Annotated in this window: 45 protein-coding genes and 1 rRNA gene (1 of these 46 running past the window's edge); 16 read left to right on the top strand and 30 right to left on the bottom strand. The window is 44.6% G+C overall.

From position 1 onward, the window contains the following. Positions 1 to 367 carry the 3' end of a LacI family DNA-binding transcriptional regulator gene (locus Q4Q54_RS06395; RefSeq protein ID WP_107946759.1) on the top strand. Its footprint begins 650 nt before the window's first position, so only the last 367 of its 1,017 coding nucleotides appear in the window; the start codon falls outside the window, past its left edge; the stop codon is at positions 365 to 367. Positions 368 to 416: 49 nt separating this feature from the next. On the opposite strand, the gene Q4Q54_RS06400 is transcribed toward Q4Q54_RS06395, so the two are convergent. Further along, the gene (locus Q4Q54_RS06400) at positions 417 to 1,706 is read right to left on the bottom strand and encodes an NAD(P)/FAD-dependent oxidoreductase (RefSeq protein WP_311988001.1); all 1,290 of its coding nucleotides are present in this window, start codon (positions 1,704 to 1,706) and stop codon (positions 417 to 419) included. A gap of 186 nt (positions 1,707 to 1,892) precedes the next feature. Then, positions 1,893 to 2,231: a nitrogen regulatory protein P-II gene (gene glnB / locus Q4Q54_RS06405; protein ID WP_012088533.1), complete on the bottom strand. Its 339-nt coding sequence runs from the start codon at positions 2,229 to 2,231 to the stop codon at positions 1,893 to 1,895. A gap of 241 nt (positions 2,232 to 2,472) precedes the next feature. Between glnB and Q4Q54_RS06410 the strand changes: the two genes are divergently transcribed. Both Q4Q54_RS06410 and Q4Q54_RS06415 read left to right on the top strand, forming a co-directional pair. Then, positions 2,473 to 2,985, top strand: a complete 513-nt coding sequence (locus tag Q4Q54_RS06410; RefSeq protein WP_311988002.1) for a GspH/FimT family pseudopilin — start codon at positions 2,473 to 2,475, stop codon at positions 2,983 to 2,985. Positions 2,986 to 3,133: 148 nt separating this feature from the next. Further along, complete coding sequence (locus tag Q4Q54_RS06415) at positions 3,134 to 3,628, top strand: GspH/FimT family pseudopilin (protein ID WP_011846088.1); 495 nt, start codon at positions 3,134 to 3,136, stop codon at positions 3,626 to 3,628. Positions 3,629 to 3,719: 91 nt separating this feature from the next. On the opposite strand, the gene Q4Q54_RS06420 is transcribed toward Q4Q54_RS06415, so the two are convergent. The 12 genes from Q4Q54_RS06420 to murJ form a co-directional block, all read right to left on the bottom strand. Continuing rightward, positions 3,720 to 4,025, bottom strand: a complete 306-nt coding sequence (locus Q4Q54_RS06420; RefSeq protein WP_311988003.1) for a TapY2 family type IVa secretion system protein — start codon at positions 4,023 to 4,025, stop codon at positions 3,720 to 3,722. Beyond that, positions 4,022 to 4,414, bottom strand: a complete 393-nt coding sequence (locus Q4Q54_RS06425) for a type IV pilin protein (RefSeq protein ID WP_012088531.1) — start codon at positions 4,412 to 4,414, stop codon at positions 4,022 to 4,024. The genes Q4Q54_RS06420 and Q4Q54_RS06425 overlap by 4 nt, the downstream gene beginning before the upstream one ends. Before the next feature lie 11 nt (positions 4,415 to 4,425). Further along, positions 4,426 to 7,929, bottom strand: a complete 3,504-nt coding sequence (locus Q4Q54_RS06430; protein WP_311988004.1) for a PilC/PilY family type IV pilus protein — start codon at positions 7,927 to 7,929, stop codon at positions 4,426 to 4,428. A gap of 2 nt (positions 7,930 to 7,931) precedes the next feature. Then, positions 7,932 to 8,393 carry a PilX N-terminal domain-containing pilus assembly protein gene (locus Q4Q54_RS06435; protein ID WP_012588323.1) on the bottom strand — a complete coding sequence of 154 codons (462 nt, stop codon included), beginning with the start codon at positions 8,391 to 8,393 and terminating at the stop codon, positions 7,932 to 7,934. 12 nt (positions 8,394 to 8,405) lie between these two features. Next, a complete protein-coding gene (locus tag Q4Q54_RS06440) occupies positions 8,406 to 9,374 on the bottom strand; it encodes a PilW family protein (RefSeq protein WP_259215115.1) in 969 nt (322 codons plus the stop codon). 14 nt (positions 9,375 to 9,388) lie between these two features. Beyond that, positions 9,389 to 9,976 (bottom strand): type IV pilus modification protein PilV, encoded by a 588-nt coding sequence (gene pilV / locus Q4Q54_RS06445; protein ID WP_259215114.1) that lies wholly within the window; start codon positions 9,974 to 9,976, stop codon positions 9,389 to 9,391. Positions 9,977 to 10,161: 185 nt separating this feature from the next. Further along, on the bottom strand, positions 10,162 to 11,091 hold the full coding sequence (ispH, locus tag Q4Q54_RS06450; RefSeq protein ID WP_170927454.1) for a 4-hydroxy-3-methylbut-2-enyl diphosphate reductase: 930 nt from the start codon (positions 11,089 to 11,091) through the stop codon (positions 10,162 to 10,164). A gap of 28 nt (positions 11,092 to 11,119) precedes the next feature. After that, positions 11,120 to 11,542: an FKBP-type peptidyl-prolyl cis-trans isomerase gene (gene fkpB / locus Q4Q54_RS06455; RefSeq protein ID WP_006080638.1), complete on the bottom strand. Its 423-nt coding sequence runs from the start codon at positions 11,540 to 11,542 to the stop codon at positions 11,120 to 11,122. Then, positions 11,539 to 12,054 (bottom strand): signal peptidase II, encoded by a 516-nt coding sequence (gene lspA / locus Q4Q54_RS06460; protein ID WP_011846081.1) that lies wholly within the window; start codon positions 12,052 to 12,054, stop codon positions 11,539 to 11,541. The genes fkpB and lspA overlap by 4 nt, the downstream gene beginning before the upstream one ends. A gap of 9 nt (positions 12,055 to 12,063) precedes the next feature. Then, positions 12,064 to 14,886, bottom strand: a complete 2,823-nt coding sequence (gene ileS, locus Q4Q54_RS06465; RefSeq protein WP_311988005.1) for an isoleucine--tRNA ligase — start codon at positions 14,884 to 14,886, stop codon at positions 12,064 to 12,066. Positions 14,887 to 14,918: 32 nt separating this feature from the next. After that, positions 14,919 to 15,854 (bottom strand): bifunctional riboflavin kinase/FAD synthetase, encoded by a 936-nt coding sequence (ribF, locus tag Q4Q54_RS06470; protein ID WP_311988006.1) that lies wholly within the window; start codon positions 15,852 to 15,854, stop codon positions 14,919 to 14,921. 65 nt (positions 15,855 to 15,919) lie between these two features. Continuing rightward, positions 15,920 to 17,479, bottom strand: a complete 1,560-nt coding sequence (gene murJ / locus Q4Q54_RS06475; protein WP_311988007.1) for a murein biosynthesis integral membrane protein MurJ — start codon at positions 17,477 to 17,479, stop codon at positions 15,920 to 15,922. Positions 17,480 to 17,731: 252 nt separating this feature from the next. Between murJ and rpsT the strand changes: the two genes are divergently transcribed. Continuing rightward, positions 17,732 to 17,998 carry a 30S ribosomal protein S20 gene (rpsT, locus tag Q4Q54_RS06480; protein WP_006080633.1) on the top strand — a complete coding sequence of 89 codons (267 nt, stop codon included), beginning with the start codon at positions 17,732 to 17,734 and terminating at the stop codon, positions 17,996 to 17,998. A 63-nt stretch (positions 17,999 to 18,061) separates the two neighbouring features. Here rpsT and Q4Q54_RS06485 read toward each other — a convergent pair whose 3' ends face one another. Next, positions 18,062 to 18,358, bottom strand: a complete 297-nt coding sequence (locus Q4Q54_RS06485) for an ArsR/SmtB family transcription factor (RefSeq protein ID WP_006084975.1) — start codon at positions 18,356 to 18,358, stop codon at positions 18,062 to 18,064. A 136-nt stretch (positions 18,359 to 18,494) separates the two neighbouring features. Between Q4Q54_RS06485 and Q4Q54_RS06490 the strand changes: the two genes are divergently transcribed. Further along, positions 18,495 to 19,901 (top strand): M28 family metallopeptidase, encoded by a 1,407-nt coding sequence (locus Q4Q54_RS06490; RefSeq protein WP_311900388.1) that lies wholly within the window; start codon positions 18,495 to 18,497, stop codon positions 19,899 to 19,901. A 73-nt stretch (positions 19,902 to 19,974) separates the two neighbouring features. Here Q4Q54_RS06490 and yaaA read toward each other — a convergent pair whose 3' ends face one another. After that, positions 19,975 to 20,748: a peroxide stress protein YaaA gene (gene yaaA / locus Q4Q54_RS06495; protein ID WP_311900389.1), complete on the bottom strand. Its 774-nt coding sequence runs from the start codon at positions 20,746 to 20,748 to the stop codon at positions 19,975 to 19,977. A 129-nt stretch (positions 20,749 to 20,877) separates the two neighbouring features. Beyond that, positions 20,878 to 22,320, bottom strand: a complete 1,443-nt coding sequence (locus tag Q4Q54_RS06500; RefSeq protein ID WP_220592252.1) for a sodium:alanine symporter family protein — start codon at positions 22,318 to 22,320, stop codon at positions 20,878 to 20,880. Between the two features lie 433 nt (positions 22,321 to 22,753). Here Q4Q54_RS06500 and Q4Q54_RS06505 point away from each other — a divergent pair, with 433 nt between their 5' ends. From Q4Q54_RS06505 to Q4Q54_RS06525, 5 genes are all read left to right on the top strand, one after another. After that, positions 22,754 to 25,120, top strand: a complete 2,367-nt coding sequence (locus Q4Q54_RS06505; RefSeq protein ID WP_311900390.1) for a phosphoketolase family protein — start codon at positions 22,754 to 22,756, stop codon at positions 25,118 to 25,120. A 239-nt stretch (positions 25,121 to 25,359) separates the two neighbouring features. Then, positions 25,360 to 26,469, top strand: coding sequence for an OmpA family protein (locus tag Q4Q54_RS06510; RefSeq protein ID WP_311900391.1), 1,110 nt, complete (start codon positions 25,360 to 25,362; stop codon positions 26,467 to 26,469). Positions 26,470 to 26,719: 250 nt separating this feature from the next. Continuing rightward, complete coding sequence (gene tal / locus Q4Q54_RS06515; RefSeq protein ID WP_311988008.1) at positions 26,720 to 27,676, top strand: transaldolase; 957 nt, start codon at positions 26,720 to 26,722, stop codon at positions 27,674 to 27,676. A gap of 19 nt (positions 27,677 to 27,695) precedes the next feature. Next, on the top strand, positions 27,696 to 29,333 hold the full coding sequence (gene pgi / locus Q4Q54_RS06520) for a glucose-6-phosphate isomerase (protein WP_220592250.1): 1,638 nt from the start codon (positions 27,696 to 27,698) through the stop codon (positions 29,331 to 29,333). Between the two features lie 216 nt (positions 29,334 to 29,549). Beyond that, positions 29,550 to 29,735 (top strand): DUF3545 family protein, encoded by a 186-nt coding sequence (locus Q4Q54_RS06525; RefSeq protein WP_006080618.1) that lies wholly within the window; start codon positions 29,550 to 29,552, stop codon positions 29,733 to 29,735. 210 nt (positions 29,736 to 29,945) lie between these two features. Here Q4Q54_RS06525 and Q4Q54_RS06530 read toward each other — a convergent pair whose 3' ends face one another. The 4 genes from Q4Q54_RS06530 to Q4Q54_RS06545 form a co-directional block, all read right to left on the bottom strand. Further along, entirely contained in the window at positions 29,946 to 30,482 is a 537-nt protein-coding gene (locus Q4Q54_RS06530; protein ID WP_311900396.1) for a hemerythrin domain-containing protein, read from the bottom strand. 235 nt (positions 30,483 to 30,717) lie between these two features. Continuing rightward, positions 30,718 to 31,443, bottom strand: a complete 726-nt coding sequence (locus Q4Q54_RS06535) for a hypothetical protein (RefSeq protein WP_311900398.1) — start codon at positions 31,441 to 31,443, stop codon at positions 30,718 to 30,720. Beyond that, the gene (locus Q4Q54_RS06540; RefSeq protein WP_006080615.1) at positions 31,436 to 32,041 is read right to left on the bottom strand and encodes a sigma-70 family RNA polymerase sigma factor; all 606 of its coding nucleotides are present in this window, start codon (positions 32,039 to 32,041) and stop codon (positions 31,436 to 31,438) included. The genes Q4Q54_RS06535 and Q4Q54_RS06540 overlap by 8 nt, the downstream gene beginning before the upstream one ends. Positions 32,042 to 32,086: 45 nt before the next feature. Beyond that, positions 32,087 to 33,970, bottom strand: coding sequence for a VWA domain-containing protein (locus Q4Q54_RS06545; RefSeq protein WP_311900399.1), 1,884 nt, complete (start codon positions 33,968 to 33,970; stop codon positions 32,087 to 32,089). Between the two features lie 231 nt (positions 33,971 to 34,201). Here Q4Q54_RS06545 and dauA point away from each other — a divergent pair, with 231 nt between their 5' ends. The 4 genes from dauA (at position 34,202) to Q4Q54_RS06565 (ending at position 39,246) form a co-directional block, all read left to right on the top strand. Further along, the gene (dauA, locus tag Q4Q54_RS06550; protein ID WP_011846067.1) at positions 34,202 to 35,965 is read left to right on the top strand and encodes a C4-dicarboxylic acid transporter DauA; all 1,764 of its coding nucleotides are present in this window, start codon (positions 34,202 to 34,204) and stop codon (positions 35,963 to 35,965) included. A 269-nt stretch (positions 35,966 to 36,234) separates the two neighbouring features. Next, positions 36,235 to 36,726: a 5-(carboxyamino)imidazole ribonucleotide mutase gene (gene purE / locus Q4Q54_RS06555; RefSeq protein ID WP_006084961.1), complete on the top strand. Its 492-nt coding sequence runs from the start codon at positions 36,235 to 36,237 to the stop codon at positions 36,724 to 36,726. Further along, positions 36,726 to 37,829: a 5-(carboxyamino)imidazole ribonucleotide synthase gene (gene purK / locus Q4Q54_RS06560; protein ID WP_006080610.1), complete on the top strand. Its 1,104-nt coding sequence runs from the start codon at positions 36,726 to 36,728 to the stop codon at positions 37,827 to 37,829. Before purE ends, purK begins: the two co-directional genes overlap by 1 nt. A 163-nt stretch (positions 37,830 to 37,992) precedes the next feature. Then, complete coding sequence (locus Q4Q54_RS06565; RefSeq protein ID WP_006080609.1) at positions 37,993 to 39,246, top strand: sensor domain-containing diguanylate cyclase; 1,254 nt, start codon at positions 37,993 to 37,995, stop codon at positions 39,244 to 39,246. 263 nt (positions 39,247 to 39,509) lie between these two features. Here Q4Q54_RS06565 and Q4Q54_RS06570 read toward each other — a convergent pair whose 3' ends face one another. The 5 genes from Q4Q54_RS06570 to Q4Q54_RS06590 all read right to left on the bottom strand — a co-directional run bounded on the left by Q4Q54_RS06570 (position 39,510) and on the right by Q4Q54_RS06590 (position 46,123). Next, entirely contained in the window at positions 39,510 to 40,127 is a 618-nt protein-coding gene (locus Q4Q54_RS06570; protein WP_272942047.1) for a hypothetical protein, read from the bottom strand. A 166-nt stretch (positions 40,128 to 40,293) separates the two neighbouring features. Continuing rightward, positions 40,294 to 40,758 carry a hypothetical protein gene (locus Q4Q54_RS06575; RefSeq protein ID WP_311988009.1) on the bottom strand — a complete coding sequence of 155 codons (465 nt, stop codon included), beginning with the start codon at positions 40,756 to 40,758 and terminating at the stop codon, positions 40,294 to 40,296. Beyond that, entirely contained in the window at positions 40,755 to 42,404 is a 1,650-nt protein-coding gene (gene gshA / locus Q4Q54_RS06580) for a glutamate--cysteine ligase (protein WP_311988010.1), read from the bottom strand. Before gshA ends, Q4Q54_RS06575 begins: the two co-directional genes overlap by 4 nt. A 184-nt stretch (positions 42,405 to 42,588) precedes the next feature. Continuing rightward, the gene (locus Q4Q54_RS06585) at positions 42,589 to 45,441 is read right to left on the bottom strand and encodes a pitrilysin family protein (RefSeq protein WP_311988011.1); all 2,853 of its coding nucleotides are present in this window, start codon (positions 45,439 to 45,441) and stop codon (positions 42,589 to 42,591) included. A gap of 256 nt (positions 45,442 to 45,697) precedes the next feature. Beyond that, positions 45,698 to 46,123, bottom strand: a complete 426-nt coding sequence (locus tag Q4Q54_RS06590) for a YqaA family protein (protein ID WP_311988012.1) — start codon at positions 46,121 to 46,123, stop codon at positions 45,698 to 45,700. A gap of 293 nt (positions 46,124 to 46,416) precedes the next feature. On the opposite strand from Q4Q54_RS06590, the gene Q4Q54_RS06595 reads away from it, so the two are divergent. Further along, positions 46,417 to 47,676 (top strand): dicarboxylate/amino acid:cation symporter, encoded by a 1,260-nt coding sequence (locus Q4Q54_RS06595; protein ID WP_311988013.1) that lies wholly within the window; start codon positions 46,417 to 46,419, stop codon positions 47,674 to 47,676. 243 nt (positions 47,677 to 47,919) lie between these two features. Then, positions 47,920 to 48,087 (top strand): hypothetical protein, encoded by a 168-nt coding sequence (locus Q4Q54_RS06600; RefSeq protein ID WP_006080601.1) that lies wholly within the window; start codon positions 47,920 to 47,922, stop codon positions 48,085 to 48,087. 114 nt (positions 48,088 to 48,201) lie between these two features. Here Q4Q54_RS06600 and Q4Q54_RS06605 read toward each other — a convergent pair whose 3' ends face one another. The 4 genes from Q4Q54_RS06605 to rrf all read right to left on the bottom strand — a co-directional run bounded on the left by Q4Q54_RS06605 (position 48,202) and on the right by rrf (position 52,836). Continuing rightward, positions 48,202 to 49,332 carry a sodium ion-translocating decarboxylase subunit beta gene (locus tag Q4Q54_RS06605; protein ID WP_311988014.1) on the bottom strand — a complete coding sequence of 377 codons (1,131 nt, stop codon included), beginning with the start codon at positions 49,330 to 49,332 and terminating at the stop codon, positions 48,202 to 48,204. An 8-nt stretch (positions 49,333 to 49,340) separates the two neighbouring features. Next, on the bottom strand, positions 49,341 to 51,164 hold the full coding sequence (gene oadA / locus Q4Q54_RS06610) for a sodium-extruding oxaloacetate decarboxylase subunit alpha (RefSeq protein ID WP_311988015.1): 1,824 nt from the start codon (positions 51,162 to 51,164) through the stop codon (positions 49,341 to 49,343). 11 nt (positions 51,165 to 51,175) lie between these two features. After that, complete coding sequence (locus Q4Q54_RS06615) at positions 51,176 to 51,442, bottom strand: OadG family transporter subunit (RefSeq protein ID WP_311988016.1); 267 nt, start codon at positions 51,440 to 51,442, stop codon at positions 51,176 to 51,178. A 1,278-nt stretch (positions 51,443 to 52,720) separates the two neighbouring features. Further along, positions 52,721 to 52,836, bottom strand: a 5S ribosomal RNA gene (rrf, locus tag Q4Q54_RS06620). Positions 52,837 to 53,000 lie beyond the last annotated feature (164 nt).

Below are 53,000 nucleotides of genomic sequence, written 5' to 3' on the forward strand. Positions count from 1 at the left end.
CTACATAATTGAAGGGAAGTACTCATTTGAGTCTGGTGTTGACGGTGCGAATAAGCTTATTAAACTAAAACATCGTCCGACTGCGATTGTGGCTTGTAACGATGAAATTGCCGCTGGTGCACTTTTTGCTGCTCGTTTAGCGGGTTTAGATATCCCTGTAGACTTATCGATTGTCGGTTTCGAAGATAGCCCATTCTCACGTCAAACTTGGCCTAAACTGACCACAGTACATCAGCCAAACGCAGAAATAGCGCAAGTCGCAACAGAATTGTTAATTGCAAAACGTCGCGAGCAAGATGCGATATATTCTAAGACTTTTACGCCTGAACCTATCATTCGCGACTCGTCGGCTATTCCTAAACCATAAAAAAGAGAGCATATTTGCTCTCTTTTAGTCATATTAAATTACATAGATATTAATGTAATTTAAGTTTTGGCCGCTGCCATTTCAATAATTTTTGCGCCACTCGATACACAATTGCCGAAAACCAACCATAAAGACTGGCTAAATGCCTTTGATACAAAGATATATACATCAATCTTGCAATATGCCCTTCGACAAAGAAAGTGCCAGAGCGTAGGTTCCCCATCAAATTACCTACCGCAGAGAAGCGGCTTAAAGACACTAATGAACCGTAATCTTTGTAAACAAAGGCCTTTTCAGGCTTACCTTGTAATCGATTAACGATATTATCAAACAAAGTATCAGCCATCTGTGCCGCAGCTTGCGCCCTTGGTGGAACAGGCTGACCAGAACTTTGGATCAATAGAGCGCAATCGCCAAGGGCGTAAATATCTTGATGGCCCTTGACTCGCATGCAGTCATCAACTTCAACCTGATTTCGCGGCGTAATGGGCAATTTTGTAAAGTTCTGAAACGCTTTTGGCCCTTTTACACCTGCCGCCCAGACTTTTAAGCCCGCTTTAATCACATCCCCATCTTGGGTAATAAAACCATCACGAGTCACTTCTTTAACTTGAACACCGATATGTAAACGTATACCTATCTTATCAAGAACTGCCTGCGCCCTAGCGCTCACACGCTCAGGTAATTGGGGGAGAATTTTGGGTGATGCTTCAATCAAATGCACATCAAGATGATGTGTAGCAATATTCAGATAGCCATACTCTTTAACGGATTCAATCACATGATGAAGTTCTGCCGCCAATTCAACACCGGTCGCACCAGCACCAACAATGCCAATACTGACTCTTTCTTGTGTTTCGTTTAATTGGAGTAATGCGTCGAGTAATTTATGGTGGAATAGGTTGGCATTTTCGAGGCTATCTAAGAAGATGCAGTGTTCATCAGCTCCTAATGTATTGAAACTATTAGAAACACCACCAAGAGCAAGGACTAAAAAATCATAATCGATTTGTCGCTGCTCTAAGAGTAACTCGCCTTCGTCATTATAGACGGCGGCTAACTGAATCGATTTAGCATCAGGGTCGCACTGCTCTATCTCACCGCGAATATAGCGGTAACCATTTTTAAGCCCATGATCGCGGTAGAGTAAACCTTCAATAGATTGATCGATCACGCCAACAGCAACTTCGTGTAATTTAGGCTTCCAAATATGAATAGGACTTCGGTCAATTAAGCACACATCGACGACATCACTACCGCCCCATTTACGGCCCAACTTAGATGCAAGTGCTAAACCAGCTGCACCACCGCCCACGATCACTATTCTTTTTGTAGCCAAAATGACAACCTCATAAAACTCATTTGCGAGGCTCAGTTATACCATGTTACAGATAAGAGATAACTACATTAGTTCAGTAAAACTGACGATTTTGCATTAAAGATATTTCAGAAACTCAGCCGTACTTCCATCAGCTTAGCCAACAAAAAAGGGCAACTAAGCCCTTTAGAATCGTTCTTAAGCAGCTTATACCGCTTCTTCGTTTTCTTCACCGGTACGGATACGAATCACTCGCTCGACATCAGTAACAAAAATTTTACCATCGCCTATCTTTCCTGTGCGGGCAGTTTCAACGATCACATCAATTGCTTGGTCGAGCAGATCGTCCTGGATCACTAACTCTATTTTCACTTTTGGCAGAAAATCCACCATGTATTCAGCGCCACGATAGAGCTCTGTATGCCCTTTCTGACGGCCAAAACCCTTGACCTCAGAAACCGTCATACCTGTAATGCCAATCTCAGCAAGGGATTCTCTTACGTCGTCTAATTTAAATGGCTTAATAATGGCTTCAACTTTTTTCATTAAAAATTCCTCATCCCTTGCAATAACATAAACAAACAGAATAACACTAGCTTACACGGGGTTAGGTCAATATTGAAGTGAATGTAGTGCTTTACTCATAAAACACAGTTTCTACAAAATCGCTTTTAGCACATAAAAGTCTAAAAAAAGCACTATGAGTATAGCGCCAGACTTTATACTTACATTCTAGCCAAAACTAACTCGCTCGCGGGATGCAAGCGCAAAATAACAGGGATTTGTTATGAACACTCATCAAAAAGGCTTTAGCCTGATAGAACTTATGACTACGCTATCGATTTCAACCATCTTGTTTACTGTGGGTACGCCATCCTTTACGGATCTCAGCGATCAAATAAGAGCGGATTCCAATATCAGGACTATCCAACAAACACTCATGCTGGCTCGAAATACGGCGATTAATTATGGATATAGAGTTACTGTTTGCCCACTCGAGGATGGAAAATGTACTCAAAATTGGCAAAAAGGATTAACTGTATTCATTGATTCTGATACGGTAGAAACCTTAGATGTTAACGATAAAGTCATTCGTATTATTGATGAATTTGATACAAAAGACTTTTTAAAATACAACAAAAGCTCGATAAAGTTTCAACCCGATGGATTGGCTTCAGGAAGTAATGGTACTTTCAAATACTGCCCAAGGACCGTAGATAGCAAAAACTCCCGTGCAATTGTTGTTAATCAGGCAGGTAGAATTCGATTTTCTACAGCTAAAAATATCAGTTGTAATTAGATCAATATGTGTATTTCCGTATTAAAAAAATTCAATTATATAAAACCTTGAACAACAACTTATTGGTTATACTAAAAATATAGAATAGGTACTGACCATTAGTACTCTCCTCGCATATACTTAGTTAAGTTTTAACGAGGATATTTATATGTTAGTAATCTCAAAAGGGTTCACATTAGTAGAACTGATGGTAACGATCGCTGTCGCGGCAATTTTGTTAGCAATAGGCGTTCCATCACTTACGTCACTATACGAAGGGACACGCAGCACTAATGAAATACGAAAAATTAGCGATGTGTTTGCCTTTGCAAGAAATCAAGCCGTCAACTATGGTGCCACGGTTACTGTTTGCCCATACGCAGCATCTCCATGCGGTACTGACTGGAATAAAGGATTCAGTGTTTATATTGATAATGGAGGAGCAAAAAATGTACTCAAAGTAATTGATAGTTTTAATGAGCATGATGTCATTTCACTATCGGGGCCTGCTGACAAAAAAGTGGACTTCACACCAGATGGCTTAGTATCAGTCGAAACATCAATAATTTATTGTTCAAACGGGAAAAGTGACGGTTCTAAAAGCCTTAAGATTAGCACTTCAGGTTTGATAAGAGAAGGCGCAGATGGGCAAAGCTGCACATAGACTAAGGGAGACTAAATCTACCGTTCACTACCCTAAAGTAATATTATCCTTAAATCGTTCGTTGTTAACATTTAAAAATACATGCCCATGTTTATCTAGGTGTTAACTTATCCAACACTTGCGCCTTAGTATTAGTAAATTCAGCGTTTAATGTGACACACTCTTCCGCACTATAGATGTAATATTTAGATCCATCATTTGATTGATGAATCGTGCCAACAAGGCTCGCCATTCTTAAATTCATTTCACTACTCTTCCAACGATAAAAGGCGATCTCAGAACGTTTTTTCGAAGTAATATAGCATTTAAAGTCCTGTTCGCTGACAGCAACGCCAGAGTCCGCCCAAACTAAGTTAGGCAATAAAACGACTGCGATAACGAGGTTAATTAATTTCATTTCCAACACTCCGCACTCGGACCTTTTGCCCCAGTATCTGATATTGTTAAAGGAGAGCAAGCAGCATCACGGCTAGCCTGAACGCCCTGAGCAACAGCCTTAATCGTAAAGCTTGACGTCCCGCTTGATGACACAGAGTAGTGCTGATGCTCTGTTACATAGGGATTAGCACCAACTAACTTACTTAAATCAGTTGCATACACACGATTATCTAAGTAATACTGCTCTTGTAAATTTGCAATACGCATTAATGCAGCCAATCCTTCCGACCTAGCACTCAATGCTATGTATTGAGTATAGGACGGGTAAGCAATAGCAGCTAAGATTCCGATAATAACAACCGTTATCATAACTTCAATTAGTGTAAAACCTTTACATTGAACCTTCATAAATTAATAACTCATTCATTTATATGATAATAAATTTTATTCACACCTAAACCAGAGGCTACATTTATCGTTCCACTATATTCACCATCTTTGTTTTTCTCACCCTTACCCACTCCAATAATATAAATGTAAGGATCCTTCCCCGTTTCAGGTGCAGGGATAACAATCTGAGGCGTATCGGGTACTCGCTCACCAAGCTCAAAATACAACTGGGAGAAGGTTCTTGTTCCCTTATGAAGATCAAATACATAGAGCTTCCCAGACCCAGAAACTACACAGACGTTTTCAGCAACAGAATCTGCAGGTGGTGAGTAAGAGGTGAAATATACCTTCCCTTGCACAATTAAGGCGGCAGTTAAGCTCTTCTCTCCTAATCCAGAAAAATCATAAAACCAGCCTAGTTTTTTACCAAAGCTAATATTATCAGTCTCCGAAACTGGTGCGCTAGAAGACACATCATAGAGATCATTGATGGTAATCACGCTTGGAATATCACTGCCAGTAAAACTCTTAGTCACCACATTCCTATCCTGCAACGTGAAAAACATGTCATTCACTGCAGTACTAGAAGGATGAGGTCTGGCACCACTGCCTATCACGACGGCATCATAGGGAACATTTTGGTAGGTTTTGGTTGTTGTCGTTCCAGTACCACTAGTAACCTTGACCTCAGCGAGGTTAGTAAACATCGTTTGTGCAACCACGGGCTCGGCATAAAAGCGTCTATTGTCGTTATTGCTTCCTCCTAGTGCTGCAAATTTAAATGCGGTCCAACTACTCTGGCTAGCACTGGGCAAATCCATACGCCAAACATTACCACCAACATCAGTTGCATAAATGCGATCTGTGTAACCATCATTATTACTATCAAGTACCGCGACTGAGTTTGGAATGCTATCCTGAATGCCAGAAAGTACTGTTGCACCCGAGGCCGAACCGCCAAAAGAATGAATCAAAGTCCCCTTCTCTGCATCGACAATATACACTGCACGACCAGCCGGCGAAGAAGAAGGAGTGGCATCAAAGCTTGTATCATAGCCACCACCAAAAATGAGTACAGGCTTTTCATAACCGACGATTTTTGTCACTATTGGTTCAGACCATGTTTGTCCGAGATCTGAAAAACCTTCGGTTGAAGGATTAATCGACCACATTAAAGTAGGACTGTCAGGATTTGTCACATTAAGGGCATAATAAGACGAACCTCCTCGACGCATGCCTACATAAACCCATGCTTTAATTACTTTGCCTGTAGCATCCGTCTCAGTGTAAGCGACTGGTGATGAGTCTATTCCATATACTGTATGCACACCTGAAGGATCATTACTCCTTAGTTCTGTTAAATTAGGCAATAATTCATAGGGAATAAACCCCCAAGTTTCTGATACAGACTCTCCCGCATCTTTAAACATATGCAAAACACCTTGATTAGTGCCTAGCATAATACGAATATCAGTTGCTGTAGATGAACCAAAATTAAGAGCTAGCGGCTTAGAGTGAAGTGGGTCACCCATAACGTCATTACGTTTATCAGTCGTACTACCATCTTTGTTATCGTCATCGACATCTATCCCTTTAAGCCAATCGAATGTATTTGAAAGCTCATCTACACTAGTTCTCATGTAACTAGCTAACGCTGTATCACCACCTGCTGCACTTTGTGCATTAGCCAGCGTTAATGGCGTTAAACTTGACCCCGCCCCTAAGTCACTTACAATTTTTCTAATCGATTGTGTCCTTATTTGGGCTGCAACGCCTCCGACCTCAACTTTATTGCCGTCCTTTTGCGCATCACAGTTTGACCATATAGTACAGGCGCCATCTTTAATATTCCCGTTATCGGCGATAGCGGCACTACCTTTACTATCAACTAGTGTTCCATCAGCAGTCACTTTTAATTTTTTTAAATTACCACTCCAACGAGGCCCTTTGCCAGGTAAAAACATCGCATAATAAGCTGCGTCAAATGTTTGAGTTCGATCGAAGTTATTGCTGGCAATACTAGGAGATGTGAAGCTTGAATCAATATTCAAAATATTCGATAAAGCATCATTCAGAGCATTCTGTAGTTCAATACTGTTCTGAGCCGCAAAATATAAACCACCACCTCTTTTTGCTGTCTCAGCGAGTAAAGGCGCGGCATCTTCTGCACCTTTACTAAAACCAATAGTATAAGTCCGAACATTTTGCATTTGCTCAGTATTCGAGCTATCCAGCTTATTGATTAAATCATTATTAAACATATAACTAGCTAAGGCTGGTAAATAACTTGCCGTATCTAAATTTTTAGAAAATGAAGAATAATCTCCATCTTTACTTCCTGTTGAGGTTAAGCTTATAACATCATTATTAGCACTTTTATCAACGGTAGGTGTGCCATCAGTTACATAAATAACATAGGCAATATCCGTACAGACTTTAAATGGAGTATCGTAAATTCCATCCTTTTCAGCACTTTGATCATAAGGAGGTACATTACCAACATAACCATTGTTGTAATACGAAGAATCTTGATGTCCAAATAAAACACTTTTCCCAGCAAAATAGCGATATGCCTCATACATCGTTTCACATAAAGGAGTATTAGTTTTTGCAGTTAAATCTTTAATTGTATTAAGTAAGCTAGCTCTAGAGACATCGGTCATTTGAGTAACTTTAGAAACAATTCTACCTCCATCCCTATTACCCTCATTAGGGTAATTGTAATTAAATACAGCAAGCCCAAAGTCAACAGTCGGGGTAGAACTAATAATATTAGATATCGCTTTCTTTGCGATCTCTAATCGAGAAACCTTTATGGTTGGCAATTTCCCCGCTTTAGATAACCCATACCACCTCAAATAATTAGCCGTATATAACGTTACCGGCTGACCGACTCCAAAATCAGTGTTTCTTGCGGCAGACAATGCATTATTCCAAGCATTTCCTTGAGATGAAACATAGTAATATGGCTGAGCTTTATTACTACTCGTTTTCAAACCATTCGCAGGGAAACCTTTATTTATAGAGTTCGCATTATTTGGATCTTCAACGGATATATCCTCCCAACAATCCGTATATTTAATTTTAGTTCCATCTGTTGCTGATAGTTCTTTCCAAGTTCCCGATTTACCATTTGAGGTGAATTCTCGAATGTATCCAGTAAAACGACCATATTTTGCTAATGTATCCTTACTTTGATTACATCCATTTAAGTCAGATTCAAAATAACGCTTATCAGAGCTGGTATCTGGAGTAGGTAATCCCCCACCGCCGACGGTATAATAAATACGGGTATTACTCTGACCTGAACCACTCACAGGTGGATAATTATAACTAGGGTCATAATCTACAATCTGGGTAATTTCTTCTGTCGACATACTTCCCGAGTTATCGAATATGACAAGCACTTTCGGTCTTGCGCCTGTTCGAGTTGTCGACTCTTTTACATACAATTCAGTATCATCACCAAAGGAGTAAGCCGACACAAAAGTCAGCACAAGTAGTGTAGAACAAGCCAGCTTTTTAATAATCATATCTAACTCCCAGTTAAAACTTCTTGTTCCACACCTGCGACTACAGTGAGCTGACCTAAATCATCCCGACCAAAGGCGGCAGTACTACTTATTTCAATCCGCCGACAACTGATTAAATTGCCACTATTCGGCCTTGCACTTCGTTGACAACCGACATCTTTAGCACTAGTGACAACATTACCGGCTCCATCAACTTCGTAAGGAATTGGCGTTAATGTTTGGTTAGAACCAAATTCAGCCACAGATGAAATCTCAGATAATTTGGCTAAGCTAGCGCCTTTATTTGCCTCAATTGCAGCTTCTAAACCGCCATCGGCAATAGACTTCGCTTCTATTCGTTCTGAGCCAGCTCCAGACATACGCATGGACTGGGTTGAATTAACAGCTAAAGCAACACCGATGATCGTCATAAGTAACAATACAATCAGAGCAAAAAATAACACTATTCCCTTTTGCTTTTTCATGTCACCAGCCTTCTAGTTTCTAATTAGTACAGGGTTAGCAAGTACCATAGTCGTCGAGACAATCTTGCGGCGATAATGATCATTCAAATTCTTAATTTCTTTATCGCCTAAAGTGTAAGTTGTTTCATTGGTATAACTTTTATCTTCATCGATAGCACGAACCAATAAAAAAACCCTTAATGCAACAAGCCGTTGAAATAATTCGTTATCCCACATTAATGTTGTTACATTTTCTGCTGGCATAAAACTATCGGCCGTATCATCTCCGTTACTATCAAAACCATAGAGAATACGCATATTCTCAATGCCTTCAACTAACTGCTCTTCGTTGTTCATGCCATTATTTTTAGTTAACGTTTTTCGACGCAAAACAGGTACGGAACCGTCATTTTTAATAAAATAGACATGATGTTGATATTCCCAAAAACGTGCATTTTCGAGCACAGGATTAGGTGGATTACCACCTTTAAACATCACTGCTTCACTCGAAGTTGCTGCCATATAAAAACGTTCACCATCTGGATTAGTGACCGGTGGCCCTACTAACCTTTTGATTTGAATTACGTCAGTATTCTGATTTACACCAGATAAGCAACTTAACGTATCTCCACTCTTACCTTCTTCGTATCCCCACAGACGTCTAAAATGTGCAGGTTCTGCATTAGGTAAAGTACCGTTATTTACGCCTGCACCAATGCAATCATTTGCAATACCATCCCTCAAGGTTATATTGGTCCCAAGTACAAAATCGGTTCCCGTTATGTCCCCCATGAAACCTAATTGGCTGATATCTCTTTCCATTAGTGATAAAGCAATTCGGCCATTTTCTTGTAATTGATTAAATTGGCTCGTCGTAATTACATTAGAAGAGGACATGCTAAACATGGCAAAAAGCCCAAGAGTGAGAAATAGGCCAATAACCATAGAGACCATTAACTCGACTAATGACATCCCTTTCTGGCTGTTTCTTGAATTGGCCATAATAATTAATTAACCTAAATAATCACTGTCGAAAGAATAAAAAGCCGTCTACGCGTACCAATATCTTTTCCGCATTCACTACCTGAATAACTTGTACCCGCGCCCTCTCGGATCCCTCTCCACGCAACAGCAACTGTTACAGTTGAACCATTTACACTAATACAAGCCGTTGGTGAATCTAATCCCCCAACATTCTGACTATCTACAACTTCAGCTGCCCCCATAAAACTCTGCTCCCACTGATAAAGATCCCAAGCTTCTGTCTCTTCTGGAGTACATATATTCACGGCTCCAACTGCAACATCACAAACACTACCGGGTTTACCCAGAGAACCTGTGTACTCACCATCGTAATTGCCCAGCTGTGTTCTATTCAGCTTCATTCGATTAATAATATCGTTTGCATAATAGGAGGCTTGGGTTTGCTGAAATGACTCGAAGCTGCCACGCTTTGCAACGATATGTAGATTAAAAATACCGATTAAGCCAATGACTAAGATCACCAATGCAACAAGCACCTCAATTAATGAGAAACCTCGTTGAAAGTCCTTTTGTGTCAATCGTTCGAATTTAGCCATATTTTTGACAAGCTTTTCAGCCATTTACCCTTTAAAAATCTTAGTCTTACGACAAAAAATTACCAACAGTTAATAATAGATGAGTAAAATGTAAGTAGCCAGTAACAATAGCATATAAGCATTGACATCATTATGCCTTGAATGAATTTGAAGCAATAAAAAAGAGGCTTATCGCCTCTTTTTTATAAATAACTTAACATCACATAGATTTAACGCAGTTCGGCAGGCACCGCAAAGACAGTGTCTTCCTTACGTCCTTCGACTTCAGTCACCACACTAGGGGCGAGTTTCGCAATCGCTTGGACAACTTGTTGAACTAAGACCTCAGGTGCAGAAGCGCCTGCGGTAACAGCAACACGTGAAACGTTATCGAACCAGCTTGATTCAACATCGTCAGCAGTATCTACCAGATAAGACTGGGTTCCGGTCTTCAATGCGAGCTCGCGTAACCGATTAGAGTTAGAGCTGTTTTTTGAACCAACAACAATCAACAAATCCACATCTGCTGACAGATTACGTACCGCATCTTGACGATTCTGTGTTGCATAACAGATATCGTCTTTACGAGGTCCTTCAATTGAAGGAAACCTTTTTTGTAACGCGGCAATAATGTCTAACGTATCATCGACAGATAAAGTTGTTTGGGTCACGAAGCAGAGATTGTTAGGGTCGCGCACTTCTAGCGCATCCACATCAGCAGGCGATTCAATCAGATAAACGCCACCGTTAGGATTATCATACTGACCCATAGTGCCTTCGACTTCAGGGTGCCCCTCGTGGCCAATCAAGATACATTCAATACCTTTACGGCTTGCACGCGTCACTTGAAGGTGCACTTTGGTCACTAAGGGACAAGTCGCATCAAAAACTCTCAACCCTCGCGCCTTAGCTTCTTGTCTCACAGCTTGAGAAACACCATGGGCACTGAAGATAACAATGTTGTTATCCGGCACTTGATCTAACTCTTCGACAAAAACCGCACCGCGATCCTTCAAATTCTGCACGACATAGCGATTATGTACGACTTCATGGCGAACATAGATAGGCGGTGAAAACAATTCCAACGCCCGTTCAACAATACTGATAGCACGATCAACACCCGCACAAAAACCACGCGGGTTCGCGAGCATAATATTCAAACTTGGGCTGGTAGGATCGAGTTTCATCTTAAAGTACCTTTACAACGTCCAGTTCAAAAGTGATCTTGTGCCCTGCCAGAGGATGATTCAGATCGACTGTGATGGAATCACCCGCGACATCACGGACAATACCCGGGATTTCACTGCCACCTGGGCCGGCAAAACTGACAATCACGCCAGCTTCTAAACTCATGTCAGCCGGAAAACGGCTTCTGTCTAGATAGTGAATAGCATCAGGATTTGATTCACCAAAGGCATCAATCGCTTCAAGGGTAAAACTGTGTTTATCACCTTCAGCAAGCGTTGCCAATTGCGCCTCAAATGCTGGACTTAACGTACCGTCACCCACATTTAATCGAGCTGGTTTACCCGAAGCTTTAGTGCTGTCTGCGGTTGAACCATCAGAAAGCACAATATTCATATGGCATAGTAAAGATCGCGTCACCGTCACTTCTTAACCCCTTCGGCGCTATCTGTTTCAGATTTACCGCTTAAAAATGCATCCCAAATGATCAACACAGCACCAATACAAATCGCCGAATCGGCGATATTGAAAGCTGGATAATGGCTCTTAGCCCAAAAGAAATCGATAAAATCAACCACAAAACCGTGCATTAATCTGTCGACCAAATTGCCTAGGGCACCACCAATCACTAAGGTGTAAGCCAGATTCAGTTTCAACAACGAAGCGGATTGCCTACGCAACCACACTGTGAGTAGAGTACTGAATCCAACCGCAACAATCGTAAATAACCAACGCTGCCAACCACCGGCGTCACTCAAAAAACTAAAGGCTGCCCCGTAGTTACGTACATAAGTGAAATTAAAAAAAGGCAATAAATTCAGCGATTCATGTAAATCAAAATTGGCTAAGACCCATTGTTTAGATAGCTGATCGGCGAAAAACACCAATACAGCTACCCAATACCAACGTAAGCCACTGTCTTTCCAAGTTAATGGCATACAGATCCTTTACGCAAACAGACGAACTTCGCCGTCACCTTCAATGTTTGTTACGCAGCGAGTACAGAGTGTTGGGTGGGCCTCAATCGTGCCGACCTCTTCTCTGTGATGCCAACAACGCTCACACTTCTCAGCAGTGCTTGAAGCAACCAGTAATTTCAGTGACGCCAGCTCAGTTTCAACCGCTTCCGATGTCGCATCCGCTAAAGGCAAGACTTTGGCTTCAGAGGTCAATAACACAAATCTTAGCTCATCGCCGATATGGGTTAATTGTTCAGTCAACGCTGCATCAGCAAACAAGGTCACTTCCGCTTCTAATGACCCACCAATACGTTTATCACGGCGAGCTTGTTCAATCACTTTATTGACTTCGTTACGCACAGTCAGTAGTTGCTGCCAATAGTCGTCGCTCAGATCCGTCGCTAAGGTGACTGATTTCAAGCCTTGATACCATTCTTGAGTAAAGACATAGGCATCACGCTCGCCAGGCAATAGTTGCCACACTTCGTCGGCAGTGAAGCTTAGAATTGGCGCAATCCAACGTACCATGGCCTCAGAAATCAAATACAGCGCCGATTGACAGCTGCGACGCGCATGACCTTCTTGCTTAGCCGTGTATTGGCGATCTTTAATGATATCCAAATAGAAACTACCTAACTCAACCGAGCAGAACTGCATCAGTTTTTGAGTCACAATATGGAAGTTATATTGCTCATAGGCTTCAATAATTTCCTGTTGCAATGCAGCAGCGCGGCGCACAACCCAACGATCTAACGCGACCATATCTTCAACGGCCACTAAATCCTTAGCAGGATCGAAACCGTTTAAGTTGGCTAATAGGAAACGGGCAGTGTTACGAATACGACGATAGGCATCGGCGCTACGATTTAAGATTTCGTCAGAAACCGTCATCTCACCGCTGTAATCTGTTGCCGCAACCCATAAACGCAGAATGTCGGCGCCTAATTTGTTAGTAACCGTTTGTGGCGCAATCACATTACCGATAGATTTTGACATCTTACGGCCTTTACCATCGACGGTAAAACCGTGAGTCAGCACTTGCTTATACGGAGCTTTGCCATTCATTGCGGTTGAAATCATCAAAGATGACATAAACCAGCCGCGATGTTGGTCGCTACCTTCAAGATATAAGTCAACGCCGTGTCCGTGGAATTCAGGACGAGCCGCTACTACTGACGAGAAGGTTGAACCTGAGTCAAACCAAACGTCTAAGGTATCGGTTACTTTGCGGTATTGCTCTGCTTCGTCACCCAACAATTCGGCGGCATCGAGATCCCACCAAGCTTGAATGCCTTGTTGTTCAATACGGCTGGCTACACGTTCCATTAGCGACACGCTATCAGGGTGCAACTCTTCAGTTTCACGATTCACAAACAGCGTGATAGGCACACCCCAAGTACGTTGGCGTGAAATACACCAATCAGGGCGGTTTTCAACCATTTTTTCAATTCGACTTTGGCCCCAATCAGGGATCCATTGGGTCTGTTCGATTTCTTTCAATGCTTGCGTACGCAGGCCATGGTTATCCATAGAGATAAACCACTGCGGCGTCGCACGGAAGATGATCGGTGTTTTGTGGCGCCAGCAATGTGGATAGCTATGACGGTAAGCCACGTGATTCAGCAAGGCGCTCTTTTCTCTCAGTAAAGCAACCACGTTATCGTTGGCTTTAAAGACATGTTGTCCAGCAAAATACTCAGTATCAGGCTTGTATACACCGTTGTCGCCAACAGGGTTTGCCACTTCTAAACCGTATTTTTGACCAACCACAAAGTCGTCTTGACCGTGACCTGGGGCAGTGTGAACGATACCAGTACCCGCATCCGTCGTAACGTGATCGCCTAAAATTGCCGGAACATCAAAATCTAAGAATGGGTGATTAAAGCGGACAAGATCAAACGCTGCGCCTTTGGCAGAGCCAAGCACGGTATGGCTTTCTACGTTATAGCGAGTCAGGCAAGACTCGACTAATACTTCAGCTAAAATAAGCGCTTGCGTAACACCGTCTTTTTCGAATTCAACTAAGCTGTAATCTAACTCAGGGCTTAAAGACAAGGCACGGTTCGCAGGCAGAGTCCATGGTGTGGTAGTCCAAATCACCATAGAAACAGGATGTGAGTAATCGCTTACCCCAAACTTAGCCGCAACGGCTTTGCTATCGGCAGCAACAAACGCCACATCAATAGCAGGTGATGTTTTGTCTTCGTATTCCACTTCAGCTTCAGCTAAGGCAGAACCGCAATCAGTACACCAATGCACTGGCTTAACGCCTTTATGCAAGTGACCGCTCTCAATCACTTTCGATAAAGAACGCACGATATTAGCTTCGGTTGAAAAATCCATCGTCAGGTACGGATTTTGCCAGTCGCCCAATACGCCTAAACGGATAAAGTCTTCACGTTGACCATTAACTTGCTCGGCGGCATATTTACGGCATTCTTCGCGGAATTCTGCCGCAGAGATTTTTTGACCTGGTTTACCCACTTTTTGCTCAACTTTCAGCTCGATAGGTAAACCGTGGCAATCCCAACCTGGCACATACGGTGCGTCAAAACCAGATAGGGTTTTTGACTTAATAATAATGTCCTTGAGGATTTTATTAACGGAGTGACCAATATGAATACTGCCATTCGCATACGGTGGGCCGTCATGCAAAATGAAGGGAGTACGGCCAATTCGGCTATCACGGATCTGCTGATACAAACCGTCTTTTGTCCAGCGCTCTAACATCTCTGGCTCGCGATTTGCCAAATTACCACGCATCGGAAACTCTGTTTCCGGCAAATTCAAAGTAAATTTATAGTCGCTCATTGATCCTATACCGTTAATTAAACTGATAAATTTCAGCCTGCATCATTACCAAATAAAGCTCTGGCTTCATTTGCATCATTTAAAATCTGTTGCTTAAGCGCATCCAATGAGTCAAAAGGTTGCTCATCACGGAGTTTAGCCACCAACTCGACCTCAACATGTTTGCCGTAAATGTCACCTTCAAAATCAAAAAGATGCACCTCAAGCTGACACACTTGACCGTTCACTGTCGGACGGAACCCAATATTGGCTACGCCCTCATAAATATCGCTATTATCCCAATAACATTTGACCGCAAACACACCGCGTACCGGCACAACATTGCGCTTTAAGGCGATATTGGCTGTGGGAAAACCAATGGTGCGGCCAATTTTTTGCCCATGCGCGACACGACCACTCAAGGTAAAAGGATGACCGAGCAAGCGTCTTGCTTGCTCAAGATTACCCTTAGCCAATTGTTCACGCACGGCGGTTGAGCTCACTCTTTGCGAGCCCAGCATAAAACTTTGGGTACTTACCACAGTAAAGCCATATTGAACACCTGCCTGCACAAGCATCTCAAAATTGCCTTTACGGCCCTGACCAAAACAAAAATCATCGCCGACCACTAGGTATTTAACACCGAGTTTGCGGACCAACAATTCTTCAATAAAATGCTCAGCAGGTTGATTGGCAAAAGTGCGATTAAAGTTAACACACACTAACCGTTCAACCCCAAGTTCATCGAGCAACATGACTTTATCACGTAATAAACTTAAACGAGCTGGCGCATTGTCGCCGCTAAATAATTCCTGCGGCTGAGGTTCAAACGTCATCAACGTAGATGGCAGCGATAACTGCTTTGCCTTCTGCACTAAGTTCGCAATCACTTGTGCATGACCACGATGGACGCCGTCAAAATTACCTATAGTCAATACACACCCGTGGTGGGATGACAAAATGTTATGTATACCGCGGATTAATTCCATAACTTTAGACAACTGCCAAGCGCAAATCGGCTGATTATATAACAGCTAGCGATGAGAATCAGCAATCAAACTCCCCGTTTAATTGACCAAGGACGAATTCCGAGCAAAAGCAGTCCCAACAAGTAACTTACTGCCCCCGCTAAAATCAAGCCTATCAAGGCTTTTGCACGCTCGAACAAATGCCAATCTAACCAAATTTGTTGCGAAGGTAAAAAGTAATACAAGACTACCACCATCAAGGCGGTAGAGACCACGGCTTTAGCAAAAAACACCATAGTCGGCCTAGAAACGCGATAAACGCCGGCTAAATGCAATCCTCGATAAAGTAAAGTGGCGTTGAGCAATGCTGACATTGAAGTCGCAATCGCTAATCCAACATATCCAAAAGGAATAGCAAACAATAAGTTAAAGCCCATGTTGGTGATCATGGCGATAATGCCATAACGCACAGGGGTTTTGGTATCTTGGCGGGAGTAATAACCTGGTGCGAGAACTTTAATCAACATAAAACTGAGTAAACCGCTACCGTAAGCCATCAAACTATAAGAAGCCATTTCAACATCATGCATCGAAAAAGCGCCGCGCATAAATAACACCATCAGCATAGGCTTGGCGAGCACGATCAACCCCATCATGGCTGGTAGACCTAGCAGTAAAATCGCTTTAACTCCCCAATCCATCGTCAAGCCAAAGCCCGCACCTTCAGCATTCACATGGTTTCGTGACAGCGCAGGCAAAATCACAGTACCAATCGCGATCCCAAACAATCCTAGGGGAAACTCCAATAAACGGTCGGCATAGTAGAGCCAGCTTATCGAGCCCGTCATCAAAAAACTGGCGATAAAGGTATCAAATAACAGGTTAATCTGCGAAACCGACACGCCAAATAGCGCCGGGATCATCAAGGTTCTGATTTTCATCACGCCTGGGTGGTGCCAGCCCCAAGAAGGTTTAACGAGTGCTTTTTCACGCAGCAAAAAAGGGATTTGAAATAAAAACTGGATTAATCCACCACAAAAAACGCCCCAAGCAAGGGTTATTTCGGGTTGAGTCGATGTTGGCGCATAAAATATGGCCGCGGTAATAATCGCCACATTGAGGAATACAGGGGTAAACGCCGAAACCGCAAATCGGCCTCGGGTGTTTAAAATCGATCCAGCCAGTGCGGTAAAGGTAATAAACCACAGGTAAGGGAAAGTAATCTTAAGCACTACGGTAGCGAGTTCAAATTTAGCGCCATCTGGCTCATTGTTGAGCCAAGCGATAAACCAACCACCGCCGAATAAGGCTGATAACACGGGCGAAGCTACCACGCCCACAAGCGTCACAATCGTCACCAATAAACCTAATGTGCCTGCGACCTTACTCAGCAGGTCACGGGTTTCTTCCGCGGTGTGTTTCTCTTGGTACTCAGTTAAAACAGGCACAAAGGCTTGTGCAAATGCCCCTTCTGCAAACAAACGACGTAAAAAGTTAGGAATTTTATTGGCGAAGAAAAACACATCGGCACTTGTCCCGGCCCCCATCAAGTTAGCAACGACGACGTCCCGAACAAGACCTAACACACGGGATATCAATGTCATAGCACTAACAATCAGACCAGATTTTAATAATTTTCTACTCAAACGTCCCCCAGACCCATATCGAATTGATTAGGTGATACATCTCAAAAAATCGATTCAGGCTCTGTCACACTGCGGTAATAGCTGCTAGAATTGCGCCACATATTACACGAGTTGGGTCGAAGATAGCCAAGGCAGGTTGGATTAATTTATCTTTATGATGAATATTCAATCATAGTCATTGACAAAGTGACTAAATGCAGGCATATTCCTCGGCCTTTAAAAGTATCAAATCCAGTTTTTAGGAGTTGCACCTTGGCTAATAGCAAGTCTGCAAAGAAGCGCGCGCTTCAATCTGAAAAGCGTCGTCAGCATAACGCCAGCCGTCGCTCAATGTTACGTACATACGTTAAAAAAGTAATCGCTGCAATTAAAGCAGGCGATCACAAAACAGCAGCAGAAGCTTTTGCTGTTGCTCAACCAATCGTTGACCGTATGGCGACTAAAGGTCTTATTCACAAGAATAAAGCCGCTCGTCAAAAGGCACGTTTGAACGCTAAGATCAAAGCAATCGCTGCTTAATCTATAAAATAGCAAATGAAAAAAACCGGCAATTGCCGGTTTTTTTATATCTGAAAAACACTATTAATGACAATAAATGTTATTCAATAAGTGGATCATCTCCCGTACTTCATCACTCTTGAGCGAATAAAATACCGTTTGCGCTTCTTTGCGTGTGGTTACTAAATTATCTTTGCGTAACCAAGCAAGGTGTTGTGATAGTGCCGATTGACTTAAGCCTAATTTTTTATTCATTTCGCCAACGCACATTTCTCCTTCATTCAATAAATAACAAAGAATAAATAAACGGCGTTCGTTCGCGAGTGCCTTTAATAGCACTACCGCATGATCGGCTCGCTCCTGCATTAATTCAATATTCATTACGCACTTTCTCTCCTAAAACTAACCCCTGCGCTAATATAGCGTTGCCTTACGGATATAGTCGGGACATAAAGCACACTTTTTGCTAGATTGTTTTTAAAAATGGGACATGCTTAATAAAAATAAAGGAAATCTAATGAAGCCCTATCAAACTGCACTTCTCTCTAGTCTTTTAATTGGGAGTTTAAGTGCGTGCCAAACTCAAGTAGAAACCGCCACGACAAGTGAAGCCATAAAATTACAACAGACGGCATTAGCTTCACAATTAGGCTATGACATAGTCGAATCGCTCACGGTTGAAGTGGGCCCAAGACTTGCTGGTAGCCCAAAAGATATCATCGCCGTTAACTGGGCGATGGAGAAACTGACAAGCCTTGGATTTGACCGCGTTTATAAAGAACCAGTACAAGTGCCCATTTGGGAGCGCGGTGAAGCCAAAGCCAAAATAACCTTCCCAGTCGAGCAGCCGCTGGTCATTACTGCGCTTGGCGGCAGCGTTGCGACACCAGCAGGTGGTTTACAGGCTAAAATCGCACGTTTTGATAGCCTAGAGGCACTACAACAAGCCAAGCCTGAAGACGTGCAAGGTAAGATTGCGTTTATTGACCAAAAAACTGAACGCCACATTACTGGTGAAGGTTATGGCAAAAGCGTTGGCGGCCGCTCAAAAGGTGCCGTCGCAGCAGCGCAAAAAGGCGCAGTTGCGATCGTGATCCGCTCTATTGGCACAGATCATGACCGCATGGCCCATACTGGCGTTATGCGCTACCAAGATGGCGTGCCAAAGATCCCCGCTGCTGCCATGTCAAACCCCGATGCAGATTTGGTCGATGCATTACTAAAACGCAATCCTGATGCTCTACTTGAATTGCAGATGTCACCAAAGAATGCAGGCTTTAATACGTCTTACAATGTCATTGCCGAAGTGACAGGCAGCAGCAAGCCCAATGAAATAGTATTGATTGGCGCTCATTTAGATTCTTGGGATGAAGGTACGGGTGCAATTGATGATGGGGCGGGTGTCGCGATTGTGACAGCTGCAGCTAAGCATATTCAAGATCTTCCGGTAAAACCCGCTCGCACTGTCAGAGTGGTGCTATATGCCGCTGAAGAAATTGGGCTCGTGGGCGGTAAAGCCTATGCCGAAGCGCATAAAGCGGAATTACCACTGCACTACATAGCTGCAGAGTCTGATTTTGGCGCGGGCCGAATCTATCAAATCGATACTAAGGTCAATGAGAGCGCATGGACTGAGGTACAGCATGCACTTAGCCCTATGTCATTCAATGGTGTTGCACTTGGCAACAACCAAGCTTCTGGCGGGCCTGATGTGTCTATGCTGCCAGCCCTAGGCGTACCTGTTGCATCATTAAGGCAAGATGGTCACGATTACTTCGATTACCATCACACACCGAATGATACCTTAGATAAGATTGACCCCGCCGCATTGGCTCAAAACGTCGCCGCCTACGCACAATTTGCTTATATCATGGCAAATTCAACCGCGACATTAACGCCTTTAGCCACTCAGGCTGAAAAATAGAGAGTTGATAAAAATAATAGAGAGAACAACATAAGCTGTTCTCTCTATCAATTAACATCTTCTCGATATTTCGCTATTGCTCTGCACGTAAAAATGTTGGATGTGTCGGTGAACTTTGCTCTTCACTATAATAATAACCCGCGAGATTAAATGCCTTTAACTCAGCGAGGGTATTCACTTTATTGGTGATGATATATCTCGCCATCATGCCCCTTGCACGCTTAGCAAAAAAACTGATCACTTTATATTGACCATTTTTACCATCTTTAAACACGGGTGAAATTAATTGCCCTTGCAGTTTTTTAGGCTTTATCGCTTTGAAATACTCATTAGAAGCAAGATTGACAATAATATCGCTACCACTTTCCGCAAGCGCTTCATTTACCGCTTGCGTTAGGGTATCACCCCAAAATTCATATAGATTTTTACCTTTTGGATTCGAAAGTGCCGTTCCCATCTCTAAGCGGTAAGGCATGATTAAATCCAGCGGTCTGAGTAGCCCATAAAGACCCGATAGAATACGCAGCTGCGACTGAGTCTGGGCGATTTCATCCTCAGATAAGGTGTCAGCATCAAAACCAGTGTACACATCCCCTCTAAAGGCAAATATAGCCTGTTTGGCATTATCTAAATTAAAATCTGGCTGCCACTCTCCGAAACGCGCCGCATTTAAACCCGCAATTTTATCGCTCACCTTCATTAAAGTCTCAATATCTGAAGGGGTCAATTGCCGACAAACTTGGATCAATTCCTGACTATGAGTTAAGAAATCAGGCTGTGAATACACCTGTGTCAGTGGCGGCTGTTCAAAATCTAAGGTCTTCGCCGGCGAAACCAATATCAACATCAAAAACTCCCAACAGAAACAAAAAGACATGCCTATGATACTGAACGAACATAAAAAAACCACGCTTTAACGGCGTGGTCTTTTCGATTGCGACAATCAGAAATCTCTGTCGTCGACTATCTGGGTTACCTAAGGCTTTTTAACCGATGTAAGGCTGGCATCTTGCCAAATATCATCATCGAGTTGATCCATTAATTCAGGGAACTTACTGCGATCAAACTCAGGAGACTTACCCGCTTTGACCTGCTCGCGATAATCGTTGATGACGCGAATAGCCAAACCTGATAACAGTAAGAGGGCGATAATGTTCACTGTCGCCATTAATCCCATGGAAACGTCGGCTAAGTTCCACACCAGACTTATCTTCGCCACGGCACCAAACATTACCATGCCCAATACACACAAACGGAACAAAGGCAGTAATTTAGTACTGTTACCCATTAAAAACATCACGTTTGTTTCAGCGTAAGAGTAATTGGCTATGATGGAGGTAAAGCAGAATAAGAAAATCGCTACCGCAATAAACGCCCCACCCCAGTCACCAACATGAGTAGACATAGCATTAATGGTTAATCGTATGCCATCGTCACTCGAGCCAATATCTCCTGATAGTAGGATTATTGCAGCCGTTGCAGTACAAATAACAATAGTGTCAGCAAACACACCCATCATTTGTACAAAACCTTGGGATGCTGGATGGTTCGGATTAGGCGACGCACTGGCCGCGACATTCGCCGCACTGCCCATACCCGCTTCGTTCGAAAAGAGTCCGCGTGCAATACCCGCTTGCATAGCTTGCGCGACAGTATAAGCGACACCACCAGCAGCAGCCTCTTGCCAACCAAAAGCACTTTTCACAATTAAGCTAATAATCGCAGGTAGTTGATCAAGGTTGAAAATAACGATGATAAAGGCAACGAGAATATAGGCTAATGCCATGATAGGAACAATAAACTCAGAGACTCGGGCAACTTTACGCAGACCACCGACAATCACAAATCCACTGGCAATCACCAGTCCAATCCCGACATAAGTTGGATTAAACCCAAAAACTCGCTCCATGGCTCCAGTAATCGTATTTGCTTGCACCGCGTTGAATACCAGACCAAAGGCAATGATCAGAAAGACAGCAAATAAAATGCCCATCCAGCGCTGACCCAAGCCTTTTTCCATATAATAAGAAGGACCTCCGCGGAATTGACCATTATGATCACGTACTTTGTAAACCTGCGCTAAGGTTGATTCAACCATAGCGGTAGCCATACCTAAAATAGCGATAAGCCACATCCAAAATACCGCACCAGGACCTGCAGCACCAATAGCGACTGCAACACCGGCCATATTACCGGCACCGACACGGGCCGCCATACTGGTACAAAAGACTTGAAATGATGAAAGACCGCTATCGCAACCTTGGCGACTCATGGTCATGACTTTGATGGAATGTTTAAAGTGGGTTAACTGGATAAAGGCAAGTCTAATGGTAAAATAAAGACCAGCTCCTACTAGCCCGTATACTAACAACTTACCCCAAAGTAGCGCATTCAAAAAATTAACTATGGTTTCTAACATATTATTTTACTTCTTCCCGTAGCAAATGCTCCTCAAATTGAATGGCAATTAGAGGTACAACATCTGTGGTGAATGAATCCTTCCAAGTTAAAGGTAAGAATTTCGGTAGATTTATTTTTTCAAATTATCCTTCCGTGAATTTACAACATCACGGCTACCGAATTCAACGCAGCAAAATAGCACAGTATTCGAAATTGCTCATGTGATCAAGCTCGCGTTTGCACAGTTAAACGCCATCAACATCACACCTCACAACATAAGCTAAGTCACTGTTAAAGCTGAATTAACAAAAGTGCACGGTTAGCACATTATTTTTAACAGTAAAAACAACTTTTAAAATTTGGATGCAGGGCACATTTTTGTAATAAAATTACAAATATAGTAGTCACATAGAAACTTCAATCATCTCTTGTTTGTTTTAGTGAGGCTTTATATGACACAAATACATGAAATCAATGCACTGAAAAAATATGTCAGAGCGACTAACTTTCTTGCGACCTCGCAGATTTATCTCAAACAAAACGTCTTACATAAACGTCCACTTGCCCATACTGATATCAAACCACGTTTACTTGGCCACTGGGGTACCTGCCCCGGCATTAACTTTGTTTACGCCAACATTAATAGATTGATTGTTAAACACAATCGCTCGTTCATCTATTTAGTTGGTCCAGGTCATGGTTTCCCTGCAGTACAAGCTAACTTATTCATAGAGGGTTCGTTAAGCCATTTCTATCCTGAAACAATCCCCTACAATGAAACGGGTATCGAAGATATTTGTAAGAAGTTTTCCGCAGCTTACGGCTACCCTTCACATGCAAACCCAGAAGCTCCAGGACAAATTCTTGAAGGTGGCGAACTCGGCTACTCACTTTCAGTAGGCTGGGGCGCTGTTCTCGATAATCCAGATCTGATCGCCACCGTCTTAATTGGTGACGGTGAAGCAGAAACTGGGCCATTAGCCGCATCTTGGTACGCAAACCGTCTAGTCTCTCCTGCGACAAGTGGTGCAGTATTACCGATTGTGCATATCAATGGCTATAAAATTTCAGGCCCTACCCGTATGGGACGCATGAGCCATGAAGAACTGGATCTTGAATTCCGTGGTCTTGGCTACTTCCCTATTATCGTTGATAACGAATTAGAAGAAGATATCTATGTGCAAATGACAAATGCCATGGATACCGCTTATGCCATGATCAATGATATCCAACGTCGTGCCCGTAGCGGCGAAGATGTGGTTAAGCCTAAATGGCCAGTGATTTTAATGCGCACCGCCAAAGGTTGGACGGGTGTCAGTGAGTATAAAGGTAAGAAATTAGAAGGTAACTGCGAATCACACCAAGTGATCGTCAATAAATGTGCCACAGATAAAGGTCATCTGGATGCACTTGACAATTGGCTTGCCAGTTACAACTTCCAAGAACTTTACCAAATGAATGATAAAGGCGAGCTGATTTTTGATGCCGACATTTGCTCATTAATTCCACCTAAGCAACTTGCCTGTGGTCGTCAACATCTCACCTATGGTGGTGAAGTGGTTAGAGCGTTAACGAACCCTGATCTCGAGAAACTCAGCTACGGCCCAGAAGTACCACGTGGTCACCGTGGTTATTCAATGCTGAAAATGGGTGAATGGATGCGTGATGCATTCAAGTTAAACCGCGATCAACGCAATCTACGTATTTTCAGCCCTGACGAAACCTATTCAAATCAGTTACAAGCCGTATTTGAAGAAACCGATCGTGCATGGCAATGGCCAATTGAGAGCTGGGATGAAGACATGTCCCGCGAAGGACGAGTGATTGAGCTCCTTTCTGAAAACTTGCTCTTTGGTATGTTGCACGGCTACACAGTCACAGGCCGCCACGGTATGTTCCCAACCTATGAGTCATTCTCACAAGTGATCTCATCGATGGCCGACCAATACTGTAAATACGTCTATGCAAGCCAAGGTGTGCATTTCCGTAAGCCGCTGCCTGCATGTAACGTCGTATTATCTTCGCTGCTTGAACGCCAAGACCATAATGGCTACTCGCATCAAAACCCGTCTTTCCTTGGGGCGATGCTAGAGAAGCATCCAAAAATTATCTCTGCTTATTTACCAGCAGATGCTAACAGCACCTTGGTTTATACAGAAAGAGCTTACGCTGACCGCGACAAACTCAATATTCTTGTTGCAGGTAAGAAAGAGCTACCACAATGGCTGAGCTTGGAAGAAGCGCGTAAACAAGCAAAAGATGGCGTGATGGTGTGGGATTTTGCCTCTGATGAGAATCCAGATATCGTACTTGCAGGTTGTGGTGATTACGTCACTCAAGAGTGTATGGCTTCATTAGTATTGATCAGAGAACTGCTTCCAAGAGTCAAAATTCGCTTCGTTAGCGTCACCGAATTAAGCAGTGATGGCTTAGGAAGCCGCAAATTTAAAGAAAAACCTTGGTTAATGGACGAAATATTTACCCAAGATAAAGGCGTGGTATTCAACTACCATGGTTACCCAAATACGATTAAAAAGTTAATATTTGATTACAAAGGCAGCCGTCGCTTCAGAATTAAAGGCTATGAAGAAGAAGGTTCAACAACCACTCCATTCGATATGGGCGTTCGTAACGGCACATCACGTTATCACCTAGTGATTGATATGGCTTACAAACTGTTCCAACAAGGCGTCATTGATGAAACTATGCATGTTTCCATCACCACTGACATGTTGCAAAGATTAGTTGATCACCGCAACTATATTAAATCCAATGGTGTCGACCCAGTAGAAATTGAGAATTGGGTATGGACACGTTAAAGTTTACGAATAAATAACAAAATAATTCATTTTAACGGCATTCCTCGGAGTGCCTTTTTTATGTTTAAAAAACAACTTACAGCACGAGTGACCATAAAAAGGAAACTCTTAACACTGGTAAAACTTAACAAACCAAGTGATAATTAACCGCTGGCTACAATACCAAAGGATCCCCACATTAAGTGCTAGCAATGTTTTGCACACATAAAGCAAGACATATTGGTGGAGAATCATAAATAATGGAATTGGAGAACATGATGAATCATAAATTAAAATTTGTACTGCTTGCCTCGCTATTACCTTTCACTGTATCAGCGGCTCAAGAACTCACTCCTTGGTATGTTGGCGCAGGTTTAGGCGTTAACAACTATGAACATATCGCGACCCAGAATGGTCAAGATGACCCATATGCATGGGATGTATTCGCAGGCTATATGTTCAATGATTACTTCGGCGCTGAAATCGGTTTCCGCGATTTAGGTAATGCTGATTGGACCAATGGGGCCACCAGTAATGATGCTGGCGTGAAAGGTTCAACGCTAGGCTTAGTAGGTATCTGGCCACTAGCCAATCGCTGGAGCTTATCAGCTGAAGCGGGTGCTATGTATTATTCACTTGAGAATAGCCAAAATAATGGCATTCAATCAAGCAAATACAGTACAAACGACTTTGCTCCATATATTGGCGCTGGTGTGGGTTACAACTTCACAGATAATTTGAAGTTACAAGCTAAATATCGTCGTTATGAAAACCTGGATGACGATTACAACATCGTTCAAGCTGATAGCAACTACTGGGGCTTAGAATTAAGCTACCGCTTCGGTTCTCCAGCAGTTGCAGCACCTGTTGCAGCAGCGGTTATCGCAGCAGCACCTGTTGACTCAGACAACGATGGCGTCTATGACGACAAAGACCAATGTCCAGCCACACCAGCAACACATAAAGTTGACTCTGTTGGCTGTACCATTTACGAAAACGTAAAAAATAAAGAAGACGTGGGTTCAATCCAGTTTGCTAACGATTCAGCTGTAGTTAAGCCTGTTTTCTACAAAGATATTGAAAGACTCGCTAACTACCTGAACAAAAACCCAGAGTTCACTGTTGAAATAGCTGGCCATGCCTCAAACGTAGGTAAACCAGAGTACAACATGGTGCTATCTGACAAACGTGCTGACGCCGTTGCCAAAATTCTTGTTGAGAAATATGGTATCAGCCAAAGCCGCGTAACTTCTAACGGTTACGGTGTGACTCAGCCACTGGTTGCTGGTGACTCGAAAGAAGCCCATGCTGCTAACCGTCGCATCGAAGCCGTTGTGACAACTACAGCTAAACAACCTGTTCTTAAGTAATATTACTTATTGACGTAAAAAAGTCGCTGCTTGCAGCGACTTTTTGTTTTTATGAGGTATACACTAGGAAAAGCGATGCCCTCTACCACAGCCAAGATGAGAGCCTGTATCTCAAGCCAAACCTAAATAGACATAAAATTGTCATTTTTGTAATTTTTTTACATTCAAGGTTGGAAAAGTTGGCAAAATCGCTTCTAATAGTCATCAGTGAATTCCGAGTTAAGACTGCTACCTGAGAAGGATGTTTTTCATGGCCAATACATTAGAGCAACTCAAGTTATATACCACTATCGTCGCTGACACTGGCGACATCGAAGCGATTAAACGCTACCAACCTGAAGATGCGACAACCAATCCATCACTCATCTTGAAAGCGGCTCAAATTCCTGAATACGAATCCCTCATAGATAACGCTATCGATTGGGCAAAATCACAAAGTGCCGATCTCGCGCAGCAACTTGATGATGCCAGCGACAAGCTCGCCGTTAATATCGGTGTAGAAATACTGAAACTCGTTCCTGGGCGTATATCAACTGAAGTTGATGCCCGTTTATCATTCGATAAAGAACAATCAATTGCGAAAGCCCATAAGCTGGTTCGCCTTTACAAAGAAGCGGGCGTTGATAAATCACGTATTCTGATCAAACTTGCTTCAACATGGGAAGGCATTTGTGCCGCTAAAGAGCTAGAGAAAGAAGGCATCAACTGCAACTTAACTCTGCTATTTAGCTTTGCCCAAGCACGTGCTTGCGCCGAGGCTGGTGCTTATCTAATTTCGCCTTTTGTAGGCCGTATCCTTGATTGGTACAAAAAAGATACAGGTAAAGACTACGATGCCGTAAATGACCCAGGAGTCATTTCTGTTACCGAAATCTATAATTATTACAAACAGCATGGTTTTAATACTGTCGTTATGGGCGCAAGTTTCCGTAATATTGGTGAAATCATCGAACTAGCTGGCTGCGATCGTCTCACGATTGGCCCTTCTCTGTTAGAAGAACTGGCTAATTCGCAAGTCGACATTACTCCTAAACTGGTTCCGGCAACCAGCACTGTCGCAGCCGAAGCTCCATTAACAGAAGCGCAATTCCGTTGGGACTTTAACCAAGATCCTATGGCAGTTGATAAGCTTGCAGAAGGCATTCGAAACTTTGCTATCGACCAGAGCAAACTCGAAGTAATGCTCACGGCTAAGCTAGCAAACTAAGCACTCTGGAGACGGCGAGATGACACACTTGACCCAAAGCTCAACATGGCAAGCTTTATCAGCACACAGTAAAAATGTACCGCATATGCGGGAATTGTTTGCCACTGACGCGGCACGTTTCAATAAAATGTCGCTAACTGCCTGTGGTTTATTACTGGATTACTCTAAAAACAGAGCAACGACGGAAACGCTTGATCTGTTATTTGCGTTGGCAAGCAATAGTCAACTTGAAGCAAAAATCAAAGCGATGTTTGCGGGTGAGATCATTAACACCACAGAGAAGCGCGCTGTTTTGCACACTGCGCTACGTAGCACTGCGGAACAATCGATTATTGCCGAGGGTCAAGACATAGTTCCTGAAGTTCAACAAACTCTGAATAAAATGCAAGGGTTTGTAAGTTCAGTGACATCAGGTCAATGGAAAGGTTACACAGGTAAAGCGATAACCGATATTGTCAGTATCGGTATCGGTGGATCTTTCCTTGGTCCAAAGATCGTCTCTCAGGCGCTACGCCCATATTGGAACCCAGAGTTAACATGCCACTTTGTAGCAAACGTCGACGGTACTTCTATCAGTGAGAAATTGAAGTTACTGGATCCTGAAACGACCTTGTTCATCATGTCGTCCAAATCTTTCGGCACACAGGAAACCTTAACCAATACCCTCACTGCCAGAGAATGGTTCTTAGCAAAAGGCGGTTTGCAGTCAGATGTGGCAAAACACTTTGTCGCAGTAACCTCAAACGTCGCTAAAGCGACGGATTTTGGGATTGATGCAGACAATATTTTCCCTATGTGGGATTGGGTTGGCGGTCGTTACTCACTCTGGTCAGCGATTGGTTTACCAATAGCACTCTTGATTGGCATGGATAATTTCAGAGCCTTGCTCTCAGGTGCCCACCAAATGGATGAGCACTTCGCCAATGCACCACTGACAGAAAACATGCCAGTGATCATGGGCTTATTATCCCTATGGTACGGTAATTTCTTCAATGCTCAGTCCCATGTTGTACTGACATATGATCATTATCTACGTGGTCTACCGGCTTACTTCCAACAGCTCGACATGGAAAGTAATGGTAAGTCTGTCACCTTAAACGGGACAGATGTTGACTACAGTACTGGTCCAGTAATTTGGGGTGGCGAAGGCACTAATGGCCAACATGCCTATCACCAGCTGTTGCACCAAGGTACTGCGCTGATCCCTGCCGATTTTATTATGCCACTGCAAAGTCATAATCCTATCGGAGAGCACCATGATCAGCTAGCATCAAACTGCTTTGGCCAGACTCAAGCCTTAATGCAAGGTCGCACTTTTGATGAAGCCTTAGCCGAACTCGCTAATAGCGCATTGTCTGCGACTGAAAAGCAGCTGATCGCAAAACATAAAGTGATGCCAGGTAACAAGCCGAGCAACACCTTACTCATGGATAAGCTCACGCCGAGCACCTTAGGTGCTTTAATTGCCCTGTATGAGCACAGAACCTTTGTTCAAGGTGCAATTTGGGACATCAACTCCTTTGACCAATGGGGTGTAGAGCTCGGTAAGGATCTGGGGAACGATGTGTTAGCACGCATCGGTGCGACGCAAAATTGTGATGCCTTAGATGCCTCAAGTAACGCATTGATTAACCTTTATCGACAAGGCAAAATCTAATCGAACAAAAAGCCAGCAATCGCTGGCTTTTTTATTTTATCCTATTATTTCTATTCAACTTTTCAATTCCTCGCCGCTCTCAACCCACACTGAAGATCAACGACATATCACTCAAAGTTCATTTCAACTTAACACAATTGAAACATAATTCTTGCACCCTGTTTTAAAAATATGTTATTTAATCGCTGACAAAACATACAACAACAGGAGGTTACCATGGATCGTTTAGATTATGGTTGTGCGCTAGATGAAGTCGTTGAAAGACCCGATCGTTCGCGAGGCTCCAATAAAAAGCGTAAATGGCGTGAGATCGAAGCATTAAAAGATAAGCATCGTTTGCTCAAAGAACTCCAAGAAATCGATAATAACTTTAACTACGACATTGATGCCATCCAGTTGTAATCACATGTTGAGATGAGCTAAACCATTAGCCTCAAACATGAACAAGAAAAGCGCCATTCGGCGCTTTTTTATTTGTACTATCGGATCTGGTGGGAAATAAGAGGGAATAACGATTCGCGAGTAACAGAAGCTAACGCAAAAAAAACATCGCTCTGTAGTATTGAATCCTAGGTTCAAGCCCACAAGGTGGGCCCTATGAGTGAATCAATGCTAGTCAGCTGTTGTTAGATAAGCCCGCAAATCCTCAAATTCTTTCTGCTCGCGATCTAAGAACAAAGGATCATCAATCAAGGATTTCTGACACTCAGACTCAATCAGTTGCCAATCTTGTTCAGTCAAGGTTTTGGCCAATAACGGGAATATTTCCCGCTCCTCCATTTGCATATGCCGCTCTTGTAATGCGACATAATCTGCAAAATCAACAATCAGTTTCTCACGGGCAACCACAATATCACTGAGGATCAAATTCAACGTCGTCATCAAAGCCGCCGAGGCTTGGATCACTAACTCGTGTTCGGCACTCAACTTATCGATATTGTCATTGGCTTTATGCGCTTGATAGTAGGCATAAATAATGTCTTCAACCGGATGATGGCAACGCTCAGCATATCCTTGCATATATTCAACGATATCCCGCACCACGATGAAATTGATTGACTCACCTTCGGACAGCTTCATCTGCTTGTTTTTTAAAACATTTAGCAATACAGCTATATGTTTATGATCATGCATGAGTCTTTTAAGCATAATGCCTCCTGGATATGGATCTGACTATTGATACTAGTCAAGTCGTAGACTAACACCAATATAGCAGGCTAAATCCTGTTCACTTTATGACGTTGATCAAGTAAATCACATACCAAACAGTAAACAGACCACAAACACTAACACGTCTATCCAAATCTCAGGGGCATTTAGCGGTTTTTCTCACCACGTTATGATTGATCATCACGCTTTTATTACTAAAACCACAACAACACACTTATTTAGCAAGCTGATGTAGCTGCTGTTGTAACTTTTTAAATTCGAGCTGTTGTTCGTTTAGCAGCGCTTTATCTGCAGCCTCAACGGCGAGTTGTGGATAATCCTTAAGCAGTTGTTGCTCAAGCATCAATGCTTGCTCAGTCTCCTTCGCTTCGATGAAGGCATGTAACAGATGTAAAGACTCTGCGAGTGGCACTTTATCTATTCCTGAAGATTCAGCATTGCTCGGAGCATTCATAGACCTTGCAGCGATAGCTGGGCTGCTTGCATCATGTTGTCGCTCAAGCGCACCCGCTGCAGCCTTCGCTTGCTGCATTTGAGTCTGTATTTCATGCTTAGCCACAGCTTCTACTTGCATATTTGAGGATTGCAGCGCTTGCGTATCTGCTATTCTCGTCATGGCTTGTGGCGCCGGAGCACTCATCGCCATTGGACTTGGAGCCATAACATCTTCGATTTGCGGCCGATTAAGGACCAATAAACCCACAACAAGCACCAAAGATGCCGCGCTCGATAACGCCCAAGGATGGCGTCGCCAGCCGGAAGTTGGAGACTCAACTGCGGTTATTTTGCTTTGATGCATTTCAGCTAAGTGAGTTTGCGCTAGGTGCAAGATATCTTGGTCGAGTTGCTGCGGTGGAACTTCTAAGGCCTGTTGACGATACCAAGCTAGCACTTCTCGTTGTAATGCGCGCTCATCAGCACTTGAAGATAAATTACTCATGACCCGCCTCCTGCCATTTCGCGCTGACGCAATCCTTTAGACTTTGGTAAGCGTAGCGAATACGGCTCTTAGTCGCTTCTAAAGTTACGCCCGCAATGTCGCTAATAATGGCAGCCGTAAACCCCATTTCAATGTTCAGGATAAATGCCTCTTTCTGGACTTGGGGTAACAGTGCGATACAGGTTTTTAGCAATAAACTCTTTTGCGCTTCTTGCCACTGCACGTCGGGCTTATCTTGCTCACCCGCCACAAAAGTATCGAGCCCAGTTTCGTCCTCATCAGTGGCGACTAAATCGACGGGCTTAACCGCTCGCACATGATCAATCAATAAGTTATGGGCGATACGGTATAGCCAAGTAGTAAACTTAGCACTGGCTTCGTAGTTAGCCGCTGCGCGGATCACCCGTCCCCATGTTTCTTGATATAAATCCTCAGCTAACTGCTTATCACCTAACTGGCGCACAAAGTAGCGATAAAGCGCGCCTTTGTGCTTCAGGTATAACTGCTCAAATGCTTTTGAATCGCCCTTGGCATAGCACAACATCAATTGCTCATCTGAGTGCTCATGGGTTGGTAATTGCGGTATTGCTAATGCCACGGGAAATTCCTCGTCATTTGGGTTAACCCCCTGTATTCACTTTTACTATTGTAATCTCTCATTACGCGGATTGCTCTTATCTCTCATTGGCTCGCCATGGCGTTTATCTTGGGGAGGAAAAGGTTTATCCGAGCCATCGAATGTTTTCTTAATTGGCAGCTGATTAGATTGCTCTATCGCCGCTGCGGTTTCCATTAACTGCACAAACTCATGGCGATAACCAAAGGGATCATCCCCTAATGCTGAACGTGCGAGTAAGCTTAACTTAGTATAATCAAATTGATGGAGATAGTGACTGCCATTCAGTAATTGCCCTAACCCTGCAACCGCGGCGGCAAATCTAAAATCATCACTTGCTTGCTCGAGCTGTTTAACGCTTTGATCTAACCTGATGGGATAACTCAGTAACTGGCTCTGCGTTTGCGCTGGCAACTTGTATCTCAGTTTAAGGAAGGCAATTTCTTCACGGCTATATTTCTCTTGCCCCGTTTGAGCATCAACGCCATATCTAAGTTTATCATTCATCCTATTCCCGACTTCAACGTACCTTAATTCATACAAGGCTGTTACTGAATGACCCGCGCCAATCTCGCCCGCATCCACCTTATCGTTATTAAAATCTTCCCGTGCTAAGGCGCGATTCTCGTAACCAATCAAACGGTATTCCGAGACTAAGGCCGGATTAAACTCCACCTGCACTTTCACGTCTTTGGCGATAGTGAATAAGGTCGAACTCAACTCGTCCACCAGCACTTTACGCGCTTCATTCAGCGTATCGATATAGGCATAGTTGCCATTGCCCTTGTCCGCCAATTGCTCCATCAGTTGATCGTTGTAATTGCCCAAACCAAACCCTAAGGTCGTTAGGCCAATACCATGATCTTTTTCCTTTTCAATCAAGGCAATCAAATCATCAAAATCTGTCACGCCAACATTAAAATCACCATCGGTCGCGAGGATAACTCGATTTATGCCATTGGGGATAAAATGCTTTTTGGCCAATTGATAGGCTTGCGTGATCCCTTGCCCACCATTGGTTGAACCACCGGCACTTAATTGTTCTAACGCATAAGTCAAGGTTTGAGTGTCGTTCCCCGACGCGCCATCGAGCACTACACCAGCCGCCCCAGCATAAACCACAATAGAGACTTTATCCTGCGCACTTAATTGCGCTGTTAGCAGCTTTAACGCCGTTTGCAGTAAAGGCAATTTATCCGCTGACGCCATAGAGCCTGACACATCGAGTAAAAAGACTAAGTTACTCGCGCCTAATTGAGATTTAGGTAAGTCATAACCTTTAAGGCCAATCCGCAGCAGCATCATGTCATCGTTATAGGGTGAGGGAGCAAGCTCTGTCGTCACGCTAAACGGCGCCGAGTTTTTAGCGGGTAAGGGATAATCGTAGGCAAAATAATTGAGCATTTCCTCAACTCTGACAGTGCCTTTCTCGGGTAAGCGCCCTTCCCTCAACATCCGTCTTAAGGTGGCATAACTGCCAGTATCGACATCGATGGAAAACGTCGATACAGGGATCTCCCCTGCCACCATGATGCCATTTTGCACTTGCTGCTCGAATTTATTTTGCGCTAACGGAATCGCGGCATAGTCACGCGGCATTGGCGCTATGCTCATCCCCATCACAGCCCCATTGCTAGACATTTGCATCGGCGCCGCCACTCTCGCCATCTCAACCTTAGCGGCATCACGCATTTCAGCTTGGCGCTGCGACGCTACTTGATGACGTTGCTCGGCTTGCTGCTCAGCTTGTCGATGTTCAACTTCGGCGCCTTTACCACCACAGGCCGTTAAACTCACTGCGACCAGTAATAGAGCAGCCGTATTGCTCGCCGATGGGATACCGTTTCCCCGTTGCTGGTAGAGAGTTGGATCGGAAACTGAAACGGTTTTTGGGGAATAGTGTGTTTTCATGTTGAATGCCTTTGATGTTGACCTAAAGCTGTAAACGGCCCGCATTAGCAAAAGGGTTAAAACATCTCGATATTTTGCAAAACATACTTAAATGAGAATCAAACCGTCTCAAGCACACTATTTATACAAAACAAAGTATTTTCAATCGCTTTTGCTGACAAGATCACACTGCACATTCAATCTGGCCACTAAAATAGAAGCTTGTTGCTAGCCTAGCTATGGGACCCTCTCGTGTCACACTCAGCTCATTTGTTTTCCCTAAGGATCGCCCACGCACTCACAGAAGCTTGCGTGAAAGATAAGTATTCGTTTAAACGCTTTGGGCAAGATCTTCTTGCTGGTCTCACTGTGGGTATAATTGCGATTCCATTAGCGATGGCATTAGCCATTGCCAGTGGCGTTGCGCCTCAATATGGCTTGTATACCGCCATTGTCGGCGGCTTTATTATCGCCATGTCTGGCGGCTCACGTTACAGCGTGTCCGGCCCGACAGCGGCATTTGTGGTATTGCTCTACCCCATAGCCCAACAGTTTGGTTTAGCAGGATTATTAATCGCGACTGTGATGTCGGGAATGATACTCGTCGGCATGGCGACGCTGCGCCTTGGCCGGTTGATTCTGTATATTCCCGAATCCGTCACCTTAGGTTTTACCGCGGGGATTGGTGTAGTGATTGCCACCTTGCAGCTAAAAGACTTTTTCGGGCTCGAAATTGCCCATATGCCGGAGCAATATCTGGCCAAGCTAATGGCATTAGCCCAAGCGCTACCTTCGGTCCATTTACCTAGCTTACTGGTTGCAAGCGCCACCCTAGCGACTATGCTGCTTTGGCCGAAACTCAAAACACCTGTGCCAGCGCACCTTCCGGCAATCATACTCGGCACTATCCTCGCCTTGGTGCTCAATGCCATGGGCGCTGATATAGAAACCATAGGCACTCGTTTCCACTACCAACTGAGCGATGGCACCACAGGCATGGGGATCCCGGCAGTATTGCCGAGTTTCGAATGGCCTTGGTTGCAGGCTGGCGCAAATGGTCAAGCTTTTCAATTTAATCTCGCGACCTTTCAAGCCTTGTTACCTGCCGCCTTTGCCATTGCCATGTTAGGGGCGATTGAATCGCTACTGTGTGCTGTGGTGCTCGATGGCATGACAGGCAAACGTCATAGTGCCAACAGTGAGTTACTGGGCCAAGGCATAGGTAATATCATCACGCCGTTTTTTGGTGGCATTCCAGCGACAGCGGCAATCGCCCGTAGCGCGGCGAACGTCAAAGCGGGCGCTCAGAGTCCAATTGCGGCCATGATCCACGCCATAGTGGTATTGTTTGGTTTAGTCGCCTTAGCGGGCGTGCTCGCCTACTTGCCGATGTCGGCCATGGCTGCCCTGCTACTCGTCGTAGCTTGGAACATGAGTGAGGCTCACAAAGCGTTGCATTTAGTTAAAACCGCGCCCACTAGCGATATCATGGTCTTTGTTAGCTGTTTTTCATTAACGGTTATTTTCGACATGGTCATCGCCATCAGTGTGGGGATCATTCTCGCGGCCTTGCTGTTTATGAAGGAAATTGCCGAGATGACAAGGCTTTACGATATCAGCACCAACAAGCGTTATGTCGATCAAGAGTTACCCGCCGATTGGGCTGTTCTCAAAATTAACGGGCCACTCTTCTTCGCCGCTGCCGATCGGATTTTCTCCGAAATCGCCAGTCTCACCGAAGATAAACAAGTGATAGTGCTGTATCTCGATGGAGTCTCGATTTTGGATGCTGGAGGCTTAGCCGCGCTGACAAAACTGATTGAAAAATGTAAAGCAAATAAGACTAAGCTGATTATTGCCGATCTACAGTTCCAGCCCATTCGAACGCTAGCAAGAGCCAAGATCCAGCCGATTGAGGGCGTGTTGAAGTTTTACTCGACCCTACGAGAAGCCATGGCCGAAGCGCCAGTTATCACTCAGCAAACAGAAATCACTGCGGATAAGCAGACACAGTAAACCAGCAGCGCAATCTCAGCGGCTTAATGCTGCTGACTTATCTCAAAGGCCAATCTCTGGATTGGTCTTTTTTATGGCTCAATTACTCAAGCCATTCATCACAGCAAAAGACGTTTTTTCGCTCGCAAAAACGGGCAGAAATGACGAGGATCATGGTATTATTCAGCGCCATGATGCTTGCTACCGGTGACGGCTAGACAAGCATCAACTGTACCTAGACCTGAAACAAGGTCAAAATATAATTAAAATTAGTGAGTTAAGGAGTTATCATGCAAGCCCTTGTTGCTGTTGTTATGGGTTCTAAAAGTGATTGGCCCACGATGGAAGCCGCCGCTGAGATAATGGATAAACTGCAAGTGCCTTATCATGTTGAAGTGGTTTCCGCCCATAGAACGCCAGATAAACTCATGGAGTTTGCAGCCTCTGCCGCCGATCGTGGTTTTAAAATCATCATTGGTGGCGCCGGTGGTGCAGCGCACTTACCCGGTATGATTGCCTCTAAAACTCGCTTACCCGTATTAGGTGTCCCAGTCCAAAGTAAAGCCCTGTCAGGTATGGATAGCTTATTGTCTATCGTTCAAATGCCAAAAGGCATCGCCGTTGGCACTTTAGCCATAGGCACAGCGGGCGCATTCAATGCGGGATTATTGGCCTGCCAAATCCTTGCGAATAACGATGCAGAATTAGCGGCTCGTGTTGACGCTTTCAGAGAAGAACAGACCCGTGCGGTACTGGACAATCCAGATCCGAGGGAAGTTTAATGACCCAGACAAACACTAAACCTAAGGTTTGGGTATTAGGTAATGGTCAGCTGGGCGCTATGTTGACCCACGCTGGTGAGCCATTAGCGATTGAAGTTAACGCCGTCGATATCATGACGCCTACGGATGACATCCTGCCACTCGCGCCGCACGACATCATCACCGCCGAGCGCGAACAGTGGCCAGAGTCCGCCCTTAGCTTACAACTCAGCTCACACCCCCATTTTGTTAATGGTCCGGTATTTAGCCGTTTAGCCGACCGTTTTAGCCAAAAAAGTCTACTCGACCAGCTCAGTGTTCCCACAGCGCCTTGGACCTTAGTTGACGATAACACCCAAGTCGATACCCTGTATCAGCACTATGGCCCAAGAGTCTTGATGAAACGCCGTACCGGTGGTTATGACGGTAAAGGTCAACATTGGCTTAAACAAGCCGAAGCGGGTGATATTCCAAACGATTGGCGTAACCTTGCAATTGCTGAGCAAGCGATTAATTTTGATGAAGAAGTATCATTAGTTGGCGTACGTACTCGCGAAGGCGAATGCGTGTTTTATCCGCTGACGCTGAACTTACATCAAGATGGCATTTTAATGGCGTCGATTTCGCCACTGGCACGCTTAAGCCCTTTGCAAGCCCAAGCCGAAGCTATGCTCAGCGCCATTATGCATGAACTTGAATACGTTGGCGTAATGGCGATGGAATGCTTCCGTGTTGGCGATGAGTTATTGGTGAATGAACTGGCACCGCGAGTGCACAACTCAGGCCATTGGACTCAAGCCGGAACCCATATGGATCAATTCCAGCTGCATTTGCGCGCACTTTGCGGAATTGCGATCCCACAGCCACAAGTGAATTTTCAGTGTGTTATGGTCAATCTTATCGGTATCGATAATGATCCACGCTGGTTAAGTTTGCCTAATGCTGAGTTGTACTGGTACAACAAAGAAGTGCGCCCTGGTCGTAAAGTGGGCCATTTGAACCTATCAGTGCCCAACCAAACTGTGCTCAACCAGAGCATAGCCGCACTGCAAACATGGATGCCCATCCAATACCAAGCTCCTTTAGCCTGGATATTGGCCGAATACGCAGAAAATTCGCGTTAATTCAGTATTTAGTACCAAAATCGCTGATATGAAATTGTTCGCAGTTTCATATCAGTTTATATTTCAATTTTCGTTATATACTTAACAGAACTCAGTGTAGATACGTTAGTGATGTATAGCATTCAATTGTGGCTAGCAATGACACGGATAAAGGAATACTCGAGTGAAATTAAGGGATAATTTCAAACGTAAGACCATAGATCGCTTAGATTATCGCTATCATCTGCTATTGCTCATCGTGCCGATATGTCTATTCGTCCTGCTATTTATCTTTAATGCACCCACAGAAGGTTGGACTATCCTGCCATTACTGTTTGTTTGCATCATTTACATTTTTGCCTACAGCCTGATTTACTATTTGCATCAAGGTCGTTTAACTCGACTGTGGGAGCATTTAGAGCAAGTCGTCACCATCAATGATGCCATTTACGAGCTCGCGCACCTCTCAAGCCATTATAAAAATGAGCATGCCTTTCTCGACGCCTTGCTCAACAAAGCCGTTTACGTGATTAATGGTGCCGAAATGGGCAGCATCATTAAAGTCAACGAAGCAAATAATAAACTGCATTTCGAATCTGTCGTGGGGCTCGATTTAGCAAAACTCAGACAACTGGATTTTACCTTAGAGCAAACCTTTGAATATCGGCTCACTAAGGGGAGATGCGATCAGGTCGTGGTCATCAATGATATGAAAAATATCAATGCTGCCAGCACCTTAACGGAAGATGATCAAAGAGTGTTACTCACAGTGTCCAAGCAGCCGATACGCTCAACACTGTCTAGCCCTATCCGTATCGATGGCAAGCTCTATGGCATGCTCAACCTCGACAGCAGTAGCCTAGGCGCCTTTAGCGATTACGACCGCAACCTTGTCTCTATCCTGACCCACGAAGCCAGTAATGCCATTGCGCTCTATCAGAAGTCACAGCAGATCACTAAACTCGCAAATTTCGATCCGCTCACAGGACTTTATAATCGAAAGAATTTTGAAGATGAACTGCACCACTGGCAGCACAAACCTCACCTTGGCAGCTTTTTGATTATTATTGATATGGATAATCTCAAGGCCATTAATGATGCCTATGGACACCAGACAGGCGATGTTGCCATTAAACGCACGGCCACATCCATACTGACCTATTGGCAAAATAAAGGCATTATTTCCCGTTTTGGTGGCGATGAGTTTGTCGCTTTATGCCATGGGCCGCTAACCCAAATCGAGCAGGACTTAGATGATATGCGCAAAACCTTGAATCAAGGCTCAGAGCTTAGCCTCGCTTTTAGTTTTGGGATTGCTCCGTTTGAAACCGATTGGTATCAATCCTTTAAGACTGCAGATCATGCCATGTATGAGCAAAAGCGCGCGAAGAAGAAAGCCATTAAAGCATTAGAAACTTTCGCGGTGAAAGCACAATAAGTTCGTTGAACTCAGGTACTACAGCCGCTATTAACAGGCCAATATCAAAAGTCAGTAAGTATTGAAGTTGAATATCAGGCTTGAATATCAGAGTTGAAGATTTGAGTTGACTATCTCAACTGATTATCTCGATTAACTCTATCAATTAAATATCTAAGTTAAACACCTAAAGTCAGCCATAGACTCTCATTCAAATGGCTGACAATGGGATCAAACTAAGCTCTAGCCTAACCCTAACCCTAACCCTAACCCTAACCCTAACCCTAACCAAAGAATAAGCGCCACAGCCAAGATGAATCCAAATCTTTTTGGCAGGTTTTATATTGAGCCGCGTAACGTTTAGATCGCGCATCCACCTTGTTAGCTACTTTCACTAACCACGCCTTAGACTTGTAACTGCCACGGCGATAACCGCCCCAGCCTTCGTGATAATTAAGATACTGGGCCCGCGCATCCCATTTAGACACGCCATTAATCTTATGGGTTTTACTGATAAACCAGCCCATAAAATCCATAGCATCATCGAAATCACTGCGGCTCGACCAATTGTTGCCCGTCTCACGCACATAATCATCCCACGTCATGGTCTTAGCCTGCGCATAACCATAGGCATCGCTGGCACGGCCAATAGGGATAAATCCTAGAAAGTATTCCATCGGTGGCGCGGCATTGTGCTTGAATGAACTCTCTTGATACATCATCGCCAACGGCACATGCACTGGCACGCCCCATTTGTCACGGGCGTCTTTAGCGGCATCATACCAATCTCGGTGTTCTTGAAATATCTCACATAAATTTTCGGGAGACTTAGGCGGAGACGTCGCACAACCAGACAAGATGCCGAGACTTGCGCAGAGTAAGATAGCGGAGGGTTTATTCATTAATATCATATTCTTTGGAGAGTTAGCTGGCTCCATGATGTCATAGACTCAGTCTGAGGCAAGCATAAAAAGCCTTTTTTGCGCTTAGAAGATCTAAACGCAAGGGGTAAATCAATCTGACTTAAATCGCATTTTGCTGGCTTAGCACTTGAGCTAAACGCTTTGGCTATTTCGTTTCGGGACTCAGCTCAAACTGACACTCATGCTCTTCTTGCTGCCACACACCTGGTTCCCAATACCCAGTGTCTTTGCCCATATAACGCTTATCGGTGTGAAATAGCGCACCGATATGATAACGCTGATGGCTCTCAACATTGAGCTTAAATACCTTAGGCGTTCGCGCGGCAAGTGTGACCGACAAGCTAGGATCATCAATCAGTTCCGCGATAGTAAACTCATACTCGCCGGGTGCTAGCTGATAATTAGGCTTAGAGACCACTGCCTGACCGTTTAAATGGGTCACGACGACGCGATACCAGTGAGTGCTGGCATCGGGCTGCAAATAACCCGACACAGTGCCACAGCCCAGTGGATCTTCTGGTGAAGCGGCGCAGCCTGATAATAAGGCACTGGCCCCAATCAAAGCTGCGCTGACACGCAAGCGAGTGAAAGAGAAAAAGTCCTCTTTCACGACTGAGCTCCAAAGTAATCTGCCAGATAATCATCGAATGAAACAGTACTCTGCGCCGCTTCTAGCTCGGCCTGCTTGTTAAGCGAGCTGGATGCTTCGGCTTGATACTGCGCTATGGTCTCGCTCGACAAAGGATAATCGACAAAGAATTGATAGTATTGCTGCGCCAACGTCATTACCCACTGACCATGATCTTGGCCTTTGTTGATCACGTTTTGCAGCACTTGTCCCGACAGGGTCAAGTTAGGATCTTCAACCGCTTTACGCCAATGGGCTAACGCCACTTGATAATCAGTCGACTCACCATCGAGCAATACCGCCAAAGGTTGCAGGGCATCAAACAACTCTTCTAACCAAGATTTAAGCGAACGTGAACCGTCTGCGGTTAATAACTCAAGCCCAGGTTTACGGCCTTCAAGCACCACAGCTTTAAGATTCGCGTTTAATCTCGCCTCTTCGCTAGCATCAGACTTAGGAGACTGCGTTAATAAACAATAAAGCAGGAATAAATCAAGGAAACGCACTTGGGTCGCCTCAATGCCAATCGGGCTAAATGGATTAACATCTAAAGCACGCACTTCAATGTATTCCACCCCTGCACGGGCTAAGGCTTCTGACGGCTTCTCGCCACTACGTGTAACCCGTTTCGCACGAATTGGCGAGTAGAACTCGTTTTCAATCTGCAATACGTTAGCATTGAGTTGGCGATACTCACCATCGACTTTAACGCCGATATTAGCAAAGTTTGCCGAAGGCATTTTAATGGCCGCATTCACGCCAGACAGATACTCAGGCAAAGAGTTATAGCTAATATTTAGCTCTTCTTGCTCTTTGTTGGTGTAACCTAAATCGCTCATGCGCAACGAAGTCGCAAAGGGCAAATACAAAGTACCGTGGCCCGTTTTTTCAAACTTGAGATCGGTCTTTTGATCTTTAATGAAAGAACCACACAACGCCGGTGAGGCGCCAAATAAATAAGGTAGCACCCAGACTAAACGGCGGTAGTTACGGATCAAGCCAAAATAGGATTCAGAAATAAAATCATCGTAACTTAACTGCTTATCGCTCAATTCGTACAGGCTTTGCCATAACTCTTGCGATACCGAAAAGTTAAAGTGCACCCCAGAAATAATCTGCATCAAGGCGCCGTAACGATAGGTTAAGCCCTTACGATATAAGGTTTTCATCATACCGGTATTTGATGAACCATAACGGGCAACGGGGATCTGTTTCTCGTCCTTCACATAACAAGGCATGCTCACAGGCCACAGACGCTGACCATTTAAATGGCGCACGCTGAAGGCGTGAGTTTCAGTTAATCCGTTTAGCAATTGCTCAACATTATTATTTACCGGAGTAATAAACTCGAGCAAGGCCTCACTGTAATCCGTCGTAATACGCGAATGCATTAACGCTGAGCCTAAGGCTTCAGGATGCGAATCGGTGGCGAGAAAACCCGACTCATCAATCCGCAACGCCTCACGTTCTATGCCACGTAACATACCCAAGAGTGCGGTGCGCCCATGGGCGTCCGAGAGATGTTGTACTAATTCATTGAATGACTTCAATTTGCGCTTCTCTAATTGGTGATTCGCTATCGCGACAAGGTTAACAGTCAGACCTTTATTTTGAGGCTTATCTTGCAAAATACGCCTCAAAATAAATCTAAACCTGTCTGTGGGGCAAGCCAAATTCACAACTTGTACTGTTAAAAGCAGACGGTGACAGCTAATGCTGTCACCGTCTTTCGATGTAAATCCGGTAAATATGTGACAAATAATCGTTAATTAACGTACCCGTCTCTCACCTATATAAGGGCGAAATACCAATTTACAATACTAAAGTTTCAATTGGATAGCCCAATGTTGCTAAATCTGCTTCGATTTTCGCTTTATCTCCCACCACCAGAATCACCATTTTATTGATATCTAGCTCGGAAGCCGCGAGGGCATTGAGTTCATCTTTTGTTACAGTATTAATGATCTTGTCCTGTTGAGTCGTAAAATCTTGGCTCAATTGGTAACGTTGGATCATGCGCATAAAGCCCGCTTTTTGATACGGCGTTTCATAATCAAGTGCTTGGCCTTGGGAGACTGAATTTCGCATAAAGGCAAGTTCAGTATCCGTCATCCCCTTTTGCTGGTACGCACTGATTTCTTTTACAAACTCAGTGAGTGCTTTCGCCGTCACGTCACTGCGAACGTTACTTGATGCGACAAAATCACCGACTTCAGCGCCGCCCGCAAAACTGGTGCGAGCGCCATAGGTATAACCTTTATTTTCACGTAAATTCAGGTTGATACGACTATTGAATGCGCCGCCGAGCGGGTAGTTCATCAGGTAAGATTTAAAGTAATCGCCTGTGGCATCATAGGGCAATGCGCGCTTGGCGATATTGATCACCGATTGCGCTGCGCCAGGTTTATCAATCAGATAAATCGTACCGCCTTTTAATGCAGGGAATGGCTTAAGTGGCGGCACCACAACTGCGGCCCCTTGCCACTGACTCAATCCCGCTAACTTAGGCAATAATACTGATTCAGGTAAATTGGCGACTGTGACGATTTTAGCGTTACCGCCTTGATACTGCTGGGCATAAAACGCTTTTACATCGGCTAACGTGAGCGCAGCGACTGAATCGAGCGTACCTATGTCATTCACGCCTAAGGCATTGTCTTTACCGTATAACAAAGACGACAACGCCGTATCAGCAAGGTAGCTAGGATCAGACTGCATATGCTGGATCTGCTGTAACTGCTGCTGTTTTACTCGGGTAAAGTCCGCTTCGTTGAAGGCTGGCTGGAAGAGTTTTTCTTCCATAATCGCCAGCGTCTCATCTAAATGCGCTGTCAGCGTCGATATTTTAATCGCACTTTGATACTCAGAGGCACTAAAGTCGACTGAACTGCCGAGCATTTCTAACGCTTGCGAAAGCACTTCACTTCTGCGTTTCTGGCTCGACTCATTAAGCATTTCTGCGGTCAGCGTCGCTAAGCCCGCTTTTTCAACTGGTACCAGTCTATGGCCGCCATTAAGGTACACAATCAGCTCAACCGTAGGCGTTTCAGTGCTTTGTGTCCCCATGACTTCTATGCCATTGGCTAAGGTTTTAGTCCATATTGTCGGAACCTTTAACACAGGTGCAGCGCCAGATGCGGGCATCTTAGTTCGATCAAAACTTGAAACAAGTTCAGGCTTTGGCAAATCCCCTTCTACCGCCGTTTGCGCAATGGGCAAGGTCGCTGGCGTGAAGTTATCAGCATGGGCGATAAGTGACGTCATACCCTGCGGCACCACACTCATCACTACCATAGGCTTATTTTTAATGTATTGCTTGAACACGCGCATCACATCGTCTTTGGTCACATTGGCATAACGACTCAAATCTGAAGCTATCATGTTCGGATTGCCAGACAGCGTTTGGTTCATCGCTAAGGCAGATACTTTGCCTGAAACACTTTGCAGGCTGTAAATGGTATCGGCCTCAAACTGCACTTTAACTTTTTGCAGATCATCATCGGTAACGCCACGTTGCTCAAACTCATTAATCGAGTCGAGGATGCGTTGCTCCAGATCCGCCAGTTTGCCGCCCTTTTCAGGATTAGCTAAAGCATAAATCGACATCTGACACGCAAGCTCTTGGCAAGGGTGGCTGACATTGGCCTGCACGGCATAGCCATCTTTCACCAAGTTTTTATATAACAAGGATGTTTTGCCGCCGCCTAAAATATTGGCTAACAGATCGAGCGCAGCTTCATCAGGATGCCTTGCGTATACGGTTGGAAAACCAATACGGATCAAGGGCAAGTGCACTTGATCTTCCATGGAGATGTAACGCGTTTTATCTAAGTTAACCAGCGCCTTTTGCTCTAAAGAGACTTCAGGGCCACGGGGGATTTCACCAAAATATTTATTCACCCAGGCTAAGGTCTGCATTTCATCGAAATCGCCACCTATGGTCAGGGTTGCATTGTTAGGCCCATACCAACGTTGGAAAAAGTGTTTAACATCATCAACTGTGGCGCGATTAAGATCGTCCGGCCAGCCAATCACAGGCCAAGAATAAGGATGACCGACAGGATACATGGCTTGGCTAAAACGCTCACTCATGCGGCCATAGGGCTGATTGTCGATACGTTGCGCACGTTCGTTTTTCACTGTCTCGCGCTGCACTTCAAATTTTTCACTGGTGAGTGCCGGCAATAAAAAGCCCATACGGTCCGACTCAAGCCACAGCATTTTTTCTAATTGATTGCTGGGTACGGTTTCAAAGTAGTTGGTTCTGTCGGTATTGGTCGTGCCGTTTAAGGTCCCGCCAGCTTCGGTAACCACTTCAAAATGTTGTTCATCGGCGACGTGCTGCGAGCCTTGGAACATCATGTGTTCAAATAAATGCGCAAAACCCGAACGGCCAGCCAATTCGCGGGCAGAGCCCACATGATAAGTGACGTCGACATGCACTAAGGGATCGGAATCATCTTTATGCAAAATAACCGTTAACCCATTGGCTAATAGATACTTTTTGTATGGGATCCCTACTTGCGAATCGGCCAATTGCACATTTTCAATAAGTTTAACGCCTGCGGGCAAGTTCGCCGTAGTCGTTTCAGATGCACAGCCCGCGAGTGCGGCAGAAATTGCGACCGCTAATATCCATTTCTTCAAAACATTCCCCTCATACATCAATGGGTCAAAAATACAGCTTCATAATCATAGTGCTGCGTATATTCATCGCTATGTAGCGTCATAATGCGCTTAGTCATAGTACGCTTATTCACAGTCCGCTGAGTCAAAGTCCGTAGAATAAAGTGCGCTTAAATGATTAAGCATTGGGATTTATGACTCGCAAAATTGACACTAAGTTCCTATCTATACAGTAAATTCAGTCTAAACGGAAAAACACTCCCCGCCTTTGACCATTAAATGCATCCTAACGCCATCATGCCATCCATTGCAGCACGGCAGCGGCAACAATTAAGTAACGAATTGTTTTACCAATTAAAATCATCAGCAAAGAGGAAATTAGCGGTAACCTCACCCAGCCCGCCAATAAACAGAGAATATCGCCGATAACCGGTGCCCATGAGAGTAACAGCGCCCACACGCCGTAGCGTTCAATCAAGGCGAGGCCCTTTACGTGTTTACCTTTTGCTAACGCTTCTGGTGATTTTGCTAGGCGACCTAAGCGGCCTAAATAGAAACTGGTCATCGCGCCTAACGTGTTGCCAATACAGGCCACCACGACCAGCGCAACCCAAGCCTCTGGGGTTTTGTTTAATAGCGCCACGAGTAAGACTTCAGATCCCCCCGGTAACAAAGTCGCCGCTAAAAAAGCGCCGGAGAACATAATGCCTAACTCAGTCATAATGGCTTACTCAATGATAAATCTCTCTTTTTGTATTCAATGCGATAAGGTTTGTCATGGGTTAATTGAATGTTTCACTTAAATCTTTTTACAACAAGCTCACTAATCACAATAAGTTATAAGAAAAACGGTTTGTTATAACCCTAGCTCTGTCGATACAATGGTTTAATTATGGCAATCAATGACCATGCGCATGACTGAGAGCGCGTTAACATCACGCTCAACTCGTTGAATACGAATCCTATCATCGCAGGTCTATTGGCTCACTCTTAATTTATTTTTCTGGAATATGCATGATCCTTCAAACCATTAGCCGCATTCCGTTTTGGCAAAAAGTCTTAGCAGGCTTTATCTTAGGTGCGCTCGTTGGCGTTATTTTAGGTGAAAGCGCTACAGTGCTAAAACCACTCGGTGATCTGTTCATTGGCGCCATTAAGATGTTGGTCGCGCCTTTGGTATTTTGTGCCATTGTCGTCAGTATCACGTCGCTAGGCTCGCAAACTAGCCTAAAACGCTTAAGCCTTAAAACCTTAGGCATGTTCATGCTGACAGGCACGATTGCCTCGCTGATCGGCTTAGCCGTAGGCTCGATGATCGACATGGGCGGCACTATGCAGCTCACGGCGACTGAAGTGCGCGAGCGTAATATTCCCGGTTTTGCACAAGTGTTGCTCGACATGATCCCAGTCAATCCTTTCGCCTCACTGGCTGAAGGCAAGGTACTGCAAATTATCGTGTTTGCCGCGTTAGTGGGTATCGCTATCAACAAAGTTGGCGAGAAGGCTGATCAGCTAAAACGCACCATAGAAGCGGGCGCAGAAGTCATGTTCCAACTGACTCGCATGGTCTTAAAACTAACCCCTATCGGTGTGTTTGGTTTAATGGCTTGGGTTGTCGGCGAATACGGTTTATCAACTCTACTGCCTTTAGGTAAGTTTATCGGGGCTATCTACATTGCCGCCTTTATCCACATCATCTTTGTTTACGGTGGCTTAGTGAAATTTGTCGGTGGTTTAAGCCCACTGCAATTTTTCCGCAAAGCTATGCCAGCGCAGTTAGTCGCCTTTAGTACTTCTTCAAGTTTCGGAACTTTACCTGCGAGCACCCGTGCAGTCGAAACCATGGGCGTATCAAAGCGTTATAGCGCCTTTGTGATGCCATTAGGTGCGACCATGAACATGGACGGCTGTGGGGGTATTTACCCTGCGATTGCCGCTATCTTCATCGCCCAAATTTACAATATTCCGCTCGATACACTGGACTATGTAATGATTGCCGTGACTGCAACCGTGGCTTCTGTTGGCACCGCTGGCGTGCCAGGAAGTGCAATGGTGATGTTAACTGTGACCTTAGGTGTGATTGGTCTGCCACTTGAAGGCATTGCCTTTATCGCCGCGATTGACCGTATCATCGATATGATCCGCACAGCAACGAACGTGACGGGCGATATGATGACAGCTGTCGTGATTGGTAAATCAGAAAATGAACTCGATGAAGCGCAGTTCTATTCGAACGATAACCAAGACGTTACACCAGTAGGTTCGCAGCAATAGCAATACTGGGTCGAAACCACTGCGCTAAGCCATCAGTAACATTAGGTAAATTACGCAGATGATGTAAATCAAGAGACCGCTTAGGCGGTCTTTTTTATTATCCAGCAAACAACGGTGAAACTGTCGACCTTAAAGCATCAATCAACTCCAACAATCCTCATCGGCTGTAAAATAGGTTACCCAAATAAGATCAAGCTGTTAGACTCTGAAGCCACTCTAACTCACATTTTAGCAGAACAGACAATGACGAGACTCTTCCTTATCCCGCTGATCCTATGTTTGTTTTGGGCGTTATTTTTAAAAGCCAACAAACTCACGCTAAAACAAGGCAGACGAGGTTTTATCTACATTATCGGCATAGGTGAAGGGATGATTTTAATCCTTATCACGTTAATGTGGTTAACGGCTTAGCAAAAGGCCAACTCAATACTGAGTTGGCCTTAGTGATCAAACTGAGCTAACGATTGGAAGATGTTCAAAGCTCAGTTAACCCAAATCGGTTAACTCAGTGATTAACCCAATCCGTTACCCAAGAACAGCAAGTAAAATCCCCGCAGCGACTGCAGAACCTAACACCCCCGCCACATTGGGCCCCATTGCATGCATCAGCAGGAAGTTATGTTGATTCGCTTCCAATCCGACTTTGTTGACGACTCGCGCCGCCATAGGCACAGCCGATACCCCTGCGGCGCCAATCAGCGGGTTCACTTTACCGCCCGACAGCTTACACATCAGCTTTGCCATCAACACACCCGCGGCAGTTCCAACGCTAAAAGCCAAAGCACCCAAAACCAGAATCCCTAATGTTTCCAGTCGTAGGAATTGATCGGCGGATAACTTAGAGCCCACAGCTAACCCTAAGAAAATCGTGACGATATTAATAAGCTCGTTCTGCGCCGTTTTCGATAATCTATCCACTACGCCCGATTCGCGCATCAAGTTACCAAGGCAAAACATGCCCACTAACGGCGTGGCCGCAGGTAAGAAGAGAATCGTTAATCCCAGCACCATCAAAGGGAAAATGATCTTTTCCTTTTTACTGACGTCCCGCAGCTGCTCCATTTTAATTTCGCGTTCAGCTTGGGTTGTTAGTAAGCGCATGATCGGCGGTTGAATAATCGGGACTAACGCCATATAGGAATAAGCCGCGACCGCAATCGCCCCCAATAACTCAGGCGCCAGTTTGGAGGCGAGGAAAATCGCCGTAGGTCCATCAGCACCGCCAATAATCGCAATGGCCGCCGCGTCCTTCATGGTGAACTCAAAGCCCGGCACTAAGTTCAGCGCTATCGCCCCGATCAATGTCGCGAAAATCCCAAACTGCGCCGCAGCTCCTAACAACAGGGTTTTAGGATTGGCAATCAAGGCACTAAAGTCGGTCAGCGCGCCTACGCCCATAAAGATCAACAGTGGGAACACCCCAGTCTCAATCCCCACATGATAGGCGTAATACAGCATGCCACCTTCTTCGGTAAATCCCGCGTGGGGAATGTTCGCCAGCACTGCACCAAAACCAATTGGCAGCAATAATAAAGGCTCAAACCCTCGCACGATGGCGAGATACAAGAGCAAAGCGCCCACTGCCATCATCAACACTTGCCCACCAGTAAAATGGGCAATACCAGTCTCGGCCCAAAAAGCCATTAAACCTTCCATAATGACTCCTACGCCAAGGCCAGTAATTGAGAACCCACAGATACTGAGTCGCCTTCTTTCACCCAGAGCTTAGCGATAATGCCATCGCCCTGAGCACGAATTTCAGTTTCCATCTTCATCGCCTCAAGGATGATCACAACATCGCCTTCACACACTCTATCGCCTGGAGAAACATGCACTTTGAAGATGTTGCCCGACAGCGGCGCGCTCATTTCAAGCCTGATCTCTCCATGGCACGCAGTTGGCATAGTGCTCGCCGTAGCCGTTTGCACGGCATGAACACTTTGGCCCTGTGGCTGGATTTGCGAGATCTCCCCGCCTGCGGCGACTTCAACTACGTACTCTTGCCCTTCGACAGTCACAGTGTAGGTTTCAGGGCCACGATCCGCAGCATTAGTAGCAAGTGCCGCAGTCAATTCAGGCTTAGGCTCAAAGGCGCTTGGATCGTCACGATTCTTTAAGAACTGCAATCCTATTTGTGGGAAGAGTGCATAGGTCAGCACATCATCGTCATGCTCTGAAGATAGGCGAATGCCTTGTTCCTGCGCTTTATCTGCCAACTCGAGCCGTAACTTAGCCAGCTCCGGCGTTAATAAATCCGCAGGGCGACATGTAATAGCTTCAGCCCCTTGCAAGACTCTCGCTTGCAATGCAGCATCTACTGGCGCAGGCGTCGCGCCATATTCGCCCTTAAGCACGCCTTCAGTCTCTTTGGTCAGTGACTTGTAACGCTCACCCATCAGCACATTGATTACCGCCTGCGAGCCGACAATCTGCGATGTGGGCGTCACTAACGGCAAGAAACCTAAGTCAGCACGTACGCGGGGAATTTCTTCCAATACCAAGTCCATCTTATCGGCCGCGCCCTGTTCCTTTAGTTGGCTCTCCATATTGGTCAGCATGCCACCAGGCACTTGGGCACGTAAAATCCGCGAATCGATGCCTTTCAGTGCGCCTTCAAACTTAGCGTACTTCTTACGCACTTCACGGAAATAAGCAGCAATCTCCTCAAGCAACACCATGTCGTAACCCGTTGCGCGCTCAGTATCTTCCACCATAGCGATAACGGTTTCAGTTGCAGTATGTCCATAGGTTTGACTCATCGACGAAATTGCCGTATCGAGCACGTCAATACCCGCTTCAATGGCTTTCTGATAAGTGGCCGTACTCAACCCTGTCGTCGCATGACAATGCATAGATAACACAAGTTGCGTCTGAGATTTGAGTCGGCTAATAAGCTCAAACGCTTCCATCGGCTTAAGTAAGCCCGCCATATCTTTGATGCACAAAGAATCGCATCCCATATCTTCGAGACGTTTTGCCATATCAACCCACGTCTCTATGGTATGCACTGGACTCGTGGTATACGAAATCGTCCCCTGCGCATGGCCGCCAACTTGGCGCACTGCTTTCACCGCAGTATCGAGGTTTCGAACATCGTTCATCGCATCAAAAATACGAAATACATCGACGCCATTGGTATGGGCACGCTCAACAAAACGCGTCACTAAATCATCGGCATAATGGCGATAACCTAAGAGGTTTTGGCCACGCAGCAACATTTGCTGCGGCGTATTCGGCATGGCCTTTTTCAGCTCACGAATTCGATCCCAAGGATCTTCACCAAGATAACGAATGCAGGCATCAAAAGTTGCACCGCCCCAAGATTCCAGTGACCAGAAGCCGATCTTATCGAGTAGTGGCGCTATCGGTAACATGTCATCAATGCGTAAGCGCGTCGCTAAAATGGATTGATGCGCGTCCCGCAAAACGACATCAGTTAAAAATAATGGCTTAGCCACTGCCGTCGTAGAATTAGATACAAAAGTCATACTGCTCCCCATTACTTAATCTGTGAACGATACTGCTTTACCGCCAATGAAATCGCAGCGACCACATTTGGGTCTAAAGGCTTAGCATCAGATTGCGCTACCCTCTGCTGACTTTTAGCATGATTTTTAACATAACGTGCAGAGTCAGCATCGACTGCACACCAGCGCGCAACCAAATGAATCCCAAGGATTAGTATACTTAAAAATAAATACACTAAGCCCATCCCCAAAAACATAATGCCAACGGCATCCAATAAAGATTGCGTTACATCCTCCATAAATCCCCTCCCCCTACTCTCTCAATCCCTATCAACAGTACGATTGCCCCGAAAACATCGCTATCGCATTACAAGTACAACATTCAATCGGTTGAGAGGTTTACAAACTATGGGTCTCTCTTAGACAGACCTATAGCGACCACCACACCAAAGAAAATTTGAATAAAAAATCATATTTAAAAGCTAATAACTCACATAGCAAGAAAGCCAGCTTGAACTCAACCCGCTACAAACATAACCAATTGATAACAAAAACACCATATGAATGTAAATTGGTCTTACCAATATTAAGTGAATCCAAAGGTAGCCAGTCACTAATCCTCATAAATCGGGTAATTAATTCAATATTCCATAATGAAATACCCACTATGCTAGATTTAAGTCGAAATGATGTCCTAGGCTAAAAAATGATTCCTAAATTGAAGACAACGGACATAGGAATAAACCAAGTGAAAAAGTATGCAGATTTCACAATCCAAGTCACTGCTATTTGATTCTGAATGAATATAGAAAGGCATGTCGTTCTGAAGGAATTGATTGAAGAAGAGGAATGGGGTCAATCTAACAAATTAAATCATCCATTTTGATAACTTAGATATCCTCTTGATACCAACACGAAGCGGTGCTAGAGGCTCAATACGGTTTGTTGTGGAGCGGCTATCTTGAAAGATAAGCCAAAGTGCTACCCGAGGTAGACCTTAGGCTCTTAGCTATTCGCAGAATTAATACCAATTGTATTTAATATCTGTTCATTCAGCGGGAATTCAACGCGCTTTAAACAAGGCGAAGGCTTGAAGGCATAGTGGTGCTCTGTCGAAAGCCTTAAACGCAGTATAAAGCGCGTTGTCATACCGTTAACAGTTAGCCGCCCTTCAGCATCCCACTCCGGTGTTGCATTGACTTAAAAGGGAATAACCATTTCTGCGTCAATGCGCCTTGGATTGAAATGCCTGTGAGGCTGTGAACTGATTAGATATTTAATGTGATTGGTATAAGCAATAGGACAAGAACGAAATAAGGAAGCCTAGGATCGACAAGGAACTCAGCAATTAAAAAATGAGCTGGTGAGCTGGTGAGCTGGTGAGCTGGTGAGCTGGTGAGCTGGTGAGCTGGTGAGCTGGTGAGCTGGTGAGCTGGTGAGCTGGTGAGCTGGTGAGTAAAAATAGTGGGGAAACATGCAAGTTGGAAGAAAAATATATCAATTCCTACAAAATTTAGACGCAAAAAAGCCAGCTTATTCAGCTGGCTTCGTTACATCTCAATGAGAGATAATTAGGCGCTTGGCGATGACCTACTCTCACATGGGGAGACCCCACACTACCATCGGCGCGTTTGCGTTTCACTTCTGAGTTCGGGATGGGATCAGGTGGTTCCACAAGGCTATTGTCACCAAGCAAATTCTGTTTATTACCGTGTCCATCGCTGAACCACGTTAATAATAATTCGGAAAGCTGATTTGCTTTGTTTGAGTTCACACTTTATCAAGTGTCGTTATTCTGTCTAAGGCTTTTCGTACGACCTCCATGGATGGAGGAAGTGCTAGAAAATGTCTGGAACA

It is taken from the genome of Shewanella sp. SP2S2-4 (assembly GCF_031932025.1).
In the GTDB taxonomy this organism is placed as follows: Bacteria; Pseudomonadota; Gammaproteobacteria; order Enterobacterales; family Shewanellaceae; genus Shewanella; species Shewanella baltica.

Excerpts from the sequence above, each read along its gene's own strand:
- glnB (WP_012088533.1), bottom strand. The coding sequence starts at position 2,231 with ATGAAAAAAGTTGAAGCCATTATTAAGCCATTTAAATTAGACGACGTA.
- Q4Q54_RS06410 (WP_311988002.1), top strand. The coding sequence starts at position 2,473 with ATGAACACTCATCAAAAAGGCTTTAGCCTGATAGAACTTATGACTACG.
- Q4Q54_RS06415 (WP_011846088.1), top strand. The coding sequence starts at position 3,134 with ATGTTAGTAATCTCAAAAGGGTTCACATTAGTAGAACTGATGGTAACG.
- Q4Q54_RS06420 (WP_311988003.1), bottom strand. The coding sequence starts at position 4,025 with ATGAAATTAATTAACCTCGTTATCGCAGTCGTTTTATTGCCTAACTTA.
- Q4Q54_RS06425 (WP_012088531.1), bottom strand. The coding sequence starts at position 4,414 with ATGAAGGTTCAATGTAAAGGTTTTACACTAATTGAAGTTATGATAACG.
- Q4Q54_RS06430 (WP_311988004.1), bottom strand. The coding sequence starts at position 7,929 with ATGATTATTAAAAAGCTGGCTTGTTCTACACTACTTGTGCTGACTTTT.
- Q4Q54_RS06435 (WP_012588323.1), bottom strand. The coding sequence starts at position 8,393 with ATGAAAAAGCAAAAGGGAATAGTGTTATTTTTTGCTCTGATTGTATTG.
- Q4Q54_RS06440 (WP_259215115.1), bottom strand. The coding sequence starts at position 9,374 with ATGGCCAATTCAAGAAACAGCCAGAAAGGGATGTCATTAGTCGAGTTA.
- pilV (WP_259215114.1), bottom strand. The coding sequence starts at position 9,976 with ATGGCTGAAAAGCTTGTCAAAAATATGGCTAAATTCGAACGATTGACA.
- lspA (WP_011846081.1), bottom strand. The coding sequence starts at position 12,054 with ATGCCATTAACTTGGAAAGACAGTGGCTTACGTTGGTATTGGGTAGCT.
- ileS (WP_311988005.1), bottom strand. The coding sequence starts at position 14,886 with ATGAGCGACTATAAATTTACTTTGAATTTGCCGGAAACAGAGTTTCCG.
- ribF (WP_311988006.1), bottom strand. The coding sequence starts at position 15,854 with ATGGAATTAATCCGCGGTATACATAACATTTTGTCATCCCACCACGGG.
- Q4Q54_RS06485 (WP_006084975.1), bottom strand. The coding sequence starts at position 18,358 with ATGAATATTGAATTAATGCAGGAGCGAGCCGATCATGCGGTAGTGCTA.
- Q4Q54_RS06490 (WP_311900388.1), top strand. The coding sequence starts at position 18,495 with ATGAAGCCCTATCAAACTGCACTTCTCTCTAGTCTTTTAATTGGGAGT.
- yaaA (WP_311900389.1), bottom strand. The coding sequence starts at position 20,748 with ATGTTGATATTGGTTTCGCCGGCGAAGACCTTAGATTTTGAACAGCCG.
- Q4Q54_RS06500 (WP_220592252.1), bottom strand. The coding sequence starts at position 22,320 with ATGTTAGAAACCATAGTTAATTTTTTGAATGCGCTACTTTGGGGTAAG.
- Q4Q54_RS06505 (WP_311900390.1), top strand. The coding sequence starts at position 22,754 with ATGACACAAATACATGAAATCAATGCACTGAAAAAATATGTCAGAGCG.
- Q4Q54_RS06510 (WP_311900391.1), top strand. The coding sequence starts at position 25,360 with ATGGAATTGGAGAACATGATGAATCATAAATTAAAATTTGTACTGCTT.
- tal (WP_311988008.1), top strand. The coding sequence starts at position 26,720 with ATGGCCAATACATTAGAGCAACTCAAGTTATATACCACTATCGTCGCT.
- pgi (WP_220592250.1), top strand. The coding sequence starts at position 27,696 with ATGACACACTTGACCCAAAGCTCAACATGGCAAGCTTTATCAGCACAC.
- Q4Q54_RS06525 (WP_006080618.1), top strand. The coding sequence starts at position 29,550 with ATGGATCGTTTAGATTATGGTTGTGCGCTAGATGAAGTCGTTGAAAGA.
- Q4Q54_RS06530 (WP_311900396.1), bottom strand. The coding sequence starts at position 30,482 with ATGCTTAAAAGACTCATGCATGATCATAAACATATAGCTGTATTGCTA.
- Q4Q54_RS06535 (WP_311900398.1), bottom strand. The coding sequence starts at position 31,443 with ATGAGTAATTTATCTTCAAGTGCTGATGAGCGCGCATTACAACGAGAA.
- Q4Q54_RS06545 (WP_311900399.1), bottom strand. The coding sequence starts at position 33,970 with ATGAAAACACACTATTCCCCAAAAACCGTTTCAGTTTCCGATCCAACT.
- purE (WP_006084961.1), top strand. The coding sequence starts at position 36,235 with ATGCAAGCCCTTGTTGCTGTTGTTATGGGTTCTAAAAGTGATTGGCCC.
- purK (WP_006080610.1), top strand. The coding sequence starts at position 36,726 with ATGACCCAGACAAACACTAAACCTAAGGTTTGGGTATTAGGTAATGGT.
- Q4Q54_RS06570 (WP_272942047.1), bottom strand. The coding sequence starts at position 40,127 with ATGAATAAACCCTCCGCTATCTTACTCTGCGCAAGTCTCGGCATCTTG.
- Q4Q54_RS06585 (WP_311988011.1), bottom strand. The coding sequence starts at position 45,441 with ATGTATGAGGGGAATGTTTTGAAGAAATGGATATTAGCGGTCGCAATT.
- Q4Q54_RS06590 (WP_311988012.1), bottom strand. The coding sequence starts at position 46,123 with ATGACTGAGTTAGGCATTATGTTCTCCGGCGCTTTTTTAGCGGCGACT.
- Q4Q54_RS06595 (WP_311988013.1), top strand. The coding sequence starts at position 46,417 with ATGATCCTTCAAACCATTAGCCGCATTCCGTTTTGGCAAAAAGTCTTA.
- Q4Q54_RS06600 (WP_006080601.1), top strand. The coding sequence starts at position 47,920 with ATGACGAGACTCTTCCTTATCCCGCTGATCCTATGTTTGTTTTGGGCG.
- Q4Q54_RS06605 (WP_311988014.1), bottom strand. The coding sequence starts at position 49,332 with ATGGAAGGTTTAATGGCTTTTTGGGCCGAGACTGGTATTGCCCATTTT.
- oadA (WP_311988015.1), bottom strand. The coding sequence starts at position 51,164 with ATGACTTTTGTATCTAATTCTACGACGGCAGTGGCTAAGCCATTATTT.
- Q4Q54_RS06615 (WP_311988016.1), bottom strand. The coding sequence starts at position 51,442 with ATGGAGGATGTAACGCAATCTTTATTGGATGCCGTTGGCATTATGTTT.